This is a genomic window from Lutibacter sp. (assembly GCF_013139515.1).
Taxonomy (GTDB): Bacteria; Bacteroidota; Bacteroidia; order Flavobacteriales; family Flavobacteriaceae; genus Lutibacter.
Map to the genome: position 1 here is coordinate 1 of NZ_WTAR01000020.1, position 57671 is coordinate 57671.

Genomic DNA, 57671 nt, shown 5'->3' on the forward strand with positions numbered 1-57671 from the left:
GCATCTTCCATAGTTCTAAAAAAATCAGCAGGAGTAGGGTGTTTAAAAGCCCAACGTTTTGCATACGTTTTAAAAGCGTAATCAAAAAGTTCAGGACCCATAATTGTGCTTCTTAGCATCCATAGACCTGCAGCGGGTTTCGCATAGGCATTATTTCCAAATTGGTAAAGATGATCTCCTTGAGTCATTATTGGGACAATTTTTGATTGATCACCTTTCATATATCCAACAATATTTTTAGGCAATCCTCTGCTAAGTGGATAACCATCCTCATATTCAATTTGAGCTAATATTTGTACAAAAGAATTTAACCCTTCATCCATCCAAGTCCATTGGCGCTCATCAGAATTAATAATCATAGGAAAAAAATTATGACCAACTTCATGAATAGTTACACCAATCATTCTATATTTTGTTCTGTCAGAATATGTTCCATCAGGGTTTGGTCTACCAGGGTTGAAACAAATTTGTGGGTATTCCATACCCATTTGCCCATCAACTGAGATAGCTTTGTGATATGGATAATCAATTGTGTGTTTTGAATACGTAATTAAAGTTTGAGCTGTAGCTCTTGTAGAGTGATCACCATATAACGGGTTTGCTTCTTTTGAATAATAAGAATAGGCCATTACTGTTCTACCACTAATATCAACTGCCATAGCATCCCAAATAAATTTTCTTGATGAGGCAAAGGCATAATCTCTAACATTTTCGGCAAAGAATTTCCAAGTTTTAGTTTCTTTAGATTTATTTTTTTCAGCTTTTATTGCTTCATCTTGAGTCACAATAATAACAGGGTCGCTGAAGTTTTCTCTTGCTTCAGCTAATCTTTTTTGTTGTGTGTTAGTTAAAACTTCTTCTTCATTGGTAAGAATACCTGTTGCACCTAACATATGATCAGCTGGTGTAGTTATGGAAACTTCATAATTTCCAAACTCTAAAGCAAATTCACTACGTCCCCAAAACTGCATATTTTGCCAACCATCAACATTATCATACACACATAATCTTGGAAAAAATTGAGCAATAACATAACTATTGTTTCCATCTAAAGGAAAATGTTCAAAACCAGAACGGCCACCTTGACTTACATGATTGTTTATATTATACCACCATTTAATTTTAAACGAATGTGTTGCGCCTGATACTAAAGGTTCATCTAAATTTAAACGCATCATTGTTTGATTGATTATATACGATGCATCACTATCATCAATATTTTTTACATATTCAATTTTAAAACCACCATCAAAAGGGTCTTCTATAAAAGTTTCTGAAAACTTTGAAGGAGAGTATAATACACTTGCACCACTACCTTGTATATCGTTTGTTTTTGAATCTGAAGCACGCATATTTTGATCTAGTTGTATCCATAAATACTCTAAATTATCTGTTGAATTATTATGATATGTAATAGTTTCTTCTCCATAAATCCGTTGGTTATCATCATCTAAAATAATATCCATTTTATAATCAACTTGTTGTTGCGTGTATTCATAACCTGGGGCTCCGGAAGCAGTGTGTTGACTGTTGGGAGTAGGTAGTTCTTCGCTAAGTTGTTTAAATTTACTGGTATTATAATGCCCTTTTTGTCTTTCAACTTCTTGAGCAATAGTTATATTAACTAAAAATAACAGAGATATTAAAATGTATATTATTTTTTTCATAAGTGTTTTAATTAATTTTTAAGATTTCTAAAGTAAGTAATATTTTATAAAAGAAAAAACCACTCAAAATGAGTGGTCATACTTTTTATCCTTTAATTTGGTTTCGTTTAAATTGCTCAAACTTATTTTCTTTATTTTTTGGCCAGCTGTTGTTTGTTAAATCTACATCAGCAGTTTGTTCATCAGGATCTACAGTAATCTTTGAAATTGCTTTGCTTGATGGGAAGACTTTTGTTACTTCATTATCATTCAAACTCCAAATTTCAGCCGGATATTGCTTACGTTCTTTGGTGCCATCTTCGTATTCAAATTCAACAATAATTGGCATTACTAAATCACCTGGTTTTTCAAAAACTAATTCATAAAAATATTTAGGAGCCTTTAACGTAGCTTTTTCTTCTGAAGTAAAGTTTTGTTCAACATAATCGCTTAATAAATTGTAATCCTCAGGTTTTTTCTTTTTCAAATTTTTATTGAATTCTTTGCTGTCTTCAGAAACTAAATATAAAGAAGGTGGTAATTGATCCACAGTAATTCCGTAAGCTTTTGCCATGTTTTTAGCACGTTCAGTTGGTTTATCTGTTACATAGAATTTTTTAACTTCTTTTATACCAATATCAGTATTTCCAGTAGTATAAAACCAACCTCTCCAAAACCAATCTAAATCCATTGCAGAAGCATCTTCCATAGTTCTAAAAAAATCTGCAGGAGTAGGATGTTTAAAAGCCCAGCGTTTTGAATACGTTTTAAAAGCGTAGTCAAATAGCTCAGGTCCCATAATGGTTTGTCTTAAAATATATAAAGCAGCAGCAGGTTTTGCATAAGCATTTGATCCGAAATTTAAAACTGTACCACCTTGAGACATAATTGGGGAAAGTTTACTTTGATCTCCAGACATATATCTAGTAATATCTTTAGCGGTGCTTTTCATTGGGAATAATTCTGAATCGTATTTGTATTCAGCTAAAATTTCAATAAAAGAATTTAAACCTTCATCCATCCAAGTCCATTGACGTTCATCTGAATTTACAATCATAGGAAAAAAGTTATGACCAACTTCATGCGTTACAACACCAATCATACCTTTTTTTGTTCTTTCAGAATATTTTCCATTTGTATTTGGCCTTCCATAATTCCAGCAAATCATAGGATATTCCATTCCTTGACGTTTTGCATTAACCGATGTTGCATGCGGATATGGATAATCAAATGTATGTTCTGAATAGATTTTTAAAGTATTAGCTACAACTCTTGTTGAATGTTCTTCCCAAAGCGGATTTCCCTCATTAGGATATAATGAATATGCCATTACAGTTTTATCATTTAATTTAACAGCCATAGCGTCCCAAATTAATTTACGCGAACTTGCAAATGCAAAATCACGAACATTTTCAGCATATATTTTCCAAGTTTTTGTTTTATTAGATTGCCCTTTTTCTGCTTCAAGTGCTTCTTCAGGAGTTACAATAAATACAGGATTATTATAAGAAGTGTTTGCTTCAACGTACCTTTTATATTGTTTGTTTGTAAATACATCTTTAGGGTTTTGAATTACACCAGTTCCATTTAAAATATGATCTTTAGGTGTTGTAATTGAAACTTCATAATTTCCAAATTCTAAAGCAAACTCACTTCGTCCCCAAAACTGCATATTCTGCCATCCTTCAACGTTATTATACACCGCTAAACGAGGGAAAAATTGAGCAATAATGTATAAGTTATTTCCATCAGGAAATGGTTCGTAACCAGATCTACCTCTTATTGATGTGTAATCGTTAATATTATACCACCATTTTATATTGAATATAAATTTTTCACCTGAAGCTAAAGGTATAGTTAAATCAACACGCATCATAGTGTTGTTTATCATATAATGTAAGTCATTACCTGAAGCATCTGTAATATATTCAATATTAAAACCTCCTTGAAAAGGTTTTCCCATAAATTGTTTTGTAAATTTTGAAGGAGAATATAAAGCATCTGGGCCACCACCTTTTATTTCGTTAGTTTTTGAATTTGGAGCACGCATATTTTGATCTAGTTGCACCCATAAATAGTCTAAATTATCTTTAGAATTATTGTGATATGTAATAGTTTCTTCACCAAAAAGTTTATTATTTTTTTCATCTAAAATAATGTTCATTCTATAATCAACTTGTTGCTGGGTGTATTCATAACCAGGAGCACCAGAAGCAGTGTGCTGTTTGTTTGGTGTTGGCAACTTGTCTTTTAGCTGCTTAAATTTACTAGTATTGTAATGTGATTTTTGTCCTGGTTTTACTTCTTGGGCATAAAACGATGTTGATATGCATGCAATTGAAATTGCTAAAATGAATATTTTTTTCATGGGTAGTTAATTTGTGAAAAATGTTTTGAAAATTAATTATTTTAAGTAAGATAAAGTGTAGTTGCTTAAAAATTTAACAAACCTTTATCATTTTTAGCTGTTAAATAAAATGTTTTATGAATTTTGTTTGCTTTTATTTTAACAATATTTTGTTGATCTTTAAAATCTTTAAAAAGGAAATTATTAATAATTTCTATAGATTTTATTTTCTCAATATTGGTTATTTCTAAGTAAAAACGAACAATATCATCATCATATTCTTTTCCAATATATATATAAGGTTTTAAGCTATTATTTACTGTAATTTTAAAGTGTTTGTTTAGATATGATTGATAATATTCGTCAATATTTTCAACTTCTTGTTTTGTTGCTAGGTTAAGTGTTTTTTTATGATTTTTATTAAGTGTAAACTCAAGATCATCAATAAAAAGACCAACTGTTATCTGAAGCGTATTTTGTTCTTCATTATGTTCAATTTCACATAAACTTATGTAGTATTTGTGCATAGTAAATGCAACTAACGGAATAAAAAAAAGGATATATAAATATTTTCTAAGATTCATTCAAATTTATTTTATGGCTAATAAACAAAAAGCATTTTAAAGGACACATATTTAATGTAAATTATTATTTCTGAATTAATTTAAACTCTTTAGATTGTTTTATTAAGAAGTTTTTAATAACAATTTCTTCACTTTTATAGAAATCTAGCAAACCATTTCCTTCACAATAATCTAAAAATAAATAGATATTCTCTACGGAAATATGTAATACGTCGCTAAAAAAAGTTGCATCATATTCATTTTTAATTTTAGTAGAAAATTCAGCTCTAAGCTTTTTACTTTTTTCAAGTTCTAGTTTTTGATCTAACTTTCTTGCTTTTCTTTTTAAACGAGATTTTTTTGTTAGCATCATAAATAAAGCAATTGGGTTTAAGCCACCAGCATTAGCATTTGGGTCGGTTAATTTACGTGCATTTGGTGGTTTGTTATTTGAAATTTTATCAGTGCGAAGAATTGTACCTTTGGTAACTGCTGCTTTGCTCCAATCTAAAAATATTTTTTTTGCTAACATTACTTCTTCTAACTGATAATAATCGGGTTCTAAATAAATTGTTATTTTTTTAGATTTTAAATGCGTTTTTGAAATTATAATATTTCTATTTGTGTATACAAGTGATGAAAATAAAATAGAATCACCTTCCATGGCTAAAATGGTAAAACTCCCATTTTTATCACTGGCTCCACCTAAGAGTGTCATTTTATTTGAGATATTAATATCAGGTAAATACATGGAATTGTATTTTACAGTTCCTTCAAGTTGTATTCTTTGTTGTTGAGCGTTTGTTTTTAAGAATATAAATACTAAAACAAAATATAGAATTTTTAATTTCATAGCAAAAGAAGTAAGTTGGTTAATCTTAAATTCATTAAAACAAATTACGATATTGAAATCTTAAAACTGTATTAATGTATTGGTAAACTTATGTTAAAGATTGAAAATTTGTATATTTGATAAAACTTAATTTTAATGAAAAAACTATTTATAGCAAGCACTTCAACGGTTCATGGAAAAGGATATTTAGAATATATGTTACCTGAACTATCAGTTTTTTTTAAAGGAATTCAAGAAATTTTATTTATTCCGTACGCAAGACCAAGCGGACTTACACATGACGAGTATACAAGCAGAGCACAAAGCGGATTTGAAAAAATTAATATTAAATTAAAAGGCATTCATCAATTTAAAAACCCAATTGAAGCAGTTAATCTTGCAAAGGCAATTTTTGTTGGTGGTGGTAATACTTTCTTGTTAACAAAACAGCTGTATGCTAATAAACTAATATCAACAATAAAAAATGTTGTTGAAAATGGTGTGCCATATTTTGGAACAAGTGCAGGGAGTGTTATTACTGGTGTAACTATGCAAAACACGAATGATATGCCTATAATATATCCGCCAAGTTTTGATACATTTAAGTTTTTAAATTTTAATTTGAATTGTCATTATTTAGATCCAGATACAAATTCTACACATATGGGTGAAACAAGAGAAACCCGTATTAATGAATATCATACTATAAATAAAACACCCGTTTTAGGCTTAAGAGAAGGAAGTTGGTTGTTGTTTAAAGGAAATAAAATAACTTTAAAAGGAGGTTTTAACGCTCGTTTATTTCAGCAAAATAAGGCAGCTTTAGAATTGCCGTCTGAAACCGATTTTAGTTTTTTAATGTAAATCTAAAAATGAAGCTACTAATTGTGCGTCAGGAGAATTTTTAACTTCTAATGATAGTGTTTTATACGTTTCTTTAATCTGAAGAGTATCAACAGTTGTTGATTTTAAAAGATCCCTCAATATCATTGCTGATACATATGAGTTTTTGTGTTTAAATATAAAATTATAACTGAATTTAGTAAAATCTGTTTCAATATTTTTTATTTCACTTCCAATTTTCTTCAATTCATTAGCGTCATTTTCAAGCCTTGCTTTTTGAAATTGAGGAAATAAATAATCTATTTTTTTAAAAATATTTTTAGAAGCTATTTTATATTCGTTTAATTCATTATTAAGTTGAGAGCCATTTATTAATGGGTCATTTATAGCATCTGAACTTATAAAAACATTAAAAGATGTATTTTCAATAATTAAAATTGATGCGGAAGAATAATTTTGATAAGTTAAGGCAAATCGTTCTGGAAAATCTACAATTCCTTTAAATAAAAAATTATTATTTTCAATAATACTAGAATCTATTTCATAAAAAGAATCTCCAATTATTTTGTTTAAATAAACTTTTTCAGGGTAAAAATTCTCTAACGTTCCTTTAATTTCAAAACTATTAAACGTTTTTAAAATTTGGTTATTAGTTTGTTTAATTTCTGCACTGTTTTTTTTACATGAAACAAGTAAGAAGGCTAAAAAGCTTAGTAAAAAAACCCGTTTCATTTTAAAATTTGCTAATTAATAATTCAAATATTCAACAATTTCAAGTCCGTAACCAGTCATACCAATTCGTTTAGTAACTGATGATGCATTTGACAAAACTTTAATTTTACTAATTTCTAAATCGTGTAAAATTTGTGCGCCAATACCAAAATCTTTATCATCTGGTTTTATTTGTGGGACTTTATTTTCTGTTTCTTTTTGAGCTTCTTTTAAAAGTGATAAACGATTTATTAAGTTAAAAGATTGGTTTTCTTGACTAATAAATACAACTGCACCTTTGCCTTCTTCATCAATCATTTTAAAAATTTTAGAGAAAGTATCATCAGGTTTATTGGTTAAAAGTCTAATAATATCATTATTAATTAATGATGAGTTTACACGAACCATCACTGATTCATCTTCACTCCAAGAACCTTTTGTTAAGGCTAAATGAACTTGATTATTTGTGGTTTGTTTATAGGCTCTTAATCTAAATTCACCAAAACGAGTTTGCATGGTAAAATCTTCAACTTTATAAATTAGCGAATCATATTTCATACGATACGCAACTAAAGCTTCAATTGAAATAATTTTTAAATCAAACTTTTTAGCAACTTCTAATAATTGTGGCAAACGAGCCATTGTACCATCTTCATTTAAAATTTCAACCAAAATACCCGATGGTTGAAAACCAGCTAATCGTGCTAAATCTATTGAAGCTTCTGTATGCCCAGTTCTTCTTAAAACACCACCTTCTTTTGCTCTTAAAGGAAAAATATGACCAGGTCTTCCAAAATCATCAGGTTTTGTACTTTTTGAAGTTAAAGCTTTTATTGTTTTTGATCTGTCTTGAGCTGAAATACCAGTAGTACAACCATTACCAATTAAATCTATAGAAACAGTAAATTGTGTATTATGCAATACCGTATTTTTATTTACCATAAGTGGTAAATCTAATTCTTCACAACGAGTTTCAGTTAAAGGAGCGCAAATTAAACCTCTACCGTGTTTTGCCATGAAATTAATCATTTCAGGTGTAACACATTCAGCAGCTGCAATAAAATCGCCTTCGTTTTCTCTATCTTCATCATCAACAACAATAATCATTTTACCATTTTTAATGTCTTCAATGGCTTCTTGAATTGTATTTAGTTGAATGTTATTTGTATTACTTTTCATTTTATGTGTTGTTGGTTGTTTTGATAAACCTTTTAAAAAATTTTTGAAAATTTGAAAATACGGAATCTATGTTAAAAATACCCATTCCTTTTGTTGCTCTTCTTGTTAGTAAAATGCCAAAAGGCAATAAAATTAAGGTTGAGAGCCAACTCCCAAATAAAGCTGAAATTACACTTTCTTCAGATAAGTTACCACCTAATTTTGATATGAAAAAGTAGATTACAAATACAGAAATGGCTAATATCATTGGTAACCCAAAACCTCCTTTTCTAACAATTGAACCTAATGGGGCACCAATAAAGAATAGAACTAAACAAGCTAGAGCAAATGAAATTCTGTAACTAATTTCATGGTCATAGAGATTCAATAATTTTCTCTTGTCTTTAAATCCCTTTTTCTGACTTCCATTGCGGTCAATAGTTCTTTTTAGGAGCTGTAGAGATTCGTTTAAAACAATAGTTTTATTTTTAGTATTAAAATTTTGAAGTATATCTGCATCTAATTTATCATCAATTAATGAATCATGATATTTATATAACTTTTTAGCTTCTATAATGTTGTAAAAATAACTAGCTCTATTAGCTACATACACATCGTAGTTTTCTTTTGTTTTTCTAGAAGTAGAATCTAGCTGAACAATACTTAACATTCCATGATGGGATTTTACTCTTTCATCGTCTAACTTATCGTCATCACTAAAAGAAGAAATATCAATATTTATAGTGTATTTTTTAAAAGTTGCATTAGAAGCTGGCATTTTAGCTCTTTCATCTGGCTTCATAGATTTGGTTACATGCTCTTCATAGTAATTACCGTTTTCTAAAGTTAAAGTCATGTATTTACTACCTTCACTGGTAGAAATTATTCCTTTTTCGGCCGTAATTACTTTTATTTTTCCTTTGGCAGCACTTAAATCTGATATTTGAACATTTTTTAGTAAATTTTCTTCTTCACCGTATTTTTCTTCAAACTTTATACTATACCCAGGTATTTCAGTATTAAAAGCACCTGGAACCAACGCTAAAGCTGGTTTTTTCTTTTTCATATTTAAATATAAATTCTTTTGCTTTAATGTAGCCCAAGGATATATATTATTTAGAAATACAAAGTTTAATGCGCTTATAAATAATGTTAAAATAATTAATGGTCTTATCACTCTTTTTAATGAAATACCAGCCGATTTAATTGCAGCCATTTCATAGTTTTCAGACAAGTTACCCATAGCCATTATTGATGATAATAATATACCTATTGGTAATGCTGTAGGTGTAAGCATTAGCGCTAAATAGCCTAAAAATTTAAGTATAAAAAATATGTCAATTCCCTTTCCTGCAATTTCATCAAAAGCTAGCCAAAGTGATTGCATAACTAAAACAAAAAGCACTACAAAAAATGTAGCCAACAAAGGTTCTATAAAACTTTTTAAAATGTATTTGTCAAATATTTTCAACACTATTATTTTGGTTCAGAAATGGTGTATTTTTTTTGATCTCTGTATTTTGGTGTGTCAAAGATAAAAAGCTTTTCTGATATAGGTTGATTTGTTTTGAAAGTTCTTACTTCAAGTGTTGTAATAGTACTGTTTGCGCCAGTTTCAATTACATTATAAATATGTTTAGTTTTAATGTCTATTCCAATAAGTACGCTAATAATTTCAGAATTGCTATCAATAGGTGTTAGCTTTACATATTGTATTTTAATACCTTTTATATTTTTTAATTCACCCATTTTGTAGGTGTAACCATTTTTATAAAACGAAAACATTTTTGAAGGTGTTAATGTTTCTTCTTCGTTTTCTGAAGGTTTTTGGATAATAATTTCTTCATCTTCATGAATAATTAAATAAACTTTGTTGCCATCAAAAAGTTGTTCGGTACCCATATAATTTAGGTGGTACAAATCCCCTTTTAAAGTAACACTACCTCTTGTTTCTTGGTGAATTTCAGCTTCTGAATTATCAAATTTATGATTAAATTCAATATATATGTTTTTATAAGTTTCAACTTTATTTGCCACTTCATCTAACAAGCTTTTGGCTTCGTTTGAATTTTGACTATAAGTTGAAATACTTAAAAAAAGTACTGTTAAAAATAAGACTAGTTTTTTCATTCTATCACGTTCTTTTAAACTATGTTGGTTCGTTATCTAATAATTGATTTAAAGCCATTTCATCAGGCACTAATACTTGTCTGGCTTTGCTTCCTTCAAATTGTCCAACAATACCAGCTGCTTCTAATTGGTCAATTAATCTACCGGCTCTATTATAACCTAATTTTAATTTTCGTTGTAACAAAGAAGCAGATCCTTGTTGCGCATGAACTATTACAAGTGCAGCATCTCTAAACAATACATCTCTTTCGCTAATATTTATATCAAGACTTGTGCCAACTTCTTCACCGCTATATTCAGGTAATAAGTAAGCATCAGGGTAAGCTCTTTGTGAACCAATAAAATCGGTTATTTTTTCAATTTCAGGTGTATCTACAAAAGCACATTGTAAACGAATTACATCATTTCCTCCTGAAAAAAGCATATCACCTCTACCAATTAATTGGTCAGCACCTTGACCATCAAGTATAGTTCTTGAATCTATTTTTGAGGTTACTCTAAAAGCTGCTCTTGCAGGGAAATTTGCTTTAATAATACCTGTAATTACATTTACAGATGGACGCTGAGTTGCAACAATTAAATGAATACCAATAGCTCTTGCTAGTTGTGCTAAACGTGCAATTGGAGTTTCAATTTCTTTACCGGCGGTCATTATTAAATCAGCAAATTCATCAATAACTAATACAATGTATGGTAAAAATTTGTGTCCATCATTTGGATTTAATTTTCGAGCTTTAAATTTTACATTGTACTCTTTAATATTACGCACCATTGCTAATTTTAACAAATCATAACGTGCATCCATTTCAAGACATAATGAATTTAAAGTATTTACAACTTTTGTAGTATCTGTAATTATTGCTTCTTCAGTATCTGGCAATTTTGCTAAATAATGACGTTCAATTTTATTGAATAATGTTAATTCAACCTTTTTAGGATCAACTAATACAAATTTAACTTCAGCTGGGTGTTTTTTATATAATAATGAAGTTAATACAGCATTTAAACCAACCGATTTTCCTTGACCTGTTGCACCTGCCATTAATAAATGAGGCATTTTTGCTAGGTCTATTACAAAAGTTTCGTTTGAGATTGTTTTACCTAAAGCAATAGGTAATTCCATTTCTGATTTCTGAAATTTGGTTGAAGAAATAACCGATTTCATTGAAACCATTGTAGGGTTTTTATTTGGAACTTCAATACCAATAGTACCTTTACCCGGAATTGGAGCAATAATTCTAATTCCCATTGCCGACAGCGATAAGGCAATGTCATCTTCTAAATTTTTAATTTTTGAAATTCTAATACCTGCTTCTGGAACAATTTCATATAATGTAACTGTTGGTCCAACTGTAGCTTTTATACGGTCAATCCCTATATTATAGTTATTTAAAGTTTCAACAATTCTATTTTTATGTAGTTCTAATTCTTCTTGATCTACAGAAATACTTTCGTTATAATCTCTTAATAAATTTAGTGTTGGAAATTTATAATTACTTAACTCTAATGTTGGATCAAATTCACCAAAATCAGCTACTAATTTATCAGATAAATTTTCGTTCACATGATTTTCATCAATAATTTTATCTACATCAATTGAAACATCAATAATCTCATCTTTATCAGCAGGTATAGTTTTTAATTTAGGTTCATTAATTATTTCTTCAGAAGGAAGTTTTGTTTCAAGTGGTAAATCAAAAGTAGCCTTTGTTTCAGTTGATGAACTTTCTTCAACACTATTAATTTCTGAAGTTTTCTTTTTTTTGAAAGAAGGTAAACTGTTTTTAATTGCTTCAGGTGTAAACTTAAAACGAATAACTAAGTAGGATGCAAATAAAAAGGTGATTGCTAAAATTAACCCAGTTTTTCCTAAAAATTGTTGTAAATAAATATTTAATTCAAAACCAATTACTCCTGCTAATAATGAGTTTTTATGTGCAAAAAAACCAAATGTAATTGAAAACAAAATAATTCCTAAAATACCCCAAACCCAGTTTTTTCTAACATTTTTTGCACTTCCTTTGAAAGTGATTGAAACACCCGATAAAAATAATAGAATAGGTAAGTACAATGCAGCAATTCCAAAGTTTTTATAAATAAAAAAATGACTAATACTTGCACCAATTTTACCTAATAAATTTTTTACTGAAGTGTTTTTATCAGTAAAATTTGAAAGCTGACTTTGATCTTGTTGCCAATTAAATAAGTATGATATAAATGAGGTAAATAAGAATATAGAAAACAAGGCTATAAACAAACCAATTATAGTTTGGGTTTGTCTACTTTCAAAAAAGGAGTTTGTTTTTTTTAAACGCTTTTTTGTTGCTGCTTTTGTAGTTGTTTTACTTTTTTTTGCCATTTACTTTAGTGTCTCACAAAAATATAAAATTTATGTGATTGAGATTAAATTCCTAGGTAAATTTAGGAATGTAGATAATTAAACCAATAATTACAGCAAATATTGCAGCAAAAAAGGCAGCGCCAGCAGAAATATCTTTAACTCTACCTATTTGTTTATGATAATCAGGATGAATAAAGTCGGCAAGTTTTTCAATTCCCGTATTTAATGATTCTGCTACCAAAACTAGTCCAATAGAAAAAATTTGGAACATCCATTCGGTAGCAGAAATATGCATTATAAAGCCAAAAATGGTCATAAGAACACCAATAATAACTTGTGCAATAATACTATTTTCAGAAGTAATTAAAATCCAAAACCCTTTAGCTGCATACTTTACAGATTTAATGCGGTTCATTAAAAAATTACTTTCAGTATTCATAAGTTAAAGTGCTTTTAAAGCTGCTTCGTAATTAGGTTCATCAACAATTTCAGAAACTTGTTCAGTGTAAGTTACTTCTCCTTCTTCATTTAAAATTACAATTGCTCTAGAATGCAAGTTAGCTAATGGTCCATCTTTAATTGTTAATCCATAAGATTTTCCAAATTTACCTTTAGAAAAATCTGATAAAGTAATAACATTTTCTAATCCTTCAGCACCACAAAAACGAGCTTGAGCAAACGGTAAATCTCTTGAAATACACAATACTTTTGTGTTTTCTAATTTACTTGCTTCTTCATTAAATCTTCTAACTGAAGCTGCACAAGTACCTGTATCTAAACTAGGGAATATATTTAAAATTAATTTAGACCCTTTAAAATCTTTTAATTTTGCTTTTGATAAATCAGCTTTTATTAATGAGAATTTTGGAGCTTTTTTACCTAGTTTAGGTAAATTACCTACAGTTTTAAATGGATTTCCTTTTAATGTTATTTTAGCCATAATAAATTTTTATAATTATAAGTTTCAAAGTTAGGTTAAAAACTAAAAACTCTCGAATTAATTCGAGAGTTTTTAAAAATATATTTGATTTTTGTTAGTGTTTCGATAAATAATCAGCAACACCTTCGTGCGTTGCTTTTAATCCTTCTTTTTCTGAATTCCAGTTTGCAGGACAAGCTTCACCGTGTTCTTCAGTAAATTGTAATGCATCAACCATTCTTAAAGCTTCATCAACATTTCTGCCAAGTGGTAAGTCATTTACAATTTGGTGACGTACAATTCCTTCTTTATCAATTAAAAATAAACCACGGTATGCAATTAATTCTCCGCTAGCTTGTAATTGATCGTTGTCATCATAAAAATAATCTCCAGCTAAAACATCATAATTTTTAGAAATAGTTTTATTAGTATCTGCAACTAATGGGTAAGTAACTCCTTGAATTCCTCCTTGTGCTTTTGGCATTTGTAACCATCCCCAGTGAGATTGTTCAGTATCTGTAGATACAGCAACCAATTGAACGTTTCTTTTTTCAAATTCTGCTATTTTTTCTTGAAATGCAAATAATTCAGTTGGGCAAACAAATGTAAAATCTTTTGGATAAAAGAATAATATAACATATTTATTTCCTTCAAATTGATCTAAAGAGTAGTTTTCAGTAAATTCTATTCCGTTTACTACCGCTTGTGCACTAAATTTTGGTGCTTTTTTTCCAACTAATACAGCCATTCTTATAATTTTTTATTTATGATTATTAATTTTAATAGTACAAATGTACATTATTAAATAAAATTTTAAAATAATGTTAATTTTAAAATTTTATTATGAAATAGATTTTATTTATGATAAATAACTAAGGAGAGCTTTTAAACTCTTATAATTAGTAAATTGAAGTAATAATTTTAAGGATACTTATTAATAACCTTCAGACATGTTTTTAAGCGCACTTTTATCTAAAATAAGTATTTTCTTATTTATTAAGTCAATAACACCATCTTTTTTTAAGTTAGATAATAATCTAATTGCAGATTCTGTAGCAGTACCAATTGTATTTGCAATTTCTTCTCTTGTTAAAACTACATCAATACACCCTTCATTGTCAATCCCAAAAATCATTTCTAAAGTGATTAAAGTTTCAGCTAATCTCTCTTTTACTGGTTTTTGAGCCATTTGAGAAACTAATGTATTTGCTTGGTTTAACTGATGAGAAATAATTTTCATAATATTTAATGAAAATTGCCCATTATCTTTAATTGTATCTATAATATCTTGTTTAGGAATAAAACAAACGTGCATATCTTCTAAAGCTGTAGCATTTAAACCAACTGGCTCGTCACTTAGTATAGATCGTTGACCTAAAATATCACCACCTTTAACAAATTTTATAATTTGTTCTTTGCCATTTGTACTAAGCTTTGTTAATTTGCCTTTTCCATCCCTAATACAATATAAACCATTAATTGCGTTACCTTCAGTCATTAAATTTTCGCCTTTTTTAATATGAAGCGTTGTCTTATGATCTGAAAATTTCACCAATTCATCATGTGTCAAACTTTTTAAAGCATTAAAGCGCTTAATAATACACTGTTCGCATTTCGACATACATTTAAGTTTAAAAGTAGTAGTAATTGGCAGCAAATGTACAAAAATAAATGATATTTATCATTTTCATAAAATAATAAATGAATAGTTTTGTCCCAAATATTAAAAGTTATATGAGTATAAAGGATTGTTATCATTGTGGGGCAGATTGTGGTAAAAAACCAATTCACTTTAATGAAAAAGATTTTTGTTGTAATGGTTGTAAAACAGTTTTTGAAATTCTAAATACAAATGAATTAAGTTGTTATTACGATTTAGAATCTACTCCAGGAACAATTCCAAAAGAAATTGAAGGGAAATATAATTATTTAGAAAATGAAGATATTGTTGCTAAATTATTAGAGTTTAATGATGGAAGTACATCTGTAATAGAATTTTATATTCCAAGCATACATTGTAGTTCGTGTATTTGGGTGTTAGAAAATTTGAATAAATTAAATGATGGAGTAGCAACTTCAATGGTTAATTTTCCATTAAAAACAGTTAGAGTTACTTTTAAAAATAATACAACTAATTTAAAGCAATTGGTTGAATTAATAACCTCAATAGGATATGAGCCTTATATAAGTTTAGATGATGCTGATGCTAAAAAAAATAAAATAGATAATAAATTATTGTACCAAGTTTCAATTGCCGCTTTTGCTTTTGGAAATATTATGTTGTTATCTTTTCCAGAATATTTTGATGTAGATGAGTTTTGGCTGGAAAAATATAAGCCATTGTTTAGATGGTTAATGTTTACAATGGCGCTTCCCGTAGTGTTTTACTCAGCCAAAGATTATTTTATTTCTGCGTATAAAGGATTGAAACATAAAATATTAAATATTGATGTTCCAATTGCTATTGGAATTTCGGTATTGTTTCTTAGAAGTACTATAGAAATATCGTTAGACATTGGTTCAGGCTTTTTTGATAGTTTATCCGGACTTGTTTTCTTTTTATTATTAGGTAAATTTTTTCAAAAAAAGACTTACGATTTTTTATCTTTTGAACGTGATTATAAATCGTATTTTCCAATAGCAGTTACAAGAATAGTTGATGGAATTGAAAAAAGTATTGCAGTAAAAGATATTGAAAAAGGAGACCGATTATTAATTAGAAATGAAGAATTAATACCTGTAGATAGTATTTTAATTAATGGTAATGCAGCAATTGATTATAGTTTTGTTACTGGAGAATCTGCTCCTGTAGTTAAACAATCTGGAGATAAGTTATTCGCCGGAGGAAAACAAACAGCAGGCGCTATTGAAGTTGAAGTTATTAATACCATTTCTCAAAGTTATTTAACGCAATTATGGAGTAATGATGTGTTTAATAAGAAGAATGAAGTTACAATTAAAACAATTACAGATTCAATTAGTAAATACTTTACAATAGCTATTTTATTTATAGCATTTTTTGCGGGTGTTTTTTGGTATTTTTACAATGCATCAATGGCAATTAATGTTGTTACAGCAGTACTTATTATTGCTTGCCCGTGCGCGTTGGCTTTATCTGCACCTTTTGCAATTGGAAACATGCTTCGAATTTTTGGATATAAAAAATTCTATTTAAAAAACGCTGAAACTATTGAAAACATGTCAAAGATAAACACTATTATTTTTGATAAAACAGGTACCATAACATCTAATAGTAAAACTCAATTATTTTATAAAGGTGAAAAGATTTCTGTAGAAGAGTTATCCATAATAAAAAGTGTTTTAAGAGCATCTAATCACCCTTTAAGCAGGTCTCTTTATAAATTTATTAAAGGTGAAGCTTCTATTGAAAAACCAACCTTTTTTGAAGAAATATTAGGGAAAGGAATTAATGCAACAATTAATAATATTGAAATAAAATTAGGATCTTCAAACTTTGTTGAATCAAATTTATTAGAAACTAATGAAACATCAATTCATATAAAAATTAATAACAATTTAAAAGGATGTTATATTTTTAAGAATAGTTATAGAGAAGGAACAAAAGAAGTTTTTCAAAGTTTAGCTGAAAAATATAATCTAGTAATCCTATCAGGTGATAATGATGGAGAGAAAGAATATTTAGAACAATTATTACCTAAAAATATTCAGTATAAATTTAATCAAAACCCAGAGAGTAAATTAGAGTTTGTAAAAAATATTCAGCAAAAAGGTAATAAAGTAATGATGATTGGTGATGGTTTAAATGACGCAGGTGCTTTAGCACAAAGTAATGTTGGAATTGCTATTTCAGAAGATGTAAATGTGTTTTCACCAGCTTGTGACGCTATTTTAGATGCAAAACTTTTTAACAATTTACCTAAGTTTTTAACATTGGCAACTAAAACAATTTCAATTATTAAAGCAAGTTTTGTGTTATCATTTTTTTACAATGTTATAGGCATGTACTTTGCTTTAACAGGGCAGTTAACACCTGTTGTTGCTGCTATTTTAATGCCGTTAAGTTCAATTACAATTGTAGTTTTTGTTACAATATTAACAAACTGGATTTCCAAAAAGATTTAATTTTTTTGCATAAAAGATAAAAAAGTCTAAATTTATGCGATATAATGATTCTTTTTTAATGAAGAAAATATATTTTTGTGCCAAATCAAAAAAAACTAGTAACTAAAAATGGAGGTAGTTTACATAACAATGGGCGTTAGTATTATTGTAGCCGTTTTATTTTTCATAGCATTTATCAAATCAGTAAAATCTGGTCAGTATGAAGATACTTATACACCATCGGTTAGAATGTTATTTGATGATGAATTAGTTACAGAGAAAAAAGAAAAATCAACTAAATAATAATTAATAATTAATCAAACAAGTATGGAGAAAGAACAGTTTTATTATGACAATAAAATCGTAAAAATGTTTCTTTGGGCTACAATTCTTTGGGGAGTTGTAGGTATGTTAGTAGGGCTACTAGTAGCGTTACTTTTTATTTTCCCAGGATTATTAGAATTTGCAGGTGCAGAAAATGCTATTTCATGGTTAAGTTTTGGTCGTTTACGTCCATTGCATACCAATGCAGTTATTTTTGCTTTTGTTGGAAATGGAATCTTTTTAGGAGTTTATTATTCAACACAAAGATTGCTAAAAGCAAGAATGTTTAATGACGTTTTAAGTAGAATTCATTTTTGGGGTTGGCAAGCTATAATTGTAGCCGCTGCAATTACATTGCCATTAGGTTATAATTCTTCTAAAGAATATGCAGAATTAGAATGGCCAATTGATATTGCCGTAGTTTTAATTTGGGTTGTTTTTGGAATAAACTTAATTGGGACCATTTTAAAAAGAAGACAACGTCATATTTATGTAGCAATATGGTTCTATATAGCTACATTAATTACAATTGCAGTTCTTTACATATTTAATAATTTAGAAATGCCAGTAACTGCATTTAAAAGTTATTCGGTATATTCAGGTGTGCAAGATGCATTAATACAATGGTGGTACGGTCACAATGCAGTAGCATTTTTCTTAACAACACCAGTTTTAGGTTTAATGTATTATTTTGTTCCTAAAGTTGCTAATAGACCGGTTTACTCTTATAGATTATCTATCATTCACTTTTGGACATTAATTTTCTTATATATTTGGGCTGGGCCTCACCATTTATTATATACAGCTTTACCTGAATGGGCTCAAAATTTAGGTACAGTATTTTCTATAATGTTAATTTTTCCATCTTGGGGTGGTATGATTAACGGTTTACTTACTTTACGTGGTGCTTGGGATAAAGTTCGTGAAAACCCAGTTTTAAAGTTCTTTGTTGTGGCTATTACCGGTTATGGTATGGCAACGTTTGAAGGACCAATGTTATCATTTAAAAATGTAAATGCAATTGGTCATTATACAGATTGGATTGTTGGTCACGTACATATTGGTGCTTTAGCTTGGAACGGGTTTATGGTTGCTGGTATTGTTTATTGGTTAGCAGAAAAATTATGGAAAACACCATTATATTCTAAAAAATTAGCCAATACACATTTTTGGTTAGGAACAATTGGTATTTTATTTTATGCAATTCCATTATACATTGCTGGGTTTATGCAAGCATTAATGTGGAAAGATTTTAATCCTGATGGTACGTTAGTTTATGGAAACTTCTTAGAAACAGTAACTCAGGTATTACCAATGTATGCAATGCGTGCAATAGGAGGTACCTTGTATTTAACAGGTTTTATCTTATTAGCAATAAATGTTATTAAAACTGCAAAAGCAGGCTCAACTGTTGAAGATGAATTAGCAGAAGCTATGCCGTTGAAAAAAATTAGCGGACAAAGAATTGCAGGTGAAGGATGGCATACTTGGTTAGAAAGAAGAACAGTTTTATTTACAATATTAACTACAGTTGCAATTTTAATTGGAGGTTTAGTTGAAATAGTACCATTAATATTGGTAGATTCTAATGTAACAAAAATTGAAAGTGTAAAACCTTATACTCCATTAGAATTAGAAGGTAGAGATATATATATTCGTGAAGGTTGTAACAACTGTCACTCTCAAATGATTCGCCCTTTCCGTTCTGAAGTTGAGCGTTATGGTGAATACTCTAAAGCAGGTGAATTTGTGTATGATTTTCCATTCTTGTGGGGGTCACGTAGAACTGGGCCAGATGTGCATAGAATTGGTGGGAAATATAACGACAACTGGCATTTTAATCATATGTTAGATCCACGTTCAACATCACCAGGTTCAATTATGCCACGTTATTCATGGTTAATTAAAGACGATTTAAACGCTTCAAATTTGGAAGATAAAATGGCTGCTTTAGCTAAATTAGGTGTTCCATATACTGATGAAGAAATTAGTGGTGCTAAAGAAAAATTAGTAGCACAGGCTAAAGAAATTGAAGGTAATTTAAGACAAGACCCTGAGTTTGTTGCAAACTATGGTTCAAGTAATATTCAAAATAAAGAGATTGTTGCTTTAATTGCTTATTTACAACGTTTAGGGACTGATATTAAAGGAAATAAAACAGCACTAAAATAAGTTTGTATGTTAAAATTTATTAAACATAATTTATCAGGTATTGACGGGGTTGAAATATATCCAATAATTTCATTACTACTTTTCTTTATAGTTTTTGTAACAATGCTATACTTTGTTATAAAGCTGCCAAAAAGTAAAATAGATATAGTAAGCCAACTGCCATTAGATACAGATAATAATAAAGAAATTAATCATGAATAAAAAGTCAGAGAACATATCGGGTTGGAAAAGATTTATGAAATCTATGACCAAAGCTCACGAATTAGGAACCGAAGAAGATATCATGTTAGACCATGATTATGATGGAATTAAAGAATTAGACAACGTTTTACCACCTTGGTGGTTGTATGGTTTTTATATTACCATTGCAATGAGCGTATTTTATTATACACAAGTATTTTATAATTCAGAAAAATATAGTCAAGCTAAAGAGTATGCAGCTGAAGTAGCTAAGGGTAAAGCAGAAGTAGAGGCCTATAAAGCTGAAAACCCAGATTTATTTAATACAGATAATATTGTAGCTTTTACTGATGAAGAAAATCTAGCAAAAGGTAAAGAATTGTTTACAACCAAAACCTGTTTTGCTTGTCATTTAAATGATTTAGGAGGAAGTATTGGACCAAACTTAACCGATAATGCTTGGATATTAGGAGGTGATGTAAAATCTCTTTTTAATACAATTACTAATGGTGGTAGACCAGGAAAAGGAATGATTGCTTGGGAAAGTACAATAACTAGAGAAGAAAGAATTCAAATATCTAGTTACATTATTTCAATGCAAGGTACTACACCTGCTAATCCAAAAGCAGCTGAAGGAGATATTATTTTTCCAGAAGTAGTAGAAGAATAAAATAACTATTTAAGTTTAAAACATAGCACTTTAGTGAGTGCTATGTTTTTATTTTTTTAGATAATAGTAATTAGGCTCTTTTATGATTTTTGTCACTTTTGTGTCTTTTGAGTTAATTAATTAACCATAGATTTGCAAGTGAAAAAAATCAAAAAATAGCCTTTTTAAATTCAATATGAGTACAGATAATAAAGAAGTTTTTAGAGATTCAATAGGGACGATTGATGATAGCGGTAAACGTAATTTTATATACCCAAAAAAACCTAAAGGTAAATTTTATACGTATAGAACATATGTAAGTTGGTTATTATTAGCCTTTATGCTTGCTTCACCTTTTATAAAAATAAAGGGAAATCAATTTTTGCTATTTAATGTTTTAGAACGAAAATTTCACATTTTTGGTTTTCCATTTTGGCCGCAAGACTTCTATTTGTTGGTAATATCATTATTAGTAAGTGTAGTATTTATAATTTTATTTACGGTTATTTTTGGAAGAATATTTTGTGGATGGATGTGCCCCCAAACTATTTTTATGGAAATGGTTTTTAGAAAAGTAGAGTACTTAATTGAAGGTGATAGGTCTAAACAAATTAAGTTAGATAAGCAACAATGGGATACTGAAAAAATTAGAAAACGATTGTTAAAATGGTTTTCTTTTTTCTTAATTTCATTCATAATATCAAATGTGTTTTTAGCTTATATTATTGGTTCAGATGAGGTTCTAGGATATATAATAGAAGGTCCAGTTAATCATATTGGAACGTTAGTTAAACTTTTAGTATTTACAGCCGTATTTTATTTCGTATTTGCTTGGTTTAGAGAGCAAGTATGCATTATAGTTTGTCCATACGGTAGGTTGCAAGGTGCGCTTTTAGATAATAAATCAATTAATGTAGCCTATGATTTTGTTAGAGGAGAAAATGAAAGTGGAAGAAAAAAATTAAGAAAAGACGAAAACAGAGAAGATTTAGGCCACGGAGATTGTATAGATTGTAAACAATGTGTACAAGTTTGCCCAACAGGGATTGATATTAGAAACGGAACACAGTTAGAATGTATAAATTGCACTGCTTGTATTGATGCTTGTGATGATATAATGGATAAATCTGGTTTTGACAAAGGTTTAATTCGTTATGCTTCAGAAGATGATATAGAGAAAAAAGAAAAATTTAAATTCAATGCTCGTTTAATTGCATATTCAGCAATATTAACAATTTTAGTAGTGGCGCTTGTAACGTTATTATTTTTAAGAAACGATGTGGAAGCCACAGTATTAAGATTACCTGGTCAAACATTTCAAACTAGCGGAGCTGCAATAAAAAATATTTATACCGTTAAATTAATAAATAAAACTACTGAAGATATTGAGAATGTAGAAATTAAGTTAATATCTCACAAAGGAACAGTAGAAGTGGTTGGTGGGTATCTTAAAGTTAAAAAGCAAGCACTACAATCAGGTACTTTATTTATAGAAATTAATAAAAAAGACTTAAGTTCATCAAAAGAAAATTTAAACATAGGGATTTACTCCAACGGAAAATTGATAGAAACAACAACTACTAATTTTATGGGACCTTTAAAACATAATTAAATGAAGTTAAAAATTAGTTGGCCAACAGGTATTGTTATTGCAATTACAGCTTTTGTAATATTTATACTATCTTTTGTTTATAAGGCAACATTTGTGCCTGCATACGATCATCATTTGGTGTCAGAAGATTATTATAAAGATGAGTTAAACTATCAACAAGAAATAGATAAACTAGATAATGCTGCAAAATTGGCACAAAATATTACCTATAAAAAAACAGCTTCAGGCTTATTAATTAGTTTTCCTTTAGAATTTACTCCTGCAAAAATTAAAGGAACAATAGCATTTCAAAGACTTTCAAACGATAAAATTGATTTTAAAATTCCTATTGAATTAACAACTAATGATTATTTGATTAAAGATGAGAAACTTGTTGAAGGAAGATGGAATATAAAAATTGAATGGTCAGTTGGTGAGACTAATTATTTATTTAAAAATAAATTAATGTATTAATATGCTCTGGACAGGACTTCTTTTAGGGTTGGCAGGTGGTTTTCACTGTGTTGGTATGTGTGGTCCAATTGCATTTATATTACCAGTAAATAGAGACTCTAAATCATCCCTTATATTTCAAACATTTTTATATCATTTAGGTAGAATATTAAGTTATTCTATAATTGGAATTATATTCGGTTTTATTGGAAAAGGATTATATTTAGCAGGGTTTCAGCAACGTTTATCCGTTTTAACAGGCGTTGTTATGATTGTAATAGTGTTTATTCCAATATCAATATTTAATAAGTATAATTTTTCAAAACCTTTATACGCAATTATTGGAAAAGTAAAGCGTAAGTTAGGCTTTTACTTAACTAAAAAGTCTAACAAAGCATTATTTTTAATAGGATTTTTTAATGGATTTTTACCTTGTGGTTTGGTATATATGGCTTTAATTGGTTCAATTTCAACAGGAAATTCTATTGAAGGAGCATTATATATGGCGTTATTTGGGTTAGGAACAACTCCTTTAATGACTTCAGCAGTTTTATTAGGTAATTTTGTAACTTTATCAGTTCGAAAAAAAATTCAAAAAGTAATACCAGTTTTTGTGGTTATTATAGGATTATTATTTATTTTGCGAGGATTAGGTTTAGGAATTCCTTATATTTCACCATCAGACGCAAAATTGCAAATATCTAACAATCCAGATACGTGTATAACCATAGAAAATAAAGAATAATTTATGGAAGAAACTTCAAAATTAACTCTTGAAGATTTTAATCAGATAACTTCAAATAATGAACTTTTGCAAACAATTAAGCAAAAGAATATTGATATTGATAAAGTACATAAAAAATTATTTTATGAAGAGGAATTACGCCGTTTACAAATTGAATTGGTAAAACTTCAGCATTGGATATCAGAAAACAATAAACGTGTAGCAATTGTTTTTGAAGGACGTGATGCTGCGGGTAAAGGTGGAAATATTAGACGTTTCACAGAACATTTAAACCCACGTTCTATGAGGTTGGTTGCACTAAATAAACCTACTGAAGTTGAGCAAGGGCAATGGTATTTTAGACGTTATATTAGAAAATTACCGAATCCAGGAGAAATTGTATTTTTTGATAGAAGTTGGTATAATAGAGCAGTAGTTGAGCCTGTAATGGGGTTTTGTACTGAAACTCAGTATGATAAATTTATGGTACAAGTACCAGAATTTGAACACATGTTGTATGAAGACGGAATGGTTTTAATTAAATTTTGGTTTTCAATTTCAAAAGACGAACAGTTAGAAAGATTTAATGCTCGTTTAGAAACACCGTTAAAACGTTGGAAGTTTAGTCCGGTTGATAAAAAAGGACAAGAATTGTGGGATAAGTATAGTCATTTTAAAGAGCAAATGTTTAGTAAAACACATACAAGTTATAGCCCTTGGATTACAGTTAGAGCAAACGATAAAAAAATTGCTCGTTTAGAGTGTATTAGGTATGTTTTATCTCAATTTGATTATGATGGAAAAGATGAAGCTTTAACAACACTTTTCCCTGATCCAAATATAATTATGAGATATTATCGTTCATCAAACCAAATTGATTAAGTATGCATGAAGAATACATATTGACGGAAGAAGATACTAAAATTCTTAATTCTAATAAGGGTTTAACAGCATTACTATCTAAAGATCCTTATAATTTAGAAAAAGCTGTTAGATACGTTAAGTATGAAAAAAAATTAAAAAAATTGCAGGTTGAATTGATAAGATTACAATCTTGGGCAATTGCTGAGAATGAACGTATAATTGTGATTTTTGAAGGGCGTGATGCTGCAGGAAAAGGTGGCGCAATTAGACGAATTACTGAAAGAATGAACCCTCGTCATTTACGAATTGTAGCATTGCCAAAGCCAACAGAAGATGAAAAATCACAGTGGTATTTTCAACGGTATGTAAAGCAATTTCCAAAAGCTGGAGAATTAGTTTTTTTTGATAGAAGTTGGTATAATAGAGCTGTTGTAGAGCCAGTAAATGGTTTTTGTACAAATGAAGAGCATGAGGTGTTTATGAATCAAGTGAATGATTTTGAAAGAATGATTACCGAATCGGGTATTCGTTTAGTAAAAATGTACATGTCTATTTCAAAAAAAGAACAAGCAAAGCGTTTTGATGATATTAAAAGTAATCCTCTAAAACAATGGAAAATGACTGCTGTTGATGGAAGAGCACAAGAATTATGGGATGTTTATACAGAATATAAAAATAAAATGTTTGCGAAAACAAAAGAAGGTACTGTTGCTTGGAAAATTATAAGAGCAAACCGTAAAACATTTGCTAGGGTCTCTGCAATTAACACTATTTTAGAGAGCATTCCTTACGATAAAAACAGAGAAGTTTAAAATAAAAACCTCAGATTTGAGGCTTTTTATTTTAAATATTTACTAAGATTAATTTAACTTTTTAGTTAACTTCTTTCACAAATTTTATAGAAGTAGTATTTACACAATAACGTTGACCAGTTGTTTCTTTGGGTCCATCATTAAATATATGACCTAAATGGCTATCGCACGTAGCGCAAACTATTTCGATTCTAATCATTCCGTGAGATTTATCTTGTACATAGTTAATAGTTCCTTTTATTGAATCATCAAATGAAGGCCAGCCGCAATGAGATTCAAATTTACTATTTGATTCAAATAATTGAGTATTACAAGCTGCGCAGTGATAAGTTCCTTTTTCAAAATGAGAAGTTAAACCATCTTCACTTGGAGCATCTGTCCCTTTTTGTCTAAGTACATAGTATTGCTGAGGTGTTAACTCATTTTTCCATTCAGCTTCTGTTTTTATAACTTTTTTATTCATTTTTTTGTTTGTTTTTTCTTGTGAATAACTTAGAAAAGTAGTTGTTAAGAATAGAATTGTAACTAATATTTTCATTGTGTTAATTTCTTTGTATAAATTCAATAATTCTACTTATTACTTGGTTATCTTTTAAAATACGTCTGTGGCCTAAACCATTTGTAATTAAAAGTTCACCTTGTTTTAAGTTTTGTCGAATATTGTATGCGCAACTAACAGGTACATCTATATCTTCAGTATCGTGAATTACTAGTGTAGGAATTTGTACGTTTTTTGCAGAATTACTTGCTGAATAATCATCAATATCTTTTCCAAATTTATTGTAAAAATATTTTTTTATTTTACCAACCATTTTAGGCTTTAGTTCTATTTTTTTTACAAAGTCTGTAATAATATCAGTAATAACATCTCCAGCACCAATAGTAACTACTTTTTTAAGCTGTAAGCCTTTTTTTACACTATTTAAAACAGCCATTCCGCCTAATGAATGACCAATAGCAAATTCAAAAGGACCGTATGTAGATTCAATTAATTCTGTTGCTATAACAAATTCATTCATCATAGTCGTTTTTCCAGTTGATTTACCGTGAGCTGGGCCATCAAAACTGATAGTCATAAAGCCATTTTCTAATAACTTATCTGCAATTTTAAACAATTGTGTTCCTCTGCCAGCCCAACCATGAATTAATAAAACTTTTCTTTTTGAATAACCATAAGAATAAACCATTAACTTTTTATTTAATTCAGGAATATATAGAAGTTCTTTTTTTGCACTTTTAGCCATTAATTTTTCACGTTCTGGTGTTTTAAACTTTATGGGTGTTTTAAATAACTTAACGGCAAATATTGTAGCTAAACTAGGTGAAATAAATTGTAATATTTTTCCAACGAGTAGTATTGAAGAAGGAACTTTAGGAATATTATTTTGAGGTAAAAGTTCTTTACCATTCAATTTGTTCATATTATCATATATATTTGCGCATAAAGATAGAATTTGTAACTTTATAATTAGTGCAACAATTAAAAATAACTAAAAAATGAAAAAAATAATATCATTAGCCATCGTTTTCTTATTTATAGTAAGCTGTAGTACCGTACCAATTACGGGTCGTAAAAGAATTAATGTAGTTAGCGATGCTCAAATATTACCTGCCAGTTTTGCTCAATATGAAGGGTTTTTAAAAGAGAATAAGGTTTCTAGAAATATTAAAATGACGAATGAAATTCAGTCTGTAGGTTTAAATATTTCAAAAGCTGTAGATAAATTCATGCGTGCAAATGGTATGGTAAGTGAAGCCAATAGTTACCGTTGGGAGTTTAATTTAATTGAAGATTCTAATGTAAATGCTTGGTGTATGCCTGGAGGTAAAGTAGTTTTTTATACAGGTATTTTACCAATATGTGATAATAGAGATGGTATTGCAGCCGTAATGGGACATGAAGTTGCTCATGCTTTTGCAAAACATGGTCAGGAACGTATGACAAGTGCTTATGGACAACAATTAGGGGGTATTGCTGTTGCTATAGGAACAAATAATAAAGATCCAAAAACACGTGCTCTTTGGAATACAATTTATGGAGTTGGTTCAACAGTTGGAATGTTAGCTTATAGCAGAACTCATGAAACTGAAGCGGATAAATTGGGAATGGTTTTTATGATTATGGCTGGTTATAAACCAGAAGAAGCCATAAATGTTTGGATTAGAATGAGTGAAAGAGCAGGTGGAAATACACCACCTGAATTTTTAAGTACGCATCCATCTAACCAAACAAGAATTCAAAACTTGAAGAATTATTTACCAACAGCTATAAGTTTAGCTAATAAATATAATACACAATAGATTTAAGTCAATCACCGTTTTTTAAATAACAAATAATTATAGTATATTGTAAACCGTTCTCACGTTTGAGAACGGTTTTTATTTAGAAAATTATGTTAAAAAAAGGCGACAAAAAATTGATTAATGGTTGGGCATTTTACGATTGGGCAAACTCAGTATACTCATTAGTAATTGGAACAGCAGTTTTTCCAATTTATTATGAATCTGTAACAAGCTCAGAGGGTGGAATAGTTCAGTTTTTAGGAACAGAATGGCATAATACTACTTTATATTCGTATGCTTTAGGCTTCTCATTTTTAGTAGTTGCATTTTTATCGCCAATACTTTCAGCAATTGCAGATTATACAGGGAACAAAAAGCGCTTTATGCAATTTTTCTGTTTTTTAGGTTCATTTTCAGTAATGTCACTTTACTTTTTTACAGGGAAGGAGAATATTTGGGTAGGAATTATTTTTACCATCTTGGCTAGCATTGGTTTTTGGGGAAGTATTGTTTTTTACAATGCTTATTTACCTGAAGTTGCTGAACCAAAAGACCATGATAGAGTTAGTGCAAAAGGATTTATGCTTGGTTATATAGGCTCAATTTTATTGTTAGGATTTAATTTATCTATGGTTATGAAGCCTGAATGGTATGGTATTATAGATTCAACATTTCCTGCTAGAATTTCATTTCTTACTGTAGGTATTTGGTGGTTAGGTTTTGCTCAAGTTACATTTAGCCGTTTACCTAACAATCCCTTTAAAAGAAAACCAGAAAGAGATTTTATTTTCAAAGGTTATAGAGAATTAAAAATAGTGCTTAAAGAAATAAAAACTCAGAGTCAATTGAAAATTTTATTAATTTCATTTTTCTTATACAGTATAGGGGTTCAGACAGTTATACTGCTGGCTTCAGTGTTTGGAATAAAAGACTTAGGTTTAGAAACAAGTAATTTGATTATTACTATTTTACTAATTCAATTAGTTGGTGTTTTAGGAGCATTTGTATTTTCAAGGTTATCTGAAAAAATAGGGAATATTAAGGCTTTGAAAATCACAGTTTTAATTTGGAGTGTTGCTTGTATGGGCGCATATACATTGCATAGAGAAGACCCAAATGTGTATTTAAAATTTTATGCTTTGGGTGGTTTTATTGGTTTGGTGTTGGGAGCTATTCAAACATTGTCTCGTTCAACGTATTCAAAATTAATACCTGATACAACTCAAGATCACGCAACTTATTTTAGTTTTTATGATGTGACAGAGAAAATAGCCATTGTATTTGGAATGACATTAGCCGGTATTGTAACATCGTTTACAAGTTCTTTACGTTTATTTATATTAATTTTAGCTATCTTTTTTATTGCAGGATTTATTGTCTTAAGCTTTATGAAAGGTTCAAAATATGTTAAATAAAAAATACGATTTTATTGTAGTAGGTGCTGGTATAGTTGGCTTAGCAACTGCGTATAAATTACAATTAAAATTCCCTAAAAAATCTATAGCAGTTTTAGAAAAAGAAGATGAAGTTGGTTTGCATCAAACAGGACGGAATTCAGGTGTAATGCATTCTGGTATTTATTATAAGCCAGGTTCTTTTAAAGCTTTAAACTGTAAAAATGGAAGTGAACAACTTATTAATTTTGCTAAAAAGTTTAATGTAAATCATGATGTTTGTGGGAAAGTAATTGTTGCAACTACAGAAGATGAACTACCAATTTTAGATGAAATTTTTAAGAAAGGAATTGAAAACCAGACTGATGGTATTTGTTTTTTGTCTTCGGAAGAAATAAAAGAAAAAGAGCCTTGTATTGAAGGCCTAAAAGCAATTTGGGTACCAACAGCCGGAATTATTGATTATGTAGCAGTTTCTAAAGAGTTTATCCATCAAATTCATCTAATAAATCCTAAAAGTAATTTAATAGCTTCTTGTAAAGTTTTAAAAGTATTTTCAAATAAAAATCACACTATTCTTCAAACTTCAAAAGGTGAATTAACTTCAAAAAAAGTAATATTTTGTACAGGTTTACAGTCAGATAGAATAGCTGAAAAAGACGATTTAAAATTAGACTTGCATATTGTAGGTTTTAGAGGTGATTATTTTGAATTAAAGCCTGAAGCAGCTCATAAAGTTAAAAACTTAGTATATCCAGTTCCCAATCCAAAATTTCCTTTTTTAGGAGTTCATTTTACAAGAATGATAGATGGTAGTATAGAATGTGGGCCAAATGCAGTATTTTCTTTTAAGCGTGAGGGCTATAAACGTATAAGTTTTAGTTTTAGAGACACTTTTGAAGCATTGACTTTTAAAGGTACTTGGAAATTATTTAGTAAGCATTGGCGTAAAGGAATTGATGAATATAAACGTGCTTTTTCTAAACGTTTATTTGTAAAAGAACTTCAAAAAATGATGCCAAGTATTACTGAAAACGACGTCCAATCTGCAAGATCTGGTGTGAGAGCACAAGCAATTGATTTTAATGGAAATATGGTAGATGATTTTAAAATTATGAACCACAATAATAATATTCATGTACTAAATGCTCCTTCACCAGCTGCAACATCGTGCCTGGCAATTGCTGATGAGATTGTTACTTTTGTTTGTTAGAAGTTATATGTTTTTAAAAAGTATGTTGTAAATTTGAAAAGCTTAAATAAACCTATAACTAAATATCATTACCCCTTAAATGATTTTAACTGAATTTGATTATAAAACTGCTATTCTTCATACAAAGTTTGAAGGTGAAATTACACTCCTAGAAATTGTTGAATATATAAAATCAACCAAAAATAATAAAGAATATCCTAGAATTTTAAAAATTTTGACTGATGCCTCTACTTCTAAGATGAATTTAGAATTTGAAGATTTAGGAGTTATTGTTTCAGAAAATTATAAATCTATTGAAAAATATGATTGTATAATTGATGCCATAGTTTTAGAAAACCCAAAAGAAACTGCTTTATCGTTTTTATATAAAGAACTGGTGAAAACGGGTAAATATAAATTTGAAGTTTTTTCTACACAAGAAGCGGCTATAAGGTGGTTAGATAACTATTAGTTTTCACCATGGTTAGTCTCAATAATAATTTAAAGTTTTAAAATATAAGTTAAAGCTTTTTTTAAATTTAATTGAGCTTCATTAGACAACTTTATTTCAATATTCCAATGATATCCTTGTATTTCAAATGTATATGATTTAGGTTTTTTATTATAAACGGTTTCACATAAATACAAAATTTGATTTGGAGGCACAGCATGTGTTGAAAAATTCACTTCTTTTGAAGGTGTTAATTCTGAAATAGAAAAACCTTGTTTTAAATTATTTCTCGAGGCATCAATAAAAAAAACTGTATCATAATTTGAAATTAAATCGGCATCTTCTACCATTAATTGATATTTGTAAATTAAATTATTTGTATTAAACCCTTCTTTCTCTAGTAAATCTAGAAAACACCAGCCAAGGCCATCGTCTTGGCGAGTGTTGTTTCCAATACCAATAAAAAGTGTATTATTATCTAATTTTTTCATCGAGTAAATTTCCGTTGTTATCTTCTAATTGGCCAATTAAAGGCATTTGCCCCAAGGCGTGCGTTGCACAACTTAAACAAGGGTCGTAAGCTCTAATAGCCATTTCAATTTGGTTTAACATGGGCTCAGTAATTTCAGGTTTGTCATTTAGGATGCTTTCTGATACTGTGCGCACACCTTGGTTGATTGCTTCATTATTAAAAGTAGTTGAAACAATTAAATTACATTTTGTAATTAAGCCTTTATCATCAATATGGTATTCGTGAATTAGCGTACCTCTAGGAGCTTCAATAATCCCAATTCCTTTGTTTCTTGGAGTTCCTTTTCTAACTAAATCATTGCCCATAATATCTTTGTCTAACAAAAGCTCTTTCATATTTTCTGCACAATGTAACAATTCAATTAAGCGAGCCCAATGTGTATGCATTGTCATATTGTTGGGTTTATTTTTGGTGTATGCTTTAAATTGTTGGCGTTCAATTTCAGCGAGAGGTGTTGGAATGTGAGAACATGTATTTAAACGTGCTAATGGTCCAACTCTGTTCCAACCTTTTTCTCTTCCGTATTTGGTCATATATGGAAATTTTAAATACGACCATGCTTCAACACCTTCTTTAAAATGATTTCTATATTCAATATCTTCAATATTGAGAAGCTCTTTTCCTTTAGAATCAATAGATCGAATATGACCATCATACAGCTCTAAAGCACCAGATACTTTATCTACCAATCCTAGATGATTTGATGGATAAGCCGCAAAATTATCTACCCATTCGCTGTTTTCAAGATGAAAAGATTTCATAAAATCAATTATTTCTTTAGACCAAGAAATCATAGTATCTATATTTGGAATTTGTTTTCCATCTAAGAAATACTCAAGTTGTTTGGGTGTAAAAGCTTTATGAACACCACCTGGAACAGCTAAAGTTCCGTGAATTTTTTTACCAGATAAAGAGGTAATAATTTCTTGACCAAACTTTCTCATTAAAATTCCTTTTTTTGCAAGCTCTCTATTCTCAGTCGCAACCGCAACAATGTTTCTTTTTTCAACAGGAGCATCAATTCCAAATAACAAATCTGGTGAAGCTAAATAGAAAAAATGCAATGCATGAGATTGAAAAACTTGTCCGTAATGTAATAATTTTCGAAGTTTAGTTGCCGTAGGAGATAAATTTTCCGGGTCTATCCCAACTAGTTGGTCAATGGCTTTTGCAGCAGCCAAATGATGACTAACAGGGCAAATTCCGCATAAACGTTGTACAATAATTGGTACTTCCCAGTACGGATGTCCTTGAATAAATTTTTCAAACCCTCTAAATTCTACAACATGTAAATAAGCATCACTTACTTTACCATTCTCATCAATTTTTATGGTTACTTTTCCGTGTCCTTCAACACGAGTAACAGGATCTATGGTGATTTTTTTTGGTTTCATTGTATAGAATTTTAGCAGTTAATCATATTTAAATTCTGGATATGCAATCGTTAATTCTTCTTCAAATAAAATATTTTTGACTACGTTCCAAATATGATTTGAATTTGGTGGACAACCTGGGATATGATAATCTATTTTTACAATTTCATGATTGGAATAAACTTTATCTAAAATTTTTGGAATGTCTTCATGATTGGGAATTACCGATTCATTTTCTTCACTTGTTAAGGAATTTAAATAGGCTTCATTTAAACAATCTTCTAATGGTATGGTATTTCTAAGTGCAGGTAAACCTCCCCAAATTGCGCATTCCCCAACTGAAACTAAAATATCACAATTTTCTCGAAAGGCTCGTAATACTTCAAAATTATGAGTGTTACTAACACCGCCTTCAATAATTCCAATATTGCATCGTTTGCTAAATTTCTTAATATCTGTAAGTGGTGTTTTGTTAAATTCTACTACTTCAATAAGATCAACCAAGCCTAAATCTATATCTAATAATGACATATGGCAACCAAAACAACCAGCCAATGAAGTGGTTGCGACACGTTTTTTTTGACCATTACTATTGTTTTTGTTGATTTTGTTAAAAGGAATTGTTTTTCCTTCAATACCTTGGTCAAACATTCTATTTCCAAAAGGTTTACTTACAGATTTTCCTTTAACTAAAATTGAACCAGTAGGGCAAATTTGCATGGCATATTCGGCTTGAGATTCGCTTAGTTTGGCTTCCTGTTCATAATCAACTGTAACAACTGTTTTGTTTCCTTTATTTAAAAAATTAAATACTTGGTATCTATCATTGGTTTTTATTTCTTCAAAACAGCGTTTACATTTAATACATCTGTTTTGATTTACAACAATTCTTTCAGCCTTGGCATCAATAAATCGTTCTACAAATAAATGTGGAAACCTTGTATACCGTATGCCTGTTTCGTAACCTAGTTTTTGCATTTGACAATCACCACTTTTTTCACAAGAAGGGCAAAAGTGATTTCCTTCTACAAACATCATTTCTAAAATAGCTTTTCTAGTATCTAGTAATTCAGGTGTATTTACCTCAATATCCATTCCTTTGTCAATATTTATAGTGCATCCAGCAGTAGCACGTCCATTGAGTTTCACCGTGCAAACTCTGCAACTTCCCAAAGGATTTTGTTGTTTGAAGTGGCACAATGAAGGAATAAATATTCCGTTTTGTTTTGCAGCCTCAATAAGGTTTTTACCTTTTTCAGCACTACAAGTTCTTCCGTCTATATTAAATGATACATTTTCCATTTTAGTTATTTTAGAACTACAGTTGTGTTTCTTTAATAATACTATCGTATTCTTGAATAGCACTTTCCATGTCAAATTCAACATGTTGATTTTCATGTAGTGGAGATATTTTCAGCTTGAAATAATCTTCAAATTTAGCTATAGACGTTACTAGTGAATTTGGAGATGATTTTCCCAATCCACAACGACTGGAAAGTTGTATAATAGTTCCCCATTGTTTAATTTCATCAATATCATTTTGAGTACATAATCCACGCTCAAATTTTTTAATTTTCTCATATAAAATTTGATTTCCAGCTCTACAAGGTGTGCAAACACCACAAGATTCTGTTTTGAAAAATTTCATAAAGTTTTTCTGAATTTGAAGAATACTGCGTGATCTATTAAAAATCATAATAGAACCACCACAAATAAGATCTTCTTTACAAATTTTTCGATCAAATTCAGAACTGTTGATACAGCTTCCTGAAGGACCGCTAATTTGGATATAATAAGGAGAAAGGCCTTCGCATAATTTCAATAAATCTCTAATAGTTGTTCCCCATTCAATTTCATAGATTCCAGGTTTTGCAACATCTCCCGAGATGCTTAATAATTTTGTTCCTTTACTTTTTTCTGTTCCAATAGCAGAAATAAAATTGCTTCCAAGCTCAATTATTCTAGCTGCTTTTGCAAAGGTTTCAACATTATTTACCACTGTTGAATATCCTAAATAACCAACTTCTGTTGGAAAAGACTTTTGAATACGAGGTTCTCCACGTTTGCCTTCTAAAGATTCAATGAGTGCTTTTTCTTCACCACAAACATAAGAACCTGCACCTAATTGTATTTCAATATTAAAATTGAAATTATCAATACCAAGAATAGTTTTACCTAAGAACCCTTTTTTATGAAATTCTTGAAGTGTGCTTTCAAGTTTTTCTAGCAAATATGCGTACTCAGCTCGTAAGTAAATATAACCTTTTGTAGCACCAGTAATAAATGCGGCAATTATCATTCCTTCTAGAATCAATCCTGGATTGTTTTCTAACAGTGCTCTATCTTTAAAAGTACCAGGTTCACCTTCATCTGCATTGCAAATAATGAACTTTTTTGTACTGTTACTTTCTTGGCAATACTGCCATTTTTTTGCTGTTGGAAAAAAGGCGCCACCACGTCCAGCTAATTTGGCTTTTGAGATGAGGTTTAAAATTTTGTTAGCACTTGAGTTTTGTAATTTTTTTATTGAATTTCCTAGTATGTAGTTTCTAAAAAATACGGTTTTATCATCAGTAGGAGTATACTGAATTTTACTTGTAACAGTGCTTGAAATGGTGTTTAATTGAGTACCATTCTTTAATTGTTTAATAATTTTCACAACCTTCTTGGGTGTTAAATTGGTAAAAGGTTGAAAGTTGATTAAAGCGGCAGGTTCTTGATCGCTCAATCCAATACAAGAAGTTTCAAAAAGAGTGAATAACGGATTTTCATTGTATGCACCAAAAGTACAACCTGTTTCTTTTTCAAACGCAGCTTTTATTTGCTGAAACCCTTTGAATTCTGAGACAATACTGTTGTTTAAATAAATAATAAATTTACCAGTAGGCTGTTGGTGAAAGAAATGATAAAAAGTGACAACTCCTTCAATTTCTGTAGTTGAAACTTTTAATGTTTTGGCTATTTCTTTAATTGCATTTTCTGAAATATAACCGTGCTTATTTTGAAATTCCCAAAGTTTGTTTAATAGGTCTGTTCTTTCCATATTAAAAAAATTAAGTTTCCTTATCTAAAGTTACAAATAAAACAAATTTGAAATGTTGATTTTCAGGAGTTTATATGCGATTTATTGTTAAAATATAAATTTTAAGGAACTATTAATTTTTTAATAATAAAATAGATTAAATGGGTGATAGAATTTAGTAAATAAGATTTTTTGTTGAAGTATTATTTTTACAAAATTCATAAAATATCAACATAAATTATTGAATTTCAAAAATTTGAAAGAAATATAGACTGATTTTTAAATTTGCACTAACAAATTAAACATCAAACAATTATGAATATAAAATAAAATGAATAAAAATACCTTGTCTAAAAAAGAAATTATTTTTTGATATTTTTTTTAGTAAATACAGTTTGTTAAAATTTGCCGACCTAAAAATTACTCTTACTTATATTGATTGTAAATTGTTAGAAATTGAATTATATTAATAAGGTTATTTAGCGTTATTTGAAGTATTTTTACCGCTTAATTTTTTAGCTTAAATTCATGAAAAAACTACTTACTTTTTTTACTGTTTTAGTAGCAGTTTCTGTAACATCACAAAATCTTCAATTACATAAAGATTTTGAAAGAAATCATTTAACAACTACTTTTGAATTATTTAAAATAGATAAATATGGTAACACATTTATTTTTATAGATTTTGATTACAATTCAGCCGTAGGAATAGGTTCTGCCTATTATGAAATAGCACGCGTTTTAAAAACAGAAAAAATGCCAGTTGGTTTGCATATTGAATACAATAGTGGATTAACAAATGCATTTAGTTACAATGAAGCTTTGATTTTTGGAGCTAATTATTCAAAAGGAAATAAAAAATGTGGGTTTTCAGCGTATGCAGGTTATAAGGCATTTACAGGCGCAGGTAAAGGAAATTTTCAAGTAACGGGTACTTGGTATATACATTTAGTTGAAAATAAATTAACTTTTTCAGGTTTTGCAGATTTATGGACAGAAAATGATTTGTCTGAAAAAACAGTATTTTTATCGGAACCTCAATTATGGTATCATTTAAATAAAACTTTCTCAGTAGGAGGTGAAGTTGAGTTAACAAATAATTTCGCCTATGATTTTAACTTTAATGTAAGACCAACATTAGGCGTTAAATGGAATATTTAAAATAGAATGTACTCTGATTTTAGAATGACCTGAGTACTTTTAGTTATCAAAAAAAAATCTCTGCAATTAATATGCAGAGATTTTTAGTAAGGATATTTTGAGTGATTCTAAAAACACTAAATTTTAAATTTTAGCCCTAAAATAATATTTCTTCCAATATTATTAATCTCATCTGCTTTTAAACGAGATAAATGTGAAATGTAACTTTTATCAAATACATTGGTAGCATTTAAATTGATATCAAAAGTAGTTTTTCCTATTTTTAGCGTCCCTCCAAAACCAACATTCATTAAAGAATAACCATTAGAAGTAGTTTCAAATCCGCTTACATTATTTTGATTAAAAGTACTAGATAAATTTATAGAAGCAAAGCCATCAGTTAACCAATTTTGAATGTCAAATTCAGTTCTAATCGTATTGTTCCAATTATTTGCAGGAATTAAAGGTAAATAATCACCATTTTGTTTTTCTCCAGTAACAGTTTCAAAGCTACTTTCAAAATGCAACCAATCTAAAGGATGTGGATGAAAATGCACACCAATTTCACCACCATATAAATTTGCGTTATTTTGAATATAACTATAAACTTCATTATTATCTAGTATTTCACCAGTAGGTGATGTATAAATATAATTGTTTATATGATTATAAAAACCATTTATAAAAAATTCAAAATGATTTGTGTAGTATTCTAAATTTACATCAGTTTGAACATTTTGTTCGGTTTTTAAATTGTTGTTTCCAATTTCGTATCTATTGGTTCCTTCATGAACTCCGTTTGAGCTTAACTCTGCCAAATTTGGTGCTCTAAATCCTGACGCAAAATTCATTCGTAAAATTATGTCATCAGTTATATTGGTTTTATAACCTAAAGAAGCGTTAAAACTATTGTATGTTTTATCTATAGTTTCAAAAGAACCTTCTTCTCCAGTAACACCATATTGTTCTGTTAAAATAGTTCTTTTGTCAAAACGTAAACCTGCTTGAAGTACATTCGTTTTCCATTCATAATTACCAGTACCAAAAATACCAACATCATTTGTAATTGCATTTGGAATTAAATATTCTTCACCAAAATTTTTATTAGTTTGATGCATTCCTTGAATTCCAACAATGGATTCAATGTTACCAAATTTTTGAAAATGATATTTTGCATTGTAATTAAAGGTGTTTAATTTCATATGTAATACCGCAATTTCGCTATCTTCAAATTCACTTCTGTCATTAGCAATATAACCAAGATCTATAGCTAGTTTTGAATTTTGAAAAAAGTAAATATTGTTTAAACTCAATAAATTATTGAAAACTGATTGTTTTGGGTAGGTGGTTTTTTTATTGGTAGTTTGTTCTGCAACTCCTTCTTCAGGAATTCCTAAATCTAATTTATTATAATTATATCTTAAAACACTTGAAATTTTAGAATTTTGATACCCAATTCCTGTTTTAAAGTCGGTTTCATTATAACGTGTATTTGTTACGCTATTTCCGTTTGAAACCTTATAATCTGAATGTGTATTATAACTTCCTCTACCAATAAATTTCCAATTTTCAGAAGAAGTTTTTATGCTTAATGAAGAATTACTTCCCAAGGTATTTGAAAATAATTTTTGTTCAAAATTGGAGGATAAAGTATTGGCTTCTGCAAATTTTTCTGGATTGAAATATAAAACTCCACCCAAAGCATCTGAGCCATAAAGTAATGAGGCTGGGCCTTTTATAACTTCTACACTTGCTACTCCAGCATCATTTAAACCTAAACCATGTTCATCTCCAAACTGTTGATTTTCAATACGAACACCTTGTGAATAAACCAAAACACGATTACCGCTTAAACCTCTAATTACAGGTTTTCCAATAGACGTTCCCGTTGAAACTTGTGAAACGCCAGGAATTGTTGCCAAACCCTCAATTAAAGTTGAAGTTCCTTTTTGTTGTAATGATTTGATGCTTTCATAATCAACTTTCATTACGTTTTGCGATTGTAATTTATTGAAGGCGGTTGAAACAATTATTTCATCCATTTTAAAAACAGCTTCTTCTAAACTAAAGTTTAGTGTTGTTTTTTTATTTTGAAGACTAATAATTTTAGTCTCAGTTGCGTATCCTATAAAAGCTATGGTTATTTTAATAGGTGTATTTGGTAAATTTTGTAGTTGGTATAATCCTTCTTCATTTGTTGAAGTTCCTTTATGAAGATCTTCAATGTAAACTTCTACACCAAATAATGGGTTGTTTTTTAGGTCTGTTATTTTTCCTGATATTATATTTTGAGAATAGGAAATAAAAGAAAAACCAATAAATAATATTGATAGGTATAATTTCATTTTAATGTGTTTATTGTTAATGAGTTTTTGAATAAATAGTTATATAAACAATAAAACAGGAGGTGCTCTAGATGATTTAAAATGAAGATTTAAAGAAGTTATTTGATTTTTTGTAGGATATATTTTTTCTTCAACTATGGTAGTTGAAGCTGATGGAATGCTTGAATAAAAATCAATAGAATTAGTATCTATTTTAAAATGTAAAACAGAACAGTCAATTTCATGAGTGTCAAAATGAGTTTTATTTTGCTCATGACAAATTGAATGTTCATGCGTTGTAAATGAGTGTACAAATTGTACACCAAAAGGAAGCAATACAACTGCAATTAAAACAATTGAAATAAATTGACTAATATGTAGCTTAATTTTTGACATATATTAAGCTGTAAAATTACAAAAATTAACTTAATCTTTAACACCTAATTTTCCCAAAATAACTTCAAGTAAACACCATTTAGTAATGGATGATTGTAATAAATTTGCTCCTACAAAAGCAGTTACCCATAACCAATTTAAGTTGTTCAATTTTATAGCTAATAATAAGCTAATTAGTATAAATGTTCCTGCAAATGCTCTAATTATTCGTTGTTTCATATTCTTAATTTTTAATTTGATTTTTCAATATTTAGCAGAACAACATGTACCTTTGATGATGTTCTTTGTTTTTCATTAAATTCAGTAACTGCACTAAATAAATTATCTGCATTTTCTTTTTTAACGAAAGCATAAAATAGAATAGATTGGCTTTCGTTCATTTCACTAGCAAACCAATTGTCGCCAACAGATTCTTCTGTTCTATCTCTATACCCTTTTACATTGGTATATGTAAAACATGGTATTGATGATTTTTTTAACAAAAATTTTATATCGTTCTCAAATGCTTCAATAGCTGTAATCATTAGTAATTTCATAAGTTCTTTTTTAAGAAGTTAAAAGGTTGATGATTGAGATTAAACCTGAAATAACAATTATTTTTCCCATTTCTTTTTTTCAGTCATATAATAAATCATTGGAACTACAATTAAAGTTAATAGTGTTGATACAATTGCACCAGCTACTAATGATATTGCTAACCCTTGAAAAATTGGATCAAAGAGTATAATTGAGGCCCCAATAACTACTGCGCCTGTTGTTAATAAAATTGGTGTTGTTCTTACAGCACCAGCATCAATAATGGCTTGTTTTAATGGTATTCCATCATTTAAACGAATTTCAATAAAGTCAATTAATAAAACAGAATTCCTAACCATTACACCAGCTAAGGCAATCATTCCAATAAAAGAAGTTGCAGTAAAAAACGCATCAAATAACCAGTGGCCTAATACAATTCCAACTAGTGAAAGTGGTATTGCAAGCATCATTACCATGGGTGTTTTAAAGTTTTGGAACCAACCTACAATTAGCATATAAATAATGATAATTACAATTATAAATGCCGCTCCTAAATCTCGAAAGACTTCAAGAGTAATTTGCCATTCTCCATCCCATTTTACAGCAAAATCGCTTTCATCTGAAGGTTGCTCCATATACAGTTCATTCAATTTATAACCTTTAGGCAATTTAATTTTTTGCAATTTTTCTTTCATACCTAAAATTGCATACACCGGACTTTCTAGTCCTCCAGCCATATCAGCAGTAATGTAAACTACTTGTTTTTGATCTTTTCTAAAAATAGTTTTTTGTAAAGTATCTTGTTTAATACTCACTAAATCACTAATTGGAACCATATTACCTTGATTTCCTTTTATTTTAATATTCTGAATATCTTGTAAACTAGTTTTTTCCGCATCATTTAATGCTAAAACAATATCAACTTGATCAAAAGAATTTTCATCGTATAAATAAGAGATTGGGTATTCTTTTAATAAATAGGTTAAATTCCCAACAACTTGTTGAGGTGCAATACCGTTTAGCATTGCTTTTTCTTTGTCAACTTCTAGTCTATATTCAATTTGAACATCTTCAACCATCCAGTCAATATCAACAACGTCAGTCGTGTTTTCTAATATTTCTTTAACTTGGTATGCAACTTTAATTTGTTCTTTATAATCTGGGCCATATACTTCAGCAACCAATGTTGATAATACTGGAGGTCCAGGTGGAACTTCAACTAATTTTACATTTCCATTGTATTTTTTTGAAATTTTTTGAATTTCTGAACGCACTTTTTTAGCTACATCATGACTTTGTAATTCACGCTCAGCTTTTGGTAGTAAGTTAACTTGAATATCAGCCATATTACTTCCTCCACGAATATCGTAATGGCGAACCAATCCGTTAAATGTAATTGGAGCAGATGTACCAATATAATTTTGATAATCTACCACTTCAGGAACTGTAGATAAGTACTGAGCAATTTCTTTAGTAACAGCTGCAGTTCTTTCTAAAGTAGTTCCTTCGGGCATATCAATTACCACTTGAAACTCATTTTTATTGTCAAAAGGAAGCATTTTTACTGCTACAGATTTAGTAAAGAACATAAGTACTGAACCAACTAATAAAACTCCTGTAATACTTAACATTACCCATCGGTTTTTTCTACTATCTAAAAGAGGTTGTTCTATTTTTTTGTAGATTTTGTATATCCAGCCAGATTCTAAACCTTCTTCTTCCTCGTTGTTTTTTTGCTTGTCTTTTTCTTGTAATAAATGATATCCTAAATAAGGTGTAACAGTTAAAGCAACAAATAATGAAAGTATCATAGCTATGGATGCTCCAATTGGCATTGGACTCATATATGGTCCCATCATTCCAGATACAAAAGCCATAGGTAAAATTGCAGCGATAACAGTAAATGTTGCTAAAATAGTTGGGTTTCCAACTTCGTTTATTGCGTAAATAGCCGCTTGTTTAAACGGTAAACGTTTCATTTTAAAATGCCTATGCATATTTTCAGCAATAATAATACTGTCATCTACTACAATACCAACCACAAAAACTAATGCGAATAATGTAATTCTGTTTAACGTATAACCTAATAAATAATAGCTAAATAATGTCAATGCAAACGTTAATGGAACAGAGAAAAACACGACCAATCCACCACGCCAACCCATAGCTAACATCACTAAAATTGTTACGGCTAAAATAGCAACACCTAAATGCAATAATAATTCACCAACTTTATGAGATGCAGTTTCACCATAATTCCTAGTAACTTCTACTTTAACATCTGAAGGAATTAAATTTTGCTTTAATTGCTCAACCTTTGTTAAAATTTTCTCTGAAATTTTCATAGCATCAGCACCTTTTACTTTTGCTACTGAAAGTGTTACAGCTGAATATTCACTTGGGTTTTTTGAAAATTTTTCATTATCTTTTCCATAACCAAAAGATACATAACTAGAAGGTGTTGAAGGGCCATCTTGTATTTCAGCAACCTGTTTTAAATATACCGGCATATTTTTATGAACGCCTACTACTAAATTGTTTACATCATCAGCCGATGTTAAAAATTTTCCAGTTGTAATTAAATATTCTTGGTCGCCTTTAACAAAACTTCCAGATTGAGAACTGCTATTATTGACTTGTATTAGTTGCATAATACCAAGTGCATCTACACCATTTTCAGCCATTTTATCTTTATCTAAAACAATTTTTAGTTGACGGTTTCTACCACCAATTACTTTAGTAATAGATACATCTTTAACTTTTTCTATTTCAGAAGTAACTTCTTCTGCAATTTGACGAATTTGGAAATCATCATAATTTTCACTCCAAAAAGTAAGTCCAAGCATTGGAACGTCATCAATAGAACGTGTTTTTATTAAAGGTTGCGTAACACCTGGAGGAAACATTCCTTGATGTCTCATTAATTCATCGTATAATTTCACATATGAATCTTCGGTATTTTCACCAACATAAAACTGAACAATCATCATAGATTGACCACTCATAGCAATACTGTGAACGTGCTGAACACCTTTAATATTAGAAATAATTTTCTCTAATGGTTTTACAACTCTACTTTCAATTTCTGTTGGACTAGCTCCCGGATAACCAACTAAAACATCGGCCATTGGAACAATAATTTGTGGTTCTTCTTCTCTTGGAATTAAAAATGAACTATAAATACCAATCGCCATCAATGCAACCATTAATAGAATGGTTAACTTAGAATTGATAAAAATATTGGCAACTTTACCTGATATACCTTCTTGCATACTATTAGTTTTTAAGGGTGCTAAAAATTAGTGTTGAATACTAATTTTTGCTCCGTTATACAATTTTCCGTCAGCTGAAACAATGTATTGTTCGTTAGCTGATAAACCAGATAAAACTTCTACTTGATTATCAAAAGTTTTTCCAACTCTTAGCCATCTTAAAATGGCAACATTTTCATTTCCAATAGTGTAAACTCCAGTTAACTGCCCTTGTGTAATTAAAGCACTTTGAGGTACTAAAACCACATTTGATTTAGCTTTAATATCTTTTTCAATAGGAAATTGAACTGAAGTAAACATTCCTGAAAGTAATTTAACATCCGTTTTATTTAATACTACTTTTACTAAATATTGACCGCCAGTATTTTTAGCTGAAGAACTAACTTCAGTCACTTTACCTGTAACTAATTGATTGGTTGATTTCACAGTTACACTTACATTAGTACCTTTTTTTATGGAAGTAATTTCAGATTCAGGAATCATTGATATAATTTGATATTTACCAGGAGTTTCTATACTAATTAAAGGCATTCCTGGATTAGCCATATCGCCTTTATTTACAAACTTACCAGTAATAACACCACTAAATGGTGCTTTAATATTTGAATAAGATAATTGTGCATTAACTTGATTTTTCATTTGATTAGCAGCTTCTAAGCGAGCTTTAGACATTTCATAATTTGCTGAAATATCATCCATTTCTTTTTGGGATGCGCTATTTTCTTTAAACAAAGCAGTAAAACGATTGTAATCTTTTTCTGCGTTTTTAAATGCAGCAGTTGCTTCAGTAATTGAAGCTTCAACTTGTGCTTTTTGTGCTGAGATATCTGTACTATTAATACTTAACAATAATTGTCCTTTAGAAACTTTATCACCAACATTTACGTGAATGTTGTTTACAAACCCCATCATACGAGTACTTATGTTTGCGCTTTGTACAGCTTCTATTTTTCCACTTGCTGAAATAAAAGAGTTACTCTCAGATGAAGGCGTATTAACTTTTACATTTACTGTAGTTCTAGTATCAGTTACCTTAGTTTTTTCTTTTCCGCAACTTGTTGTAAAAATTAGAGTTGCAATTGCTATAATTGTTAGTATATTTTTCATTTTTTTGGTTATTTAAAACTTATATTTTTATTAGTTAGTGTCTGCTTTTTGAATTTATTTACTTAAAAATTCTACGTACGCTTTTGTAAAATTGTAGCTAAAAACTGTTTGTAAATTTTCTAATTGTTTTTGTAAATACGTAGTCTCAGAAATTAATAAATCTGATGTTTTTTCTAAACCTTGCTCAAATCTGTTGGTTCTAATTCTTAAAGCTTCTTTAGATTGTTCCATAGCTAAATTTGTAAGCTTTAATTTGTTTTCGGCATCTTTTAAGTCTCTTTTAGCTTTGATAAATTCTAACTGACTTTGGTTTTTATATTGATCTAAACTTAATTCTGCTTTATCTAATTCTGCTTTACTTTTTTGAGTTTTACCTTCACGTTTAAAACCATCAAACACATTCCAAGATAGTTGCGCACCAACTAAATATCCTTTTGCTTCGGTTCCAAATAATTTATCATCATATAATTCATAACTTCCAAAAGCATTTAACCTAGGTAAATAACTTAATTTATTGGCTTTATGCATGTTTGTGTAGGCTTCAGTACTTTTTTCCATAGCTTCAATATCAGCTCTGTTAGTTGAAAGTTGTTCGCTATAAATATCTAAGTTTAAGGTTGCCTCTAATTGTGTTGATGGTTTTAATGTAGTGTTGGTATTTTTACCCATTAAAAATTGTAAATAATCAGAAGTATTTTTAACATTACTCTTTGTTGTAAGTAATTGATTTTCTACTTCGGTTACATGAACTTCAACTGAAAGTAAATCTGCTTTTTGCATATATCCTTGCTTGAAGTTGTTATTAGCAATTTTTTTGTTTTCAAGCGCAGCTTCTTTTGCTTTTTCTAATACTTCAACAGCTTTGTAAGCAACTTGTAATTGCATATATGCTTTAGTAACTTCTAATTTTATGTAATCTTTTGTTCTTAGTGATTGTAATTCAACAGCATTCATTTTAGCTTTTGCAGCTTTTCTCATGTACAAACCATCTGCATTGAAAATAGGTTGTTGGACTTCAATTTTAGTTGCAAAATTTTTAATTTCATTTGGATCATTTAACAATGCGGGATTAAAATCGGCTGGTGTTAAAATTTCCTGATTTAATTTAGAACCAAAAGCCATTAACGGGTTTGTAGTTGTTATTGCTGTATGTGAAACAGAAATATTTGGTAGTAAAACTGCATTTGTTTGATTGTAATCTGCTTTTGCAACAGTAAAATCTTGTTCTGAAATTTTAATTGTATGATTGTTTTTTTTAACATTATTTAGCACTTCATCAAAAGAAATAAGTTGTTCTTGTTGAGCGTTGCTAATAAAGATGGTAAAAGTGAAAAGTAACAATAAAATATTATTCTTAATTCGCATAGTTTTTGTTTTTTAGTACAGGACAAAAGTAATTGAGGTTTTAGTCTTATAGAGTAATAAATAACACATACTTGTGTAACATTTATAACACGATGTTCTACATAAAAACTTTTAGAGTTGTTTTTATGTTAAGTTTCAACAATTTTCACCAGCTATATTTGAGGTGGTGTGATGAAAATAAGGTTCTTATTTTTTTCGAACCTTCATATTTAAAGCTTCTACACCTAGTGAAAAAGCGATAGCAAAATATAAATAACCCTTTGGTATTGCACCTACATGTTGATGAAATATCTCAGCATTTGATAAGTGTGCGCCTTCTGTAACTAGCATAAAACCTATTAATATTAAGAAAGATAAAGCTAACATTTGTATGGTTGGGTGTTCATTTACAAATTTACCTACTGGAGTGGCAAAAATCATCATAATAATCATAGAAACAATTACAGCAGTTATCATAATTATTAAAGCGCCTTCAATACCATTAGTCATTCCAACTGCTGTTAAAACAGAATCAAATGAGAACACAATATCAATCATTACAATTTGAAAAATAACCATTCCTAAAGTTGATACAGTTTTTGATTTTTTAGAAGCTCCATCAGCTGTAATTCCTTCAACTTTGTGGTGAATTTCACTAGTACTTTTATACAATAAAAAGATTCCTCCTAAAATTAAAATTACACTTTGCCCAGTTATACCTGCTTTAAACCAAGATAAGTTAATTGTATAAAAAGGGTCTTTCATTGAAATTAAATAAGAAACACCAAATAATAGTATAATTCTAAATACCAATGCTAGAAGTAATCCTATTCTTGTTGCTTTTTTTCTCTGATTCTCAGGAAGTTTACCTGCAGTAATTGAAATAAAGATGATATTGTCAATACCTAAAATAATTTCTAAAAAGGTAAGTGTTAATAATGCCACCCAAGTATCTGCTTGTAAAAATAGTTCCATAGCTTAATTTATTTTTTATAAATAGTTCCTTTTTGTTTAAAATTTGAATGTCCAATTACAGCTTCAAACTCATAAGAATCTTTTTTAATGTTCGTTATTTTAACATAAATAGGATCTTCATCAATTGCTGTTTTTGGATGGAGCATTTTAAGTGTGTAATTAAAATTGTTTTTCCAAGTAATTGAAAGTGAGTCTATTCTATCTTCGTATTTTTCAATTTGAAGTGAGTCTTGTCTAATAATAATCGTTTTTTCGTATCCTTTTCCTTCTGGTATTTCAAAAGTTCCAATTTTAAATCGGTCTTGGTTTAATTCATCACTTTTACATGAGAAAAGGGCTATAAAAACGAATATTATTAGTGCATTTTTCTTCATTAGATTCCGGTATAATTACTTGGTGTTATTGCTTTTAATTCAGCTTTAATTTCATTAGAAACTTCTAAACTTTCAATAAAATCGGCCATCGATTTCTGCGTAATTTTTTCGTTAGTTCTTGTCAATCCTTTCAGCGCTTCATACGGATTAGGGTATGCTTCTCTACGCAATATAGTTTGAATAGCTTCAGCAACAACTGCCCAATTATTTTCTAAATCCTCAGCAAACTTTTCTTTGTTGATTAATAATTTATTCAATCCTTTTAACGTAGAGCTAAAGGCAATAATTGTGTGTCCAAACGGAACACCAACATTTCTTAGCACTGTTGAATCTGTTAAATCACGTTGTAAACGTGAAATAGGAAGTTTAGCAGATAAATGCTCGAAAATTGCATTTGCCATCCCTAAATTCCCTTCAGAATTTTCAAAGTCAATAGGATTTACTTTGTGTGGCATTGCAGAAGAGCCAACTTCACCAGCTTTAATTTTTTGTTTAAAATAATCCATAGAAACATAGGTCCACATATCTCTATCAAAGTCAATTAAAATAGTATTGATACGTTTTAACCCATCAAAAATACCGGCAATATGATCGTAATGTTCTATTTGAGTTGTTGGAAAAGAGTGATGTAAACCTAATACTTTTTCAACAAAATGTGTTCCAAAGGCTTTCCAATCAATACTAGGGTAAGCAACTTTGTGCGCATTAAAATTTCCTGTTGCACCACCAAATTTTGCTGCGTAGGGAACATTTTGTAATTGTTTAATTTGTTGTTCAATACGTTCAATAAAAACCAATATTTCCTTTCCTAATCTAGTTGGAGATGCTGGCTGACCGTGTGTTCTAGCCAACATTGGTACATCTGACCAAGCGATTGCTAGTTGTCTTAATTTTTCTAAAAGTGTTGCTAATTCAGGATAATAAACAATATCAAAAGCATCGTTTATAGAAAGTGGTGTTGCAGTATTATTGATGTCTTGTGAAGTCAATCCAAAGTGGATAAACTCTTTATATTCTTGAAGTTTAAGAATGTCAAATTTTTCTTTAATAAAATATTCAACAGCTTTTACATCGTGATTTGTAATAGCTTCAATGTCTTTAATTTTTTGTGCATCACTAGAAGAAAAATTTCTGTAAATACTTCTTAATTCATCAAAAAGCGCGTTGTCAAAATTTGTTAATTGAGGAAGAGGAATTTCGCATAAAGCAATAAAGTATTCAATTTCAACTTTTACTCTATATTTAATTAAGGCTTCTTCTGAAAAAAATGGTGCTAAACTTTCTACTTTGTTTCTGTATCTACCATCAATTGGAGATATTGCATTTAAAATTGTTAAAGACATTATTTTAGTTTGAGTTGTTTTGCAAAAATAACTAAATTAACGTGAAAATTAGATTTTTTTCTTGTTTATCCAACTTAAAATTTTCTTTCCACGAGCTTGGTATGCAGCACTTTCATTTATCATATTTTGCTGAATAATTAATTGCAATTCTTTGTGTACCCATTTTTCTTTTTTACCAAAAAGGAATAGCATTTCCATTGTATAAGCTTTGACTGCAACTTTTTGTTTGCCTATTAACCAATCAAAACCAGTTTCAATAATTTTTTCAATATGTATTGAATTGATTTCAGATTTAATAATTGAATTATTTTTTGAAGTATAATCTTTTGCTAAAAATTCGCAAATTTTTGACATAGGTCGTACAGCACTATCAAATTTCACGTTGCTAATATTCTCAGTAAAATAATTTAGATGAGGCGCTAACCAGTTTAATTTTTCAGCACAAACAAACTCTAAAACCCAAGCTGCTTTTATAGATAGTTTGTTATCAAACTCAAAAACAATTTCAAGTAAATATTTAAAGAGTTCTTTATTTTCTATTACTAAATTAGCGACTCTTAAACGGTTTTCACGCTTTGCATTTTTAATATTTTCAAGCTGTTGTATTAAAAAGGGTTTATTCATCTTTCTGTTTATCCTTTTTTTTTGGTGACAATTTATACAATATATACGCAAAACCTACTATTACATGTAATAGTACAATAGCCATAATTGTGTAAAGCCAAAAATTTGAAATCATCATAAATAGTGTTTAATTATATGAAAAGAATAGTATCTTTATTTTTTAAAATTAATAAATAATGAGGACATCAATTGTAATACTACTAACTTTAATTCTAAATTTTGAGGGAATTTCTCAACAAGTATATTCTAAAAAGGAACCATTTGCACATACATACTCAATAGTTGCAAGAGATACCGTAACGGGTGAGATGGGTGTCGCTGTTCAATCTCATTGGTTTTCTGTTGGTAGTTTAGTTGCTTGGGGAAAAGCAGGTGTTGGAGTTGTTGCAACGCAATCGTTTATAAATCCTTCATTTGGACCAAGAGGGTTAAGTTTATTGGAAAATGGTTTAACACCAAAATTAGCTGTAGAAACGTTACTAGAATTGGATGAAGGCAGAGATGTTCGTCAATTAGCAATTTTAGATGTACATGGGAATGTAAATGCTTATACAGGTGAAAAATGTATTGAAGCTGCAGGTCATCTTATGGGTGATAATTTTTCTGTACAAGCTAATTTAATGGAAAAGAATACGGTTTGGCCTGCAATGGCTAAAGCGTTTAAAACTGCTGAAGGAAGTTTAGCAGAACGAATGCTTATAGCTATGGAAGCCGCACAAAATGAAGGAGGCGATATGAGAGGTAAACAATCTGTTGCTATTTTAGTAGTTAAAGGGAAAAGTACGGGGAATGATTGGGAAGACAAAGTTGTTGATTTACGTGTTGAAGACAGTGAAAATCCTTTAAAGGAAATGCGAAGATTATTAACAATTCATAAAGCGTATGAATTTATGAATAAAGGCGATTTAGCTGTTGAACATAACAATTTTAAATTGGCAAAAGAACATTATAAGAATGCTCAAAAAATAAATCCAGATAATTTAGAAATGAAATACTGGTATGCCGTAACTTTGGCAAATAATGAAGAGCTAGTTGAAGCTAAACAAATTTTTAAAAAAATATTTAAACAAAATAAGAAATGGAAAGAGTTAACTCCAAGATTAGTGAAAGCAAAGTTATTGATCGTAAATGAGTTTCAATTGCAAGAACTATTAAAATTATAAGAAATGAAGAAAATACTGTTAGGGGTTTTAGTTGGACTAATTTTAATACAATTTATTCGCCCAGAAAAAAATAGTTCAAAAGACTTTGCAAATGATATTTCAACGATAATAAATGTTCCTGAAGAAGTACAACAAATTATTAAAACTTCATGTGCAGATTGTCATTCAAACAATACAAAATACCCTTGGTATAGTGAAATTGCACCGGTATCTTGGTATTTAGCTCAACATGTAAATGAAGGTAAAGAGCATTTAAATTTTTCTGAATGGGCAGCTTATAATAAAGATCAAAAAAGCCATATTTTAAAAGATTTAGAAGAAGAAATTGAGGAACATAAAATGCCTTTAAAAAGTTACTTAATACTTCATAAAGAAGCTGAGTTGACAAAAAATCAGTATGAAACAATATTAAATTGGGTAAAAACAATTCCTTCAGAATAAAGGAATTAGATACCGAAGATAATTTAAAGTAGGAAAATAAGTGAGCGTTTTTTGAAAGCAGAAAACCTACAGATTTCAATAAAAATTAAGAATATTAAAAATAGAAGATTTTGGACATAAAAAAAATATTTGATAACAACCAAAAATGGATTGTTAAGAAACTTGGAATTAATCAAAACTACTTTAAGAATCTTTCAGAAGGTCAAAACCCAGAGATTTTATATATAGGTTGTTCAGATAGTCGTGTTTCTGCTGAAGAACTAATGGGTTTAGAACCTGGAGAGGTTTTTGTACATAGAAATATTGCAAATATGGTGCCTAATACAGATTTAAATGTAATGTCTGTTATTAATTATGCCGTTACGCATCTTAAAGTAAAACATGTGGTTGTTTGTGGACATTATAATTGTGGTGGTGTAAAAGCAGCAATGCAGTCGGAAGATTTAGGACTGTTAAACCCTTGGCTAAGAAATATTAGAGATGTTTATAGATTGCACAAAAGTGAATTAGATGCTATTAGTTGTGAAGATAATAAATACAATAAATTGGTAGAGTTAAATGTTCAAGAACAATGTGTAAATATTTTAAAAACTGCTGCCATTCAAAAGGCGTTTAAAGAACGAGAAATAACGGTTCATGGTTGGGTTTGGGATATTCAAAGCGGTAAATTAATTGATCTTAAAATTGATTTTGATAAAATTTTAAAAGATATTATGGAAATATACCATCTTTCTTAACAGTATTTCATTTAGTTATTTAACTCAAATTTTTGAGCTTCTTTTTAAGTTAAAATAGCTTAAATTTCGTATCTTATAGTCTTAATTAAATTTACCATTAATTGTGTTTACAGATAGAAGTTTAATTTTTAGCATTACAGTCTGTAAAAATACTTGCGTTTTTTACAAGAGACTTTTGTTTATATTTTTGATCTTATTTTTACAATTTCAATCTGTTTATAGCCAAAGTAATAATTCTCAATTTATGGGGATTGATGAAGGTGAAGTTGTTGATAGTAGAGTAGATAACGATTATAATAGTTATTTAAATTTATTAGAAAAGCATCAGGTTTTTCAAAAAGAATTGAATGATAGTTTAAAGTATTTTAAAAAAATTAAGCATAAGAATTATGTGTTAAATGGAAAAGATATTAAAACACTTAATAAAAGCTTTTCAGATAGAATTATAATTTTAAATCAATCAATATTTTTTAATCAAAAACAACTGAAATTAACTGAAAATAAACAGTTTTATAATTTAATTTCTACTCATTTAAAAATTAAAGCGTTAGAAACCTACTTGGCTCAACAAAAAATTGTTGGGGACAATTCAAAAGTTAACAATTTAATAAATGAAGAAAATAAATTATATAGAAATGATAAAAAATCTTTAAAAAGATTAAAAAAGACGTTACTTTCTAAAAAGTATAGAAAATCAATTCTTGAAACTTGGAATTCTTCAAAACAAATAACAACTAATACTTCAAATGAATTTAAAAATAAAGAGATACACAATGCTATTTTGTTAACCCCATATTATCAAAATTATTTATCAAATACCCGTAATATAAAGACCTCAAAAAAATATTTTAGAAAACTTATTAATAAAAGAAGCATCTTTAATACCGAAGTTAATTTTAATAACTTTTTAAATAATATATTTTCGGGCGTATCAAATGTTGTCAGTAATTTTATTGGAATTTTTGCTATTAGAAAAGGTAAGTTACTGAATGACAATAGGTTTGTTGTAAATTCTTTACCCATATTACAACCTTTAGATGTGATTTTAGAAAAAACACCTTTTAGATTAACTGATAAATTTATACCAGGATATTGGGGACATGCTGCCATTTATATTGGAAATGAAACTCAATTAAAAGAATTGGGATTATGGAATCATCCTATTATTGAAGCATATCATGAAATAATTAAAAACAAGCATGTGATTATTGAAGCTTTAAGAAGCAAAGTTGCCTTTAATACATTTAAAGATTTTACAAATATTGACGATTATGCACATTTAAGGTTGAATGTAGAACCTTCAATTGAGAAAAAAAGAGAAATGATTATTAGAGCTTTTGCTCAAATTGGGAAAAAATATGATTTTGGTTACAATGTAGAATCAAGCAAAAAAATTATTTGTTCAGAACTACATTATATAACATTTGACGAGGTTATTTTTAATACATCTAACAATATGGGGATTAACACAATTTCTGTAGATCAAGTTGCTAAACAAGGATTAAAAGGAGGTGCTTTTTACCCAATTAATTTATATTTAGATGGAGTGAAAATTGATGATGACGAAATTTTTGAGGTTTTTGATCAACTTCCAACATTAAAAAATAAACAAATAAAAAAGCTAAAAAAGAGTCTTCATTAAAAGCAACAACATATTTTAATCAATTGATATATTAATAATTAGGTGATTTGAATTTTAGATATTATCTTTGTTTCATAAATATTTAAAATTTTCAATAATGAGTAAAGGAACAGTAAAGTTTTTCAATGAAGCCAAAGGATTTGGATTTATTACTGAAGAAGGTTCAAACAAAGAACATTTTGTACACATTTCTGGTTTAATCGATGAAGTTCGTGAAGGAGATGAAGTAGAATTCGAATTAACAGAAGGTAAAAAAGGATTAAACGCAGTTAACGTAAAAGTTATTTAAGATATATAATTACTTTTTTAAAATGTAAAGCCTATCTTTTTTTGATAGGCTTTTTTTATGGCTTATTTTAAAATGAATGCGTAACTTTGCAAACTAAAATTTTTTAAATGAAACGTGTAATTGTAGGCCTTTCTGGCGGAGTTGATAGTAGTGTAGCGGCATACTTATTAAAAGAACAAGGATATGAGGTTATAGGCTTGTTTATGAAAAATTGGCATGATGATTCTGTGACAATTTCAAACGAATGTCCTTGGCTAGAAGATAGTAATGATGCTATGATTGTTGCAGATAAATTAGGAATCCCTTTTCAAGTAGTTGATTTAAGCGAACAATATAAAGAACGTATTGTAGATTATATGTTTAATGAATACGAAAAAGGGCGTACACCAAACCCAGACGTTTTATGTAATCGTGAAATTAAGTTTGATGTTTTTTTAAAAATTGCAGAAGAATTAGGAGCTGATTATGTGGCTACCGGTCATTATTGTAAAAAAGGAGTTGAAGAAATAGAAGGAGAAACAGTTTATAAATTATTAGCAGGAGAAGACAATAATAAAGATCAATCATATTTTTTATGTCAGCTCTCTCAAGAGCAGTTGTCAAAAGCGTTATTTCCAATAGGTGAATTAACAAAGCCTGAAGTTCGTAAAATAGCTGCAGATCAAGATTTAATTACTGCTGAAAAGAAAGATTCACAAGGTTTATGTTTTATTGGTAAAGTTCGTTTACCTGAGTTTTTACAACAAAAACTACAGCCTAAAGAAGGTGTTATTGTTAAAATACCAAAAAATTCAGAATTATTTAATAGAACTATTCCCAAATTTGAGGATAAAGAAGCTGAACTAGAGTTTTTCGCAACAAAATATAAGTACACCATTAAAGATGGTAAAATAGTTGGGAAACATCAAGGAGCTCATTATTTTACAAAAGGGCAACGTAAAGGTTTGGCAGTTGGAGGAATGAAAGAACCTTTATATGTTATTGAAACTGATGTTATTGAAAATGTAATTTATGCAGGTGAAGGAAAAGAGCATAGCGGTTTGTATAGAAACGTATTGTTTGTAACAAATGAGGAATTGCATTGGATTAGGAAAGATTTGGCACTTAAAAATGGCGAAACCATGGAAGTTAAAAGTCGTATCAGGTATCGCCAAAAGTTAGAAAAAGCAATACTGTACAAAGTTGAAAAGGGTTTGTATGTTCAATTTAAAAATCCACAATCTGCAATTACTGAAGGTCAATTTGTAGCTTGGTATATCAATAATGAATTATTAGGTTCTGGAGTAATTTCTTAATCTTAATCACTTATAAAATTCAAAAATTCAATAAAAATAAGTAATTTTGAGAGTGAAACCCCTAAACTAATTATTGTGAAAAGAAAACTACTCACATTTATTTTGTTTTTTTCGCTTGTTACATTATTTGCTCAAAATGAAGATGCTTGGGTATATTTTAATGATAAGCCAAGTGAAACTACATTTACTGCTTCACCATTAACTATGCTCACACAAAGAGCCTTAGATAGAAGAATACGTTATAGTATTTCATTAGATTTTAAAGATGTTCCGGTTGAAGCTTCTTATGTTTTACAGGTTAACAATTCAATAGGTATCACAATAAAAGCAAGGTCAAAATGGTTAAATGCACTTCATGTACAAGGTACAGAAACAGACATCAATAATTTATTAAATTTAAGTTTTGTATCTAAAATAGAATTTGCAAATAAATCGTTAAATATTTCAAGTAAAAATCGAATTAAGTCAAAGATAATTCATCAAAATAAAACATTAGATTTTTCTACAGATTTTAACTATGGAAATGGAGCAAACCAAATTGAAATGTTAAAAGGAGAAGTATTACATCAAAATAATTTTACAGGTGAAGGCATGCAAATAGCCATTATTGATGCTGGTTTTCCTAATGTAGATAATTTTTCGGCTTTTCAAAGAATAAGAGATAATAATCAAATTTTAGGAGGTTACGATTTTGTAAATAGAAATGCTAATTTTTATACAGGTCATTATCACGGAATGGCTGTTTTATCAACAATTGGAGGTTATTTAGACAATCAATTTATAGGTACAGCACCTGATGCTAAGTTCTATCTATTTATTTCTGAAGATGCAGTAAATGAAACACCTTTAGAAGAAAGTTTGTGGGTTGAAGCTGCAGAAAGAGCAGATAGTTTAGGTGTTGATGTTATAAATACATCATTAGGATATACAACTTTTGACAATTCAAATTACAATTACGAATATGCAGATATGGATGGACAAACAACATTTATTTCAAGAGGAGCAGAGGTTGCTTTTTCGCGTGGAATGATTGTGGTAAATTCTGCTGGAAATTCAGGAAATGACGCTTGGCATTATGTAAGTGCTCCTGCTGATGCACCTTTAGTATTAAGTATTGGTGCGGTAAATGCTTCAGGAACAATTGCCAGTTTTAGCTCTTTTGGACCAACGTTTGATGATAGAATAAAGCCTGATGTTTGCGCGCAAGGAGCAAATGTATATATTATAAATAGTTCTGGAAATGTTGCAACTTCAAACGGTACATCGTTTTCATCTCCAGTTTTAACAGGTGTAATTACGTGTTTATGGCAAGCATTTCAGGATAAAAATAATGCTGAAATAGTTCAGTTAATTAAAGAATCATCGCATTTGTATACAAATCCAACAAATCAAGAAGGTTTTGGAATTCCAAATTTTGAAACGATATATAACCTTTTTGATATTGATGAAGAAGAAGATATTATTGAGTTTTCGTTATTCCCAAATCCGACAAGAGATTTTATAAATTTTAAATTTCCCACTGACATTTCAGAAATGGAAGTCACAGTTTTTAATATACTTGGAAAAAAAGTAGCATCTAACTTAGTAAATAAAAATACTCCAAGAACTAATATTTCTTCATTATCAAAAGGATTATATATGGTTCAAGTAACATATAGTGATGTAGTTAAAACCATTAAAGTACTTAAGAATTAAATGAATAATAAAATTACTAAACTTTTTAAAATACAATATCCAATAATACAAGCAGGTATGATTTGGAATAGTGGTTGGAAACTAGCTTCAGCAGTTAGTAATGCTGGTGGTTTAGGTTTAATAGGAGCAGGCTCTATGTATCCTGATGTGTTACGAGAACATATTAAAAAATGTAAAAAAGTAACCAATAAACCTTTTGGAGTTAATGTGCCAATGTTATATCCTAATATTGAAGAGATACTACAAATAATTGTAGATGAAGGTGTTAAGATAGTTTTTACTTCAGCAGGAAATCCTAAAACTTGGACTCCCTTTTTAAAAGAACATAATATTACTGTAGTTCATGTAGTGAGTAGTGTAAATTTTGCAGTGAAATCTGAATTGGCAGGTGTTGACGCTGTAGTTGCTGAAGGTTTTGAAGCAGGAGGCCATAACGGAAGAGAAGAAACTACAACATTTACTTTAATACCTATGGTAAAAGAAAAATTAGCAATTCCGGTAATAGCCGCTGGTGGAATTGCTACAGGAAGAGGAATGTTGGCAGCGATGGTTTTAGGTGCAGATGGAGTTCAAATAGGAAGTAGATTTGTTGCAAGTGAAGAATCTTCAGCACATATAAATTTTAAGGAAGCAGTTGTTAAAACACAAGATGGTGATACACAACTTACTTTGAAAGAATTAGCTCCCGTTAGACTGATTAAAAATCAGTTTTTTAATGAACTTCAAGAACTATATCAACAAAAACCTACAGTTGAACAATTAAAAGAAAAATTAGGTAGAGCAAGATCCAAAAAGGGAATGTTTGAAGGTGATTTAGAAAATGGAGAATTAGAAATTGGTCAAATTGCTGGATTAATTCATGAAATTAAACCAGCTGCTGAAATTTTAAAAGAAATTATTGAAGAATTTGAAACAGTAAAACAAGACCTAACAAGTTTTTAAACCTGTTAAGTTTAGATGTGTAGTCTTCTTTATTTTTTAGTAGGAAGTTGTTTATCGTCTTTTTTAGGCATTGGTCCGCGTAAATGTATTACCAATCCATTTAAAAAGTTACGTAAAAATTGATCACCACATTCCATATATTTTGGATGGTCTTCTTTTCTAAATATAGCACCCAATTCACTTTTTGAAACTTTAAAGTCAACCAATTTACAGATATCAATAATATCAGTATCTCTAAATTTGTGAGCTACTCTTAACTTTTTAAAAACGTCATTATTTGTTAATCCCATGGTGTAAAGATAATTTTTTATATAGCATAAATCTAAATAAACTAGATTTATACTTTTTCATTTTTAAGCTCTAGTTGCATTTGCTTCACAGTTTGTGTACTATTATCATGGCTCCAGCCTGGAGCCCCAAATGTGTACATAAATTTGTGATATAAATTTTTAGATTTTTTAGT

General features: G+C 29.3%; 56 protein-coding genes (1 of these 56 running past the window's edge). 24 read left to right on the forward strand and 32 right to left on the reverse strand.

Annotation, left to right across the window (positions count from 1 at the left end; translation table 11 throughout):
- The 4 genes from GQ540_RS02100 to GQ540_RS02115 all read right to left on the reverse strand — a co-directional run.
- Positions 1-1667, reverse strand: a 1667-nt coding sequence (locus tag GQ540_RS02100; protein ID WP_291796613.1) for a M1 family metallopeptidase, incomplete at its 3' end; no start/stop codon positions are given.
- 85 nt (positions 1668-1752) lie between these two features.
- A complete protein-coding gene (locus tag GQ540_RS02105; protein ID WP_291796616.1) occupies positions 1753-4014 on the reverse strand; it encodes a M1 family metallopeptidase in 2262 nt (753 codons plus the stop codon).
- Between the two features lie 65 nt (positions 4015-4079).
- A complete protein-coding gene (locus GQ540_RS02110; protein WP_291796619.1) occupies positions 4080-4577 on the reverse strand; it encodes a DUF6702 family protein in 498 nt (165 codons plus the stop codon).
- Positions 4578-4641: 64 nt separating this feature from the next.
- The gene (locus GQ540_RS02115) at positions 4642-5409 is read right to left on the reverse strand and encodes a hypothetical protein (RefSeq protein ID WP_291796622.1); all 768 of its coding nucleotides are present in this window, start codon (positions 5407-5409) and stop codon (positions 4642-4644) included.
- A 135-nt stretch (positions 5410-5544) separates the two neighbouring features.
- On the opposite strand from GQ540_RS02115, the gene pepE reads away from it, so the two are divergent.
- Positions 5545-6252, forward strand: coding sequence for a dipeptidase PepE (pepE, locus tag GQ540_RS02120; protein ID WP_291796625.1), 708 nt, complete (start codon positions 5545-5547; stop codon positions 6250-6252).
- Here the strand turns inward: pepE and GQ540_RS02125 are convergent.
- From GQ540_RS02125 to GQ540_RS02165, 9 genes are all read right to left on the reverse strand, one after another.
- Positions 6244-6963, reverse strand: coding sequence for a DUF4369 domain-containing protein (locus GQ540_RS02125; RefSeq protein WP_291796628.1), 720 nt, complete (start codon positions 6961-6963; stop codon positions 6244-6246). The two genes, pepE and GQ540_RS02125, sit on opposite strands and share 9 nt — an antisense overlap.
- Before the next feature lie 15 nt (positions 6964-6978).
- The gene (gene ribB / locus GQ540_RS02130) at positions 6979-8121 is read right to left on the reverse strand and encodes a 3,4-dihydroxy-2-butanone-4-phosphate synthase (protein ID WP_291796631.1); all 1143 of its coding nucleotides are present in this window, start codon (positions 8119-8121) and stop codon (positions 6979-6981) included.
- Position 8122: 1 nt separating this feature from the next.
- Positions 8123-9571, reverse strand: coding sequence for an LptF/LptG family permease (locus GQ540_RS02135; protein WP_291796634.1), 1449 nt, complete (start codon positions 9569-9571; stop codon positions 8123-8125).
- 5 nt (positions 9572-9576) lie between these two features.
- A complete protein-coding gene (locus tag GQ540_RS02140; protein ID WP_291796637.1) occupies positions 9577-10230 on the reverse strand; it encodes an outer membrane lipoprotein carrier protein LolA in 654 nt (217 codons plus the stop codon).
- Between the two features lie 19 nt (positions 10231-10249).
- Positions 10250-12589, reverse strand: coding sequence for a DNA translocase FtsK (locus GQ540_RS02145; protein WP_291796640.1), 2340 nt, complete (start codon positions 12587-12589; stop codon positions 10250-10252).
- Positions 12590-12641: 52 nt separating this feature from the next.
- A complete protein-coding gene (locus tag GQ540_RS02150; RefSeq protein WP_291796643.1) occupies positions 12642-12986 on the reverse strand; it encodes a diacylglycerol kinase in 345 nt (114 codons plus the stop codon).
- 27 nt (positions 12987-13013) lie between these two features.
- The gene (gene tpx / locus GQ540_RS02155) at positions 13014-13511 is read right to left on the reverse strand and encodes a thiol peroxidase (RefSeq protein WP_291796646.1); all 498 of its coding nucleotides are present in this window, start codon (positions 13509-13511) and stop codon (positions 13014-13016) included.
- Positions 13512-13605: 94 nt separating this feature from the next.
- Positions 13606-14238 carry a peroxiredoxin gene (locus tag GQ540_RS02160; RefSeq protein WP_291796649.1) on the reverse strand — a complete coding sequence of 211 codons (633 nt, stop codon included), beginning with the start codon at positions 14236-14238 and terminating at the stop codon, positions 13606-13608.
- 186 nt (positions 14239-14424) lie between these two features.
- Positions 14425-15111 (reverse strand): Crp/Fnr family transcriptional regulator, encoded by a 687-nt coding sequence (locus GQ540_RS02165; RefSeq protein ID WP_291796652.1) that lies wholly within the window; start codon positions 15109-15111, stop codon positions 14425-14427.
- Between the two features lie 113 nt (positions 15112-15224).
- Between GQ540_RS02165 and GQ540_RS02170 the strand changes: the two genes are divergently transcribed.
- From GQ540_RS02170 to ppk2 (GQ540_RS02215), 10 genes are all read left to right on the forward strand, one after another.
- Entirely contained in the window at positions 15225-17594 is a 2370-nt protein-coding gene (locus GQ540_RS02170) for a heavy metal translocating P-type ATPase metal-binding domain-containing protein (RefSeq protein ID WP_291796655.1), read from the forward strand.
- A 108-nt stretch (positions 17595-17702) separates the two neighbouring features.
- A complete protein-coding gene (ccoS, locus tag GQ540_RS02175) occupies positions 17703-17876 on the forward strand; it encodes a cbb3-type cytochrome oxidase assembly protein CcoS (RefSeq protein WP_291796658.1) in 174 nt (57 codons plus the stop codon).
- Between the two features lie 24 nt (positions 17877-17900).
- The gene (gene ccoN / locus GQ540_RS02180) at positions 17901-20069 is read left to right on the forward strand and encodes a cytochrome-c oxidase, cbb3-type subunit I (protein ID WP_291796661.1); all 2169 of its coding nucleotides are present in this window, start codon (positions 17901-17903) and stop codon (positions 20067-20069) included.
- Positions 20070-20075: 6 nt separating this feature from the next.
- Positions 20076-20270 carry a CcoQ/FixQ family Cbb3-type cytochrome c oxidase assembly chaperone gene (locus GQ540_RS02185; RefSeq protein ID WP_291796664.1) on the forward strand — a complete coding sequence of 65 codons (195 nt, stop codon included), beginning with the start codon at positions 20076-20078 and terminating at the stop codon, positions 20268-20270.
- Positions 20263-20919 carry a cbb3-type cytochrome c oxidase N-terminal domain-containing protein gene (locus tag GQ540_RS02190; RefSeq protein WP_291796667.1) on the forward strand — a complete coding sequence of 219 codons (657 nt, stop codon included), beginning with the start codon at positions 20263-20265 and terminating at the stop codon, positions 20917-20919. Before GQ540_RS02185 ends, GQ540_RS02190 begins: the two co-directional genes overlap by 8 nt.
- A 175-nt stretch (positions 20920-21094) precedes the next feature.
- On the forward strand, positions 21095-22510 hold the full coding sequence (gene ccoG / locus GQ540_RS02195) for a cytochrome c oxidase accessory protein CcoG (RefSeq protein ID WP_291796670.1): 1416 nt from the start codon (positions 21095-21097) through the stop codon (positions 22508-22510).
- Complete coding sequence (locus tag GQ540_RS02200; RefSeq protein WP_291796672.1) at positions 22511-22963, forward strand: FixH family protein; 453 nt, start codon at positions 22511-22513, stop codon at positions 22961-22963.
- A gap of 1 nt (position 22964) precedes the next feature.
- The gene (locus GQ540_RS02205; protein ID WP_291796677.1) at positions 22965-23687 is read left to right on the forward strand and encodes a sulfite exporter TauE/SafE family protein; all 723 of its coding nucleotides are present in this window, start codon (positions 22965-22967) and stop codon (positions 23685-23687) included.
- Positions 23688-23690: 3 nt separating this feature from the next.
- Positions 23691-24548 (forward strand): polyphosphate kinase 2, encoded by an 858-nt coding sequence (gene ppk2 / locus GQ540_RS02210; protein WP_291796678.1) that lies wholly within the window; start codon positions 23691-23693, stop codon positions 24546-24548.
- Positions 24549-24550: 2 nt separating this feature from the next.
- Entirely contained in the window at positions 24551-25342 is a 792-nt protein-coding gene (gene ppk2 / locus GQ540_RS02215; protein WP_291796683.1) for a polyphosphate kinase 2, read from the forward strand.
- A gap of 61 nt (positions 25343-25403) precedes the next feature.
- On the opposite strand, the gene msrB is transcribed toward ppk2 (GQ540_RS02215), so the two are convergent.
- Together msrB and GQ540_RS02225 are read right to left on the reverse strand one after the other, a co-directional pair.
- Positions 25404-25805, reverse strand: a complete 402-nt coding sequence (gene msrB / locus GQ540_RS02220; protein ID WP_291796686.1) for a peptide-methionine (R)-S-oxide reductase MsrB — start codon at positions 25803-25805, stop codon at positions 25404-25406.
- A 79-nt stretch (positions 25806-25884) separates the two neighbouring features.
- The gene (locus GQ540_RS02225; RefSeq protein ID WP_291796689.1) at positions 25885-26763 is read right to left on the reverse strand and encodes an alpha/beta hydrolase; all 879 of its coding nucleotides are present in this window, start codon (positions 26761-26763) and stop codon (positions 25885-25887) included.
- A gap of 76 nt (positions 26764-26839) precedes the next feature.
- On the opposite strand from GQ540_RS02225, the gene GQ540_RS02230 reads away from it, so the two are divergent.
- The 4 genes from GQ540_RS02230 to GQ540_RS02245 all read left to right on the forward strand — a co-directional run bounded on the left by GQ540_RS02230 (position 26840) and on the right by GQ540_RS02245 (position 30683).
- On the forward strand, positions 26840-27643 hold the full coding sequence (locus GQ540_RS02230; RefSeq protein WP_291796692.1) for a M48 family metallopeptidase: 804 nt from the start codon (positions 26840-26842) through the stop codon (positions 27641-27643).
- A gap of 92 nt (positions 27644-27735) precedes the next feature.
- Positions 27736-29040 (forward strand): MFS transporter, encoded by a 1305-nt coding sequence (locus tag GQ540_RS02235; RefSeq protein WP_291796695.1) that lies wholly within the window; start codon positions 27736-27738, stop codon positions 29038-29040.
- Positions 29030-30232 (forward strand): L-2-hydroxyglutarate oxidase, encoded by a 1203-nt coding sequence (gene lhgO, locus GQ540_RS02240; protein WP_291796698.1) that lies wholly within the window; start codon positions 29030-29032, stop codon positions 30230-30232. The genes GQ540_RS02235 and lhgO overlap by 11 nt, the downstream gene beginning before the upstream one ends.
- Positions 30233-30311: 79 nt before the next feature.
- On the forward strand, positions 30312-30683 hold the full coding sequence (locus tag GQ540_RS02245) for a hypothetical protein (RefSeq protein ID WP_291796700.1): 372 nt from the start codon (positions 30312-30314) through the stop codon (positions 30681-30683).
- 29 nt (positions 30684-30712) lie between these two features.
- Here the strand turns inward: GQ540_RS02245 and GQ540_RS02250 are convergent, their stop codons facing one another.
- Genes GQ540_RS02250 through GQ540_RS02265 form a run of 4 tightly spaced genes read right to left on the reverse strand, consistent with a single transcriptional unit; the run spans position 30713 to position 35610 of the window.
- Entirely contained in the window at positions 30713-31153 is a 441-nt protein-coding gene (locus GQ540_RS02250) for a hydrogenase maturation protease (RefSeq protein WP_291796702.1), read from the reverse strand.
- Positions 31137-32588 (reverse strand): Ni/Fe hydrogenase subunit alpha, encoded by a 1452-nt coding sequence (locus tag GQ540_RS02255; RefSeq protein WP_291796704.1) that lies wholly within the window; start codon positions 32586-32588, stop codon positions 31137-31139. The genes GQ540_RS02250 and GQ540_RS02255 overlap by 17 nt, the downstream gene beginning before the upstream one ends.
- 18 nt (positions 32589-32606) lie before the next feature.
- Positions 32607-33869, reverse strand: a complete 1263-nt coding sequence (locus GQ540_RS02260; RefSeq protein ID WP_291796706.1) for a 2Fe-2S iron-sulfur cluster-binding protein — start codon at positions 33867-33869, stop codon at positions 32607-32609.
- A gap of 16 nt (positions 33870-33885) precedes the next feature.
- Positions 33886-35610 (reverse strand): NAD(P)H-dependent oxidoreductase subunit E, encoded by a 1725-nt coding sequence (locus GQ540_RS02265; protein WP_291796708.1) that lies wholly within the window; start codon positions 35608-35610, stop codon positions 33886-33888.
- Between the two features lie 507 nt (positions 35611-36117).
- On the opposite strand from GQ540_RS02265, the gene GQ540_RS02270 reads away from it, so the two are divergent.
- Positions 36118-36750: a DUF5020 family protein gene (locus tag GQ540_RS02270; RefSeq protein ID WP_291796710.1), complete on the forward strand. Its 633-nt coding sequence runs from the start codon at positions 36118-36120 to the stop codon at positions 36748-36750.
- Positions 36751-36866: 116 nt separating this feature from the next.
- Here the strand turns inward: GQ540_RS02270 and GQ540_RS02275 are convergent, their stop codons facing one another.
- From GQ540_RS02275 to GQ540_RS02325, 11 genes are all read right to left on the reverse strand, one after another.
- Entirely contained in the window at positions 36867-39074 is a 2208-nt protein-coding gene (locus tag GQ540_RS02275) for a TonB-dependent receptor (protein ID WP_291796712.1), read from the reverse strand.
- A 39-nt stretch (positions 39075-39113) separates the two neighbouring features.
- The gene (locus tag GQ540_RS02280) at positions 39114-39449 is read right to left on the reverse strand and encodes a hypothetical protein (protein ID WP_291796714.1); all 336 of its coding nucleotides are present in this window, start codon (positions 39447-39449) and stop codon (positions 39114-39116) included.
- Positions 39450-39479: 30 nt separating this feature from the next.
- A complete protein-coding gene (locus tag GQ540_RS02285) occupies positions 39480-39668 on the reverse strand; it encodes a DUF2892 domain-containing protein (protein WP_291796716.1) in 189 nt (62 codons plus the stop codon).
- Positions 39669-39679: 11 nt separating this feature from the next.
- Positions 39680-39985, reverse strand: a complete 306-nt coding sequence (locus GQ540_RS02290) for a hypothetical protein (protein ID WP_291796718.1) — start codon at positions 39983-39985, stop codon at positions 39680-39682.
- A gap of 57 nt (positions 39986-40042) precedes the next feature.
- Complete coding sequence (locus GQ540_RS02295) at positions 40043-43237, reverse strand: efflux RND transporter permease subunit (RefSeq protein WP_291796720.1); 3195 nt, start codon at positions 43235-43237, stop codon at positions 40043-40045.
- 27 nt (positions 43238-43264) lie between these two features.
- Positions 43265-44344 carry an efflux RND transporter periplasmic adaptor subunit gene (locus GQ540_RS02300; protein ID WP_291796722.1) on the reverse strand — a complete coding sequence of 360 codons (1080 nt, stop codon included), beginning with the start codon at positions 44342-44344 and terminating at the stop codon, positions 43265-43267.
- Positions 44345-44398: 54 nt separating this feature from the next.
- On the reverse strand, positions 44399-45709 hold the full coding sequence (locus GQ540_RS02305; RefSeq protein WP_291796724.1) for a TolC family protein: 1311 nt from the start codon (positions 45707-45709) through the stop codon (positions 44399-44401).
- Between the two features lie 186 nt (positions 45710-45895).
- The gene (locus GQ540_RS02310; RefSeq protein ID WP_291796727.1) at positions 45896-46663 is read right to left on the reverse strand and encodes a TerC family protein; all 768 of its coding nucleotides are present in this window, start codon (positions 46661-46663) and stop codon (positions 45896-45898) included.
- 8 nt (positions 46664-46671) lie between these two features.
- Positions 46672-47037, reverse strand: coding sequence for a hypothetical protein (locus tag GQ540_RS02315; RefSeq protein ID WP_291796731.1), 366 nt, complete (start codon positions 47035-47037; stop codon positions 46672-46674).
- Positions 47037-48380: an adenylosuccinate lyase gene (gene purB, locus GQ540_RS02320; protein ID WP_291796734.1), complete on the reverse strand. Its 1344-nt coding sequence runs from the start codon at positions 48378-48380 to the stop codon at positions 47037-47039. Before purB ends, GQ540_RS02315 begins: the two co-directional genes overlap by 1 nt.
- 48 nt (positions 48381-48428) lie before the next feature.
- Positions 48429-49004 (reverse strand): adenylosuccinate lyase, encoded by a 576-nt coding sequence (locus GQ540_RS02325; RefSeq protein WP_291796737.1) that lies wholly within the window; start codon positions 49002-49004, stop codon positions 48429-48431.
- A gap of 176 nt (positions 49005-49180) precedes the next feature.
- Between GQ540_RS02325 and GQ540_RS02330 the strand changes: the two genes are divergently transcribed.
- The 8 genes from GQ540_RS02330 to GQ540_RS02365 all read left to right on the forward strand — a co-directional run bounded on the left by GQ540_RS02330 (position 49181) and on the right by GQ540_RS02365 (position 57208).
- Positions 49181-50167, forward strand: coding sequence for a DUF1028 domain-containing protein (locus GQ540_RS02330; protein WP_291796740.1), 987 nt, complete (start codon positions 49181-49183; stop codon positions 50165-50167).
- Between the two features lie 3 nt (positions 50168-50170).
- A complete protein-coding gene (locus tag GQ540_RS02335) occupies positions 50171-50608 on the forward strand; it encodes a heme-binding domain-containing protein (RefSeq protein ID WP_291796742.1) in 438 nt (145 codons plus the stop codon).
- Between the two features lie 110 nt (positions 50609-50718).
- Positions 50719-51345 (forward strand): carbonic anhydrase, encoded by a 627-nt coding sequence (locus tag GQ540_RS02340; protein WP_291796744.1) that lies wholly within the window; start codon positions 50719-50721, stop codon positions 51343-51345.
- Positions 51346-51589: 244 nt separating this feature from the next.
- Positions 51590-52987, forward strand: a complete 1398-nt coding sequence (locus GQ540_RS02345) for a YiiX/YebB-like N1pC/P60 family cysteine hydrolase (RefSeq protein WP_291796746.1) — start codon at positions 51590-51592, stop codon at positions 52985-52987.
- A 97-nt stretch (positions 52988-53084) separates the two neighbouring features.
- Positions 53085-53276: a cold-shock protein gene (locus tag GQ540_RS02350; protein ID WP_291796749.1), complete on the forward strand. Its 192-nt coding sequence runs from the start codon at positions 53085-53087 to the stop codon at positions 53274-53276.
- A 107-nt stretch (positions 53277-53383) separates the two neighbouring features.
- Positions 53384-54571 (forward strand): tRNA 2-thiouridine(34) synthase MnmA, encoded by a 1188-nt coding sequence (gene mnmA, locus GQ540_RS02355; protein WP_291796752.1) that lies wholly within the window; start codon positions 53384-53386, stop codon positions 54569-54571.
- A gap of 75 nt (positions 54572-54646) precedes the next feature.
- Positions 54647-56266, forward strand: coding sequence for a S8 family serine peptidase (locus GQ540_RS02360; RefSeq protein WP_291796755.1), 1620 nt, complete (start codon positions 54647-54649; stop codon positions 56264-56266).
- On the forward strand, positions 56267-57208 hold the full coding sequence (locus GQ540_RS02365) for a nitronate monooxygenase (protein ID WP_291796758.1): 942 nt from the start codon (positions 56267-56269) through the stop codon (positions 57206-57208).
- A gap of 29 nt (positions 57209-57237) precedes the next feature.
- On the opposite strand, the gene GQ540_RS02370 is transcribed toward GQ540_RS02365, so the two are convergent.
- Positions 57238-57498, reverse strand: coding sequence for a DUF1456 family protein (locus tag GQ540_RS02370; RefSeq protein WP_291796761.1), 261 nt, complete (start codon positions 57496-57498; stop codon positions 57238-57240).
- Positions 57499-57545: 47 nt separating this feature from the next.
- Positions 57546-57671 carry the end of a sterol desaturase family protein gene (locus GQ540_RS02375; protein ID WP_291796764.1) on the reverse strand. Its footprint extends 798 nt past the window's final position, so only the last 126 of its 924 coding nucleotides appear in the window; its start codon lies beyond the right edge, outside the window; it ends in the stop codon at positions 57546-57548.

What these genes read in the sequence shown, in the direction of transcription:
- GQ540_RS02105 (WP_291796616.1), bottom strand. Translation starts at nt 4,014, where the DNA reads ATGAAAAAAATATTCATTTTAGCAATTTCAATTGCATGCATATCAACA.
- GQ540_RS02110 (WP_291796619.1), bottom strand. Translation starts at nt 4,577, where the DNA reads ATGAATCTTAGAAAATATTTATATATCCTTTTTTTTATTCCGTTAGTT.
- GQ540_RS02115 (WP_291796622.1), bottom strand. Translation starts at nt 5,409, where the DNA reads ATGAAATTAAAAATTCTATATTTTGTTTTAGTATTTATATTCTTAAAA.
- pepE (WP_291796625.1), top strand. Translation starts at nt 5,545, where the DNA reads ATGAAAAAACTATTTATAGCAAGCACTTCAACGGTTCATGGAAAAGGA.
- GQ540_RS02125 (WP_291796628.1), bottom strand. Translation starts at nt 6,963, where the DNA reads ATGAAACGGGTTTTTTTACTAAGCTTTTTAGCCTTCTTACTTGTTTCA.
- ribB (WP_291796631.1), bottom strand. Translation starts at nt 8,121, where the DNA reads ATGAAAAGTAATACAAATAACATTCAACTAAATACAATTCAAGAAGCC.
- GQ540_RS02140 (WP_291796637.1), bottom strand. Translation starts at nt 10,230, where the DNA reads ATGAAAAAACTAGTCTTATTTTTAACAGTACTTTTTTTAAGTATTTCA.
- GQ540_RS02145 (WP_291796640.1), bottom strand. Translation starts at nt 12,589, where the DNA reads ATGGCAAAAAAAAGTAAAACAACTACAAAAGCAGCAACAAAAAAGCGT.
- GQ540_RS02150 (WP_291796643.1), bottom strand. Translation starts at nt 12,986, where the DNA reads ATGAACCGCATTAAATCTGTAAAGTATGCAGCTAAAGGGTTTTGGATT.
- tpx (WP_291796646.1), bottom strand. Translation starts at nt 13,511, where the DNA reads ATGGCTAAAATAACATTAAAAGGAAATCCATTTAAAACTGTAGGTAAT.
- GQ540_RS02160 (WP_291796649.1), bottom strand. Translation starts at nt 14,238, where the DNA reads ATGGCTGTATTAGTTGGAAAAAAAGCACCAAAATTTAGTGCACAAGCG.
- GQ540_RS02165 (WP_291796652.1), bottom strand. Translation starts at nt 15,111, where the DNA reads ATGTCGAAATGCGAACAGTGTATTATTAAGCGCTTTAATGCTTTAAAA.
- GQ540_RS02170 (WP_291796655.1), top strand. Translation starts at nt 15,225, where the DNA reads ATGAGTATAAAGGATTGTTATCATTGTGGGGCAGATTGTGGTAAAAAA.
- ccoS (WP_291796658.1), top strand. Translation starts at nt 17,703, where the DNA reads ATGGAGGTAGTTTACATAACAATGGGCGTTAGTATTATTGTAGCCGTT.
- ccoN (WP_291796661.1), top strand. Translation starts at nt 17,901, where the DNA reads ATGGAGAAAGAACAGTTTTATTATGACAATAAAATCGTAAAAATGTTT.
- GQ540_RS02185 (WP_291796664.1), top strand. Translation starts at nt 20,076, where the DNA reads ATGTTAAAATTTATTAAACATAATTTATCAGGTATTGACGGGGTTGAA.
- GQ540_RS02190 (WP_291796667.1), top strand. Translation starts at nt 20,263, where the DNA reads ATGAATAAAAAGTCAGAGAACATATCGGGTTGGAAAAGATTTATGAAA.
- ccoG (WP_291796670.1), top strand. Translation starts at nt 21,095, where the DNA reads ATGAGTACAGATAATAAAGAAGTTTTTAGAGATTCAATAGGGACGATT.
- GQ540_RS02200 (WP_291796672.1), top strand. Translation starts at nt 22,511, where the DNA reads ATGAAGTTAAAAATTAGTTGGCCAACAGGTATTGTTATTGCAATTACA.
- GQ540_RS02205 (WP_291796677.1), top strand. Translation starts at nt 22,965, where the DNA reads ATGCTCTGGACAGGACTTCTTTTAGGGTTGGCAGGTGGTTTTCACTGT.
- ppk2 (WP_291796678.1), top strand. Translation starts at nt 23,691, where the DNA reads ATGGAAGAAACTTCAAAATTAACTCTTGAAGATTTTAATCAGATAACT.
- ppk2 (WP_291796683.1), top strand. Translation starts at nt 24,551, where the DNA reads ATGCATGAAGAATACATATTGACGGAAGAAGATACTAAAATTCTTAAT.
- msrB (WP_291796686.1), bottom strand. Translation starts at nt 25,805, where the DNA reads ATGAATAAAAAAGTTATAAAAACAGAAGCTGAATGGAAAAATGAGTTA.
- GQ540_RS02225 (WP_291796689.1), bottom strand. Translation starts at nt 26,763, where the DNA reads ATGAACAAATTGAATGGTAAAGAACTTTTACCTCAAAATAATATTCCT.
- GQ540_RS02230 (WP_291796692.1), top strand. Translation starts at nt 26,840, where the DNA reads ATGAAAAAAATAATATCATTAGCCATCGTTTTCTTATTTATAGTAAGC.
- GQ540_RS02235 (WP_291796695.1), top strand. Translation starts at nt 27,736, where the DNA reads ATGTTAAAAAAAGGCGACAAAAAATTGATTAATGGTTGGGCATTTTAC.
- lhgO (WP_291796698.1), top strand. Translation starts at nt 29,030, where the DNA reads ATGTTAAATAAAAAATACGATTTTATTGTAGTAGGTGCTGGTATAGTT.
- GQ540_RS02245 (WP_291796700.1), top strand. Translation starts at nt 30,312, where the DNA reads ATGATTTTAACTGAATTTGATTATAAAACTGCTATTCTTCATACAAAG.
- GQ540_RS02250 (WP_291796702.1), bottom strand. Translation starts at nt 31,153, where the DNA reads ATGAAAAAATTAGATAATAATACACTTTTTATTGGTATTGGAAACAAC.
- GQ540_RS02255 (WP_291796704.1), bottom strand. Translation starts at nt 32,588, where the DNA reads ATGAAACCAAAAAAAATCACCATAGATCCTGTTACTCGTGTTGAAGGA.
- GQ540_RS02260 (WP_291796706.1), bottom strand. Translation starts at nt 33,869, where the DNA reads ATGGAAAATGTATCATTTAATATAGACGGAAGAACTTGTAGTGCTGAA.
- GQ540_RS02265 (WP_291796708.1), bottom strand. Translation starts at nt 35,610, where the DNA reads ATGGAAAGAACAGACCTATTAAACAAACTTTGGGAATTTCAAAATAAG.
- GQ540_RS02270 (WP_291796710.1), top strand. Translation starts at nt 36,118, where the DNA reads ATGAAAAAACTACTTACTTTTTTTACTGTTTTAGTAGCAGTTTCTGTA.
- GQ540_RS02275 (WP_291796712.1), bottom strand. Translation starts at nt 39,074, where the DNA reads ATGAAATTATACCTATCAATATTATTTATTGGTTTTTCTTTTATTTCC.
- GQ540_RS02280 (WP_291796714.1), bottom strand. Translation starts at nt 39,449, where the DNA reads ATGTCAAAAATTAAGCTACATATTAGTCAATTTATTTCAATTGTTTTA.
- GQ540_RS02285 (WP_291796716.1), bottom strand. Translation starts at nt 39,668, where the DNA reads ATGAAACAACGAATAATTAGAGCATTTGCAGGAACATTTATACTAATT.
- GQ540_RS02290 (WP_291796718.1), bottom strand. Translation starts at nt 39,985, where the DNA reads ATGAAATTACTAATGATTACAGCTATTGAAGCATTTGAGAACGATATA.
- GQ540_RS02295 (WP_291796720.1), bottom strand. Translation starts at nt 43,237, where the DNA reads ATGCAAGAAGGTATATCAGGTAAAGTTGCCAATATTTTTATCAATTCT.
- GQ540_RS02300 (WP_291796722.1), bottom strand. Translation starts at nt 44,344, where the DNA reads ATGAAAAATATACTAACAATTATAGCAATTGCAACTCTAATTTTTACA.
- GQ540_RS02305 (WP_291796724.1), bottom strand. Translation starts at nt 45,709, where the DNA reads ATGCGAATTAAGAATAATATTTTATTGTTACTTTTCACTTTTACCATC.
- GQ540_RS02310 (WP_291796727.1), bottom strand. Translation starts at nt 46,663, where the DNA reads ATGGAACTATTTTTACAAGCAGATACTTGGGTGGCATTATTAACACTT.
- GQ540_RS02315 (WP_291796731.1), bottom strand. Translation starts at nt 47,037, where the DNA reads ATGAAGAAAAATGCACTAATAATATTCGTTTTTATAGCCCTTTTCTCA.
- purB (WP_291796734.1), bottom strand. Translation starts at nt 48,380, where the DNA reads ATGTCTTTAACAATTTTAAATGCAATATCTCCAATTGATGGTAGATAC.
- GQ540_RS02325 (WP_291796737.1), bottom strand. Translation starts at nt 49,004, where the DNA reads ATGAATAAACCCTTTTTAATACAACAGCTTGAAAATATTAAAAATGCA.
- GQ540_RS02330 (WP_291796740.1), top strand. Translation starts at nt 49,181, where the DNA reads ATGAGGACATCAATTGTAATACTACTAACTTTAATTCTAAATTTTGAG.
- GQ540_RS02335 (WP_291796742.1), top strand. Translation starts at nt 50,171, where the DNA reads ATGAAGAAAATACTGTTAGGGGTTTTAGTTGGACTAATTTTAATACAA.
- GQ540_RS02345 (WP_291796746.1), top strand. Translation starts at nt 51,590, where the DNA reads ATGGGGATTGATGAAGGTGAAGTTGTTGATAGTAGAGTAGATAACGAT.
- GQ540_RS02350 (WP_291796749.1), top strand. Translation starts at nt 53,085, where the DNA reads ATGAGTAAAGGAACAGTAAAGTTTTTCAATGAAGCCAAAGGATTTGGA.
- mnmA (WP_291796752.1), top strand. Translation starts at nt 53,384, where the DNA reads ATGAAACGTGTAATTGTAGGCCTTTCTGGCGGAGTTGATAGTAGTGTA.
- GQ540_RS02365 (WP_291796758.1), top strand. Translation starts at nt 56,267, where the DNA reads ATGAATAATAAAATTACTAAACTTTTTAAAATACAATATCCAATAATA.
- GQ540_RS02370 (WP_291796761.1), bottom strand. Translation starts at nt 57,498, where the DNA reads ATGGGATTAACAAATAATGACGTTTTTAAAAAGTTAAGAGTAGCTCAC.